Here is a 57,189-nt window from a genome sequence, read left to right on the forward strand (position 1 = left end):
CGATTTGTGGAATCATAGCAGGGCTTTGTTTCCTCCTTTCACTCCACCTCAGCGATTTGTGGAATCATAGGGGACTTTGTTTCCTCCTTTCACTCCACCTCAGCGATTTGTGGAATCATAGCATGGCTTTGTTTCCTCCTTTCACTCCACCTCAGCGATTTGTGGAATCATACCAGTTCTTCGATTTCCTAAAACAACAAAAAAACGGCTACCAAATTGTAAACCAATCTAGTACCCGTTTTATTCTGTATTTTGCTGCTTGAATGACCCTCTTTTATCGTTCAACCTTCAGCTTATCCAGGAACTCAATGCGATGCTGCTTTCTGAAGTGTTCTTTTACCATATAAGAAACACCCTGGTCATCGTTATTTCTTGTAATCCAGTCAGCGGCTTTTTTCACATGATTAGGGGCGTTCCCCATCGCTACTCCAAGTCCGGCCATTTCAATCATTTCTTTGTCATCGTCACCATCTCCAATAGCGACCATTTCTTCAGGCAAAATATTTAAATGCTGGCCAAGCAGCCGTAAGCCGTTCTCCTTTGATACACCTTTTGCAGTGATTTCGAGCACTGTTGGGTTTTTGACCCTTATGGTAATGCCTTCGAACGCATCAGAGAGCACTTTTTCAACCTCTTGGCATTCATGCTCTTCTGAAAAGTACACTTCCATTTTTGGGGCTGAGAGCGGTTCATCTCTTAAGTTTTCACCAAGCGAATCGACAAACTGTACTGGATAAAACAACGGATCCGTTGGGCTTAATAATGTTTTCCCCACGATATTTGAGGATACTTTCTTACGGTTTCCAAGCGAAAAACGTTCATGCACGATCCGGACGTTGCAATCAAATGTTTCGAGCACCTGAACGAGGTTAAATGTTTTTTCCTCTGATATTCTGTTTTCATAGAAAGACCTGTCAACTTTATCGGAAATAAACGCACCGCTGTGCGTAATCAAAATATTGTTTATCATAAGCGCTTTTGCAAGTTTTTTGGCTGTCTGGAAATGCCTGCTTGTCACGAGAGTAACGTAGACTCCCTTTTTTTGAACATAATGGATCGCTTCCCTTGTAGAAGGTTGAAGCCGACCGTTGGAACGAAGCAATGTTCCGTCAATGTTTAACGCTAGTAGTCGGTAGATCACTGTGAATCCCCCTTCAGCTGATGTCTGATTTCTAATATGAGGATATGTCCTTTCATTCTGAAATAGAACGAAATGCACGGCAGCCTGTTTCCATGATTTTCGAAGCAAAACGAAAACAGCTCTGTGACCTGATCACAGAGCTGTTTTTATAATTGTAAAACCCCAGTATTTAACTTTCTCCCAACAAACGTGACGGTAAGCTGTTACCCGCAGCTTCCGGCGACTGAATGGTTCAGGCGATCATCCCCATAATCGCAGACCATAAAATAAGTGTAATAAAAACGCTTACATTTATTATTGCAAGTTATTTCAAATTTGACAAGGGGTTTCCTCAAAAAAATGAAAGCGTTTTATTATTTGATTTATTCTGAATTTATACGATAAATTTAAGCTATTCTAGCCGGAGACGTCAATTCCATGCCGCACAATCAATAAAAAAAACGGAGCAGTTCGTCCCCGCTCCGTTTTTCCTCCTTATTGCTGAAGACTGCCGTAAAGCTCTTCAAGCGGCTTCATGATGATTTTATTTAATTCTGCAATCGTCATGCTCATGCGCTGTTCAGCTTCCATCAGCTTTGAAATTTTATCGTGCTGCTGTACAAGTGCCACTGACTTCTGTGCCTGTTCGATTTCTTCCGGAGAAATTTCCTGGCCTGACATTTGCTTTTGCTGAAGGTTTAATTGAATATCTCTGAAGCTTTCAAACAAAGTGCGTGCTGAATCATCAGCGTTCACTTCATCATAAAGTCTCTTTAGTGTTTTGAAATCATCACTGTTTCTAATTGCTTTTTCTAGGTCGTATCCTAAATCATAAACATTCGCTGCCATAAGTATTCCTCCTAACATCTTTTCACGCTGTGCCTTATCAGCACCTTACAACTATAACAAACTATTCATCATATTTCATTTCGTGCCCATTTTTCTATCTGATCAGCATCACGACTATCGCCTGGAACCCTCCAATGATGCCTCCGAGCAATGCACCTAGGTAAGTAATCATGGTAAACTCTCTTCTCGAAATGCCAAGGACCATTTCTTCGAGCCTTGAGACAGAAAAAGATTGCACCTGCTCTTTGACAATCTCCTGAAGATGGAGCTGCTCTAGCATCTTTTCCATATGGTTTTCGAGGTATTGGATAGCAAGTGTTGCCATTTTCGGGATAAAGTCATCAGTAATCCATTCGGAATAAGGCCGCAGATACTCAGAAACAGGAGCATTGAGCCTGTCTTTGATTGCCATTTCTTTTAAAATTGCCTGCTTTGACAGTGACAGGAGTTCGTCAAGGCTGAATTTTTCTTCAAGTTCTCCAAGTTTAAGGTCTTCTATTCTCTTCCACTCTTTTTCAATTAATGAAGCGAGCATCCGTTTAGTTTCACTATTTCGAAGGAATTTCAGCACTTCTGGCTGCACCTTATCATACACGCTTGTATTTCCTAAAAACATTTGAAGCATTCCGCCGAGCATGCCTCTTTCTGCCAGAAAGTCATCAATCATACTTCTGAGGCGCTGCTTGCCCTCATCACTCTGAAAATAATCAATTCCCTTTTGAACAACAAATTCTGACGCTGCAGGCAGTGAGCGCTCTATTTTTTCGTGCAGGTGTACAGGCATTGCTTCTTTAACAGTCAGCACCCGATATTGCTCAACTTTCTCTTTCATCTTATGATCGATCAGGTCACTGAGCTTTGTTTCTATTTTCCCGTCCAAATTTTCGATCCCGATATCAGCAGCAAATGCTGTTACCGTTTTTTTACTGTTAATAAAATGGATCGCTTCATTGTTTACCCACGATGTAACGGTTTTATGAAAATCAGCATTTGCGAGCTTTCTTCGAATGCCGTCTGGCGTAAGCAAATGTCCGACGACCATTTTCCCCATTTGATCAGCAAGTTCCGCGCGCCGTTTTGGAATAAGGCCGGGTGTAAAGGGAATTTTCTTCCCGAATAAATACTTAGCATTATGCGGTTTGAAGAGCATCTTAATGGCAAGATGGTTTGTGATTCCGCCAATTACAGCTCCAATTGCAATCATAAACATAATTAATGTCAATCCAGTCATATCCATCTACCTTCCAAATCTCACCTATTCACTGATGTATTCATACGATGCTTATATCAGCGTCTGCCTATAAACATATTATAGTGCTTGTTAGAACAGTCAGCAAATGAGGGTTTCCTATGACTATAGAAAAAATAACTGTATCCCCCTGCCTTACCTCTTATGGCAGCAAAAATATCCGAATCAGTTATTCTTTGAGAGAAAAACTAAAATTGCCATTTTCAGCTGGCCTTGTAAAAGTAATGTGCGGAAGGAATAGTATTTTCGCAAAAATCGTATGTATTAATGAAGAACATACCCTTGTTTCTATTCACCAGGAACTGCTTAAAGATCTTTCGCTTCCTGCTTATCCGTTTACCATCAGTATAAAATATAATCCAGAGAAAAGATGGCTTGAGCTTGGTCCTGTTGTTGCTGTCTTAACCGAAATTGACCATGGTGAAAAGCCGGTTTCTCTTGGAAACATAGATTCTTTTTGCAGAGAGCTCGCTGCATGCAGCGCAGAAAAGGGGATTTTCTTTTATCTTTTTTCCCTGTCTGAATATCATCAAGAAAAGATGAAAGGCTATACACTCAATCAGAATGAATGGCAGGAATGTTCCGTTCCTCATCCTGGTGCTGTCCATAATCGCATTCACTCCCGGACCGTTGAACAGTCACAGGATTTTTTAACCATGACGGCAGATTTGATCCAGCATAAAGTTCCCTATTTTAATAACAGATTTCTAAATAAATGGGAAGTTCATCAGATTTTGAATGCAAATCCCCATCTCACCCCTTTCCTGCCGAAAACTGAACTGCTTTCATCAAAGACGGTTCTCGAAAGAATGGTACACCTGTATCCTGTTGTTTTCCTCAAGCCTATAAACGGCAGCCAGGGAAAGCGGATTTTTAAAATCTTTCGCACAGATGAAGGATATGAACTTGATTATTCTACTTTCTCAGGGCATTTGCTGCGGGATTATCTTTCCTTTGATGATCTTTTTCAAAGTCTTCTGCCCAGAATTAAGAAAGAAGCGTATATCGTACAAGAAGGAATCGAGCTGCTGACTTATGAGAAAAAGCCATTGGATTTCCGCATCCTGTGCCATAAAAGAAATGACTCGCAATGGAAAATTTCTTCCGGTGTCGCCCGGGTTTCAGCGGAAAATCAATTTGTAGCCAATTTAGCCCGCGGCGGCACACTGCACAAAATCAGAGAGGCTCTCTCTGCTTCTTTTGAGCTGTCAGAAGCTGCCCACATAAGCAAGCTGTTAAATGAACTTTCACTTGAGATTGCTGAGACATTGGGTAAATATGCAGGCGGGCTTTTCGCTGAATTCGGCATGGATCTGGCCGTCGATTCAGGAGGGCATCCATGGATTATTGAAGTTAACACAAAGCCTTCCAAACATGCAGGCGAGCGCAAATCACTGGCTGCAAGGCCATCAGCGCGCTCGATTATAGATTATTGTTTATTTTTGAGCGAATCAAATCTCGATGAAGCTCATTAAGCTTTATTAAACTATGCAGGAGGTGTTTTATGTATCCTTCTTACAGCATGACGGCAACATTCACTGAAACAAAAAAATTGATTCTTCCGGTTTCAGTCAGACATAAAACGAATGAGACTATCACCGAGGCTGTTTTTGGAACCGCAGCATCTCCATGCATTGTTGACTTTCAGGAGCTGAATGGTGCTATTAAGATATCAAAGGACTTAATGGATCAGCTTCATCTTCCTCTTGGAAAAACGCAATTGATTCTTCACCAGAATTCTGTCTACCTTGGACCGCTGATAGGTATATTTACTGCCGGATTTACCGGCTCCATTCTGCGTCCTATTGGTAATCGTTCGTTATTTTTCGCAAAATACTTAACAGCTCAAAAAGCTGCCGGATTGTTTGCCTATGTTTTTGGGGCTCATCTCATTGACTGGGAAACCGGCCTTGTAAATGGCTATACATTTGATGAGGATGGCTGGAGGCAAATGAAAATACCGCTGCCGAACGTTGTATACGACCGGCTGCCAAATCGGGAAATTGAGAATCATCATGCGATGAAAATGGTCAAAAAAAGGCTTAAAGCGGAGTATGGGATCCCATGGTTCAATCCTGGTTTTTTTGATAAATGGACGATTCACGAGCTCCTCATTCCCCACGCTGAAACTGCCGTGTATTTACCGGAAACGATGCTTGATCCCTCATACGAGCAAATCGAAACAATGCTCCACCGTCATAAAAGCGTGTATTTAAAGCCGCGAAACGGAAGTCTTGGACTAGGTGTTTTTCAATTAATTTATGAGTCCGATGAGCACATATACTACTGCAGATACCGTTCACAGGAAGATAATATTCTGCGCAAATATAAATCACTGGATCAATTTTTCAAGTTTTCATTTGGAAGCAGAAAGCTGAAAGATTACCTCCTCCAAGAGCGGATAAAGCTAATTCGGATTGATCAGCAGCAAGTCGACTTTCGTGTTCATACAAATAAGGATTCAATGGGCCAATTTCACGTTACCGCAATTGCCGCTAAAATTGCCGGCAAAGGCAGTGTTACAACACATGTAGATAATGGCGGCATTGTGAAAACACTTGAAGAGCTATTTAATCAGAAAAATGAACGCAATCAGGCTTTTCGTTCGCTCACTTCTGCCGCTCTCATCCTGAGTGAGAAGATTGACCAAAGCATTGAAGGCTTTATTGGGGAAATCGGCTTTGATTTGGGCATAGACACCTGCAGCAATGTGTGGCTGTTTGAGGCAAATTCAAAACCGGGCAGATCCATCTTTTCTCATCCTTCCCTTAAAGATGAAGACTTGCACTCAAGAAAGATGTCCCTTCAGTATGCATTATATTTATCGAAAAAAGCGATTGAAGAACCAGGGGTGCTTTACGAATGAGCATTCCCCGCCGCTTTCCAATCGTCGGCATCCTGACAGGAGAAGGAGGAGAGGGAAAAATCTTCCGCGGGGATGGCGCTTATTTTAAAAGCCTTCAGCGCAAAGTGAAAGCTGCGGGCGGTTTTTGCTATGTATTTACTTTAAACGGTGTCAGGGAAAAACATATTGAAGGATTTGCTTTCAGCAGAAAAAAACAGCAATGGGCTAAAATGGCTTGCCCGTATCCGAATGTGATCTACAATCGGATTGCTTCACGGGACGCAGAAAATTTGGAATCCTTTCTCTTGTTTAAAAAAGAAATGATTTCTGCCAAAATCCCCTTTTTTAATGCTTTCTTTTTTGATAAGTGGGATGTGCATCAAATCTTGTCTAAATCTTTGCTGTCCTATCTCCCGCCTGCAGAAAAAGTACATTCCATAGAGGATATTCACTCTTTTCTCTCAGCCTGTTCAGGTGCGTATTTGAAGCCATTACAGAGCAGTCAGGGCCAGGGAATTTACCGGATACGCCCAACAGAATATCATTTTGAGGTAACATCGCATGATGGTTCAGCTGAATTATGCGATAAAACGGTTTTTGCTGAAAAAAAATATCCTTTCTATGAGGGCTACCTCATTCAGGAAGAAATCATTTCAGATACCTATCAAAATAAAAAATATGACCTTCGGGTGCTCGCACTGTCAGGCAAAGAGGATTATCATATCATCGGCATTGGCGTACGTTCCGCTGCAAATCGCAAGACACTGACGACACATGTTTCAAACGGCGGATCGATTTTACCATTTGAATCTGTTTCAGAAAGAGTCAGCATGGAAGAGCTTGAAATGATTGTAAGCACTGCCGGCAGGGAGTTAGCCTCCCATTATGGCCAAATTGGAGAATTTTCAATGGATATAGGAGTAACGGAATCAGGTCCGGTCATTTACGAAGTAAACAGCAAGCCTATGCCCTTTGATGAGCCCCAAATTCAAACACGCCGCATTAATAAGCTTGCAGCATTATTTCATCAGCTGTCTGCAGGTAAATCTTCCCTTCGCCCTTAACTTCCTTTAAGATGAAATGATAAGGAGCGATGAATGATGATTACACATTTTCAATGGAAGCCTTTATTTAAACAATCAAATCTGCCTGGCTGGCATGTCTCTTTTTACTTTAAAGGAATTCATTACGATGCCATTTACCATAAAAATGGAGAAATTGAGTGGGGAACGTCCAAACCAGCAGCAGAGGACGCAGAGCAAATTCGTTCACGCATTCACGAGTTAATGCTGTTTCATGTTTATGACGGTTAATTTCCGCCTTTCCTTCGCAAAATAAAAGCATACTGCGAAGGAGGGTACACTTTGAAAAACGAACCATATGAGCAAAAAGATACGGAGTATGAGGGCAGAGATAAAGCCTATCTGGATATTGACCGAATGATCAACGAAGGATTATCAGGCGGTTCTGTGCATATGCGGGATAAGTACACGAATATTGAAGAAGCGCGCGACCTTGAACAAGAAGAACCTCCCGCTCAAAATGAGAGCTAGGCTATCGCCAGGCTCTCATTTTTTTATATAATAGAAAGGCAGGGAAAGGAGAAATCATGATGATTGATAAATTAGCATCCCATTACAAAGAAGCCTTCTCTCTTGCCTATTCGCATGAAAAAAAGGGCTACACATGGTACAAAACAGAAGATGGCCAAGTATTCGGCATCCAAAAAAAAGCCTTATCTGAACAGGAAGAAAGCCTGCTTTCGACTTTATATACATCTTATGATTCGGGCTATGGAGAACACAGTGAGCGTTCTGAAAAATGGCTGCACTATCTGTACGGTGAAAACAGCCCTCCATTCGTTCCGTCGGCAAACGGCATCAGATGCTATTACTTCTTCAGCAAGCAGCCGGTCTATGACAGACAGAGCTTTGAAGAAGCGATGCAGGGATCGATTCCAGCTTCAACTATACTCTGGATCAGCCGCCATAAAGGCATTATCTTTGAAGAACGTCCTGAACCGGTCACTGACAAGGAAAGCTTCGATCAATGGATTGATTCATTTACCAGCGATTTTTTCATCGAGCTGCACGTCTATATTGGCCAGCTTCATAAAATGTCGGTTGAATTAAAAACAAAAATTTTATCTGAGCAAGCAAGCTTTGAAGTGATTTACGATTCGTTCAGGATGAAAAAATGCGTAACATTTTCTGAGGCTCTGCCCGTGCTCTTCCTTAATGGAAGTGTCAGCGGACAGCTCATATCTGAATTACTGAGAGAATCTTCAGAGGACAGCGAGCTCGTGCAAACATTGAAGGTTTACTTTGAATGCAATCTGAACGTGTCCCTTACGGCGAAAAAATTGTACATGCACAGAAACAGTGTTCAATACCGGATTGACAAGTTTATTGAGAAAACAGGGCTCGATATCAAGCATTTTCACGAAGCAGCTGCTTTTTCTTTAATAATGAAATACTTGGAACAGCTTAAAGAATAAATCAGCTGTTCACTCTGCACGAAAACCCTTACATTTTTTTGTGCAACCTGTCCATAGGCTTATCTTCAGAAATGAATTAAACTGAATCTATAAATAAAACGTTTTCATTTCCTGAGGAGGATTCAAATGGCTGAGTTGAAATTAAACAATATTTATAAAATGTATGATAACAAAGTAACGGCAGTTGAAGATTTTAATCTGCACATTCAAGATAAAGAATTCATCGTTTTCGTCGGTCCATCCGGCTGCGGTAAATCAACAACTCTCCGCATGATCGCAGGTCTTGAAGAAATCTCTAAAGGTGACTTCTCAATTGACGGCAAACGCATGAATGATGTTGCGCCAAAAGACCGCGACATCGCGATGGTTTTCCAGAACTACGCACTTTATCCGCATATGTCTGTTTATGACAACATGGCATTTGGACTTAAGCTCCGCAAATTCCCTAAAGAAGAAATCGATCGCCGTGTGAAAGATGCTTCACGCATTTTGGGCCTTGATCAATATTTAGACCGCAAGCCTAAAGCATTGTCAGGCGGTCAGCGCCAGCGTGTTGCACTTGGACGTGCCATCGTTCGTGACGCAAAAGTATTCTTAATGGATGAGCCTTTATCAAACTTGGATGCTAAATTGCGTGTGCAAATGCGTGCTGAAATTTCTAAGCTTCATCACCGCCTGCAAACAACAACAATTTACGTAACTCATGACCAAACAGAAGCAATGACAATGGCAACACGTCTTGTTGTTATGAAAGACGGCATCATCCAGCAGGTCGGCGCTCCTAAAGAAGTATATGAAAAGCCAGAAAACCTTTTCGTTGGCGGGTTTATCGGTTCACCATCCATGAACTTCTTTACTGGCCAATTAACAGACGGCAAGTTCTCAATCGGAACTCAATCCATCGTTGTTCCTGAAGGCAAAATGAAATATCTTCGTGAGCAAGGCTATGTCGGCAAAGAATTAATTATGGGCGTGCGTCCTGAAGATATCCATGATGAGCCAGTGTTCATCGAATCTTCTCACGGATCAAAAGTAGATGCTAAAATCGAAGTATCTGAGCTTATGGGTGCTGAAACGATGCTCTACTCAAAAATCGACGGCCAGGACTTCATCGCACGTGTAGATTCACGCACTGATGTAAGACCAGACCAAATCATCCAGCTTGCTCTTGATATGAACAAAGCTCACTTCTTTGATAAAGAGACAGAAGTTCGTATTCGTCCGGCAAGTGAACAATAATAAACACCAAATCAGCCTGAGACTATCTCAGGCTGATTTTTTATTGCCCGCCTTCCCCGCACATTCTTACTCCTTAATGTGTTTTGCCTCTTCATGAAGACAATTGCTGCAAGAAAATAAATGAATGCACTGATGTGATTCAAGAGAATCCACAACCCCATCAAATAGCTTCATTGTGTCAATTTCCATATATGCGCTGTATTCATCTAGATAATCGGTTATTTTCCCATGATCCGTCATGCTGATTTTGCAATTCGGACAGGCTGCTGCTTCCATTTCATTGTTAAATCCATTACAAAGCGGACACATGTTCATTATTATCACCTGCTGCTGCATACTTGATTTCTCTTATATATTCCCTAACTCTCTTTCACTTTATGTAACACCTATATTTCCATAATAATTACCATTTTCGCATGTGCATATATTTTCCCCGAAAATACATAATACGTAATAACAACAGTTGAACAACCCGCTGCACTCACATGATGGGTTAGCCGAGCAGGCCATGAATCAATATGACTCATGCACTGGTGCAACTCCAGCTTACCCAAAAACTATATTATTTCAAGGAGTGTATTTACATGGCACAATCACGCAGCAATTCTTCAAATCAACTAGTTGTACCTGGTGCACAACAAGCAATCGATCAAATGAAGTACGAAATCGCTTCTGAGTTCGGAGTGAACTTAGGTGCAGAAACAACTGCTCGTGCTAACGGATCTGTTGGCGGAGAAATCACAAAACGTTTAGTTTCATATGCTCAATCAAACATGGGCGGAAAATTCTAATAAGACAACCAAATAACATGGCTTAAAGGGCCCTGGCATTCCGCCGGGGTCTTTTCCAGTTTTCACATTTCTAATCAGCCCTTAGTATCAAACAAGTTCCCATCTCCATATACATAAAGAAAACATCCAGAAGGAGAATGCTCCATGTTTGAGACAATTGATTGGAGAGCCGTTACGTTCATTTTCGCAAGCCTTGCACATGAAATGGTTGTTCACTTTAACATGCCCAGAGTGTATTATTTTGAACAGGAAAAAAAGCAGCTGCTGAATGGTAGTAAATCTTTAAAGCAGTAAAGTCCATTTGAAAAATCCCCATAAAAAAAGCAGGCTGCATAATTGCCCGCCTACTCTTCAAGTTTTCTAAGGAAACGTTTTGTCCGTTCTTCTTTTGGATGATCAAATACTTCAGCTGGTGCACCGCGTTCTACGATGACCCCATTATCCATGAAGATCACTTCATCTGCCACATCTTTTGCAAATCGCATTTCATGAGTGACGACAACCATTGTCATGCCTTCTGCGGCTAAACCTTTCATCACATTCAGTACATCGCCGATAAGTTCAGGATCAAGGGCTGAAGTAGGCTCATCAAACAGCATGACCTTCGGCTCCATCGCAAGTGCTCTTGCTATACCTACACGCTGCTGCTGCCCTCCTGAAAGCTGAAAAGGATAGAAGTTCATTTTATCCCCAAGGCCTACTTTTTCAAGAAGGGCACTTGCTTTTTTCACCGCTGTTTCTTTATTTTCCCTCTTCACGATCACCGGGCCTTCAATCACATTTTCAAGAGCTGTTTTATGGGGGAAGAGATTATAGCTTTGAAAAACCATGCCGGTATTGCCTCTAAACTCTGTAATTGTTTTTTTAGCCACATTCCCTGAGAAATCAAGTGTTTGCTGATCAAGCTTAATGATTCCCATTGTCGGTACTTCGAGCACATTCAGGCATCTTAGAAATGTTGTTTTTCCAGATCCGGATGGTCCGATCACAACAACTACTTTCCCCTTTTCTATCTCCAAATCAATTCCTTTTAGAACTTCTAATTCACCAAAGCTTTTATGCAATCCTTTTATTGAAATCATATGAGTGCTCCTTTACTACCTTGCAACATAACGGTCCAATTTTCCTTCAATGCGCTGCTGGATGACTGATAAAATAAAACAGATGATCCAATATAATAGACCAGCCAGAGAATACATCAATAGAAATTCATAGTTGGTTGAAGCAATTTCCTGAGCTTTTCTGAACATCTCTGTTACAAGAATTAATGAAGCAAGCGATGTATCCTTTACTAAACTGATAAAGGTGTTGGACAGCGGTGGTATTGATACACGCGTAGCCTGCGGCAAGATAATTCTTTTTAGCGTCTGTGAATAGCTCATTCCGATTGAATATCCTGCTTCCCATTGTCCCTTAGGCGTGGATAGTATAGCAGCTCTAATTATTTCTGATGCATATGCGCCTACATTCAGGGAGAAGCCAATGACTGCCGAAATAAACGGACTGATTGTAATACCGACACTTGGAAGGCCATAGAAAATAATAAATAATTGAACAAGTAAAGGAGTTCCTCTAATAATTGATACATAGATTCTTGCTATTATTTGAAATGGCTTTATCGTTGAAATTCGCGCCAAAGCAGTAAGAACTGCTAAAATCAGTCCAATGACAAAGGTAATCAGTGTTAATGGAAGAGTATAATACAAAGCTCCCTTCACCAAAGGGAGAAGGGAACTTTGTGCAATATCGGCCAAACGTTCTAACCGTTCAGGGTCTGCAAAAATATTATTCAGATACATCTTCGCCAAACCATTTCTCGGAGATTTCCTTGTACGTGCCGTCTTCTTTCATTTCTGCTAAAGCCTTATTTACTTCTTCCACTAATTTGCCGCTGTCTTTGCGGAACATTAAACCGCTTTGTGCAGCATCTTCACTCTCATCCACAATTTGTATTGGTGCGTTGCCGCGCTGATTTTGGAAATCAAGGACAGACAGTTTGTCATTGATCGTTGCATCTGCACGTTTAGAATTAATGAGATCGATTGCTTGAGTAAATCCTTCTACACCAACAAGTTCAGCACCGTTTTCTTTGGCAATTTCCCCGTAGTTGCTTGTTAAAGATTGTGCTGCTTTTTTCCCTTTTAAATCTTTAAATGATTGAATGTCTTTGTTGTCTTTATGTGTAACAAGTACAGCTGCAGATGAAATATATGGTTCAGAGAAATCATATTTTTCCGTACGTTCAGGCTTGATGCCGACCTGATTGGCAATCATATCAAAACGTTTAGCATCAAGACCGGCGAACATCGCATCCCACTGTGTTTCTTTAAACTCAGCCTTCACGCCTAGACGCTTTGCAACTTCTTCGGCGATTTCCACATCAAAACCGGTTAATTTATCTTTGTCATCATGGAATGTGAAAGGCGGATATGTACCTTCTGTTCCAATGACAAGCACGCCCTCTTCTTTTACTTTGTCAAACAGTTCAGCATCAGTTCCTGCCTGATCGCCTTCTTCCTTTTTATCTCCGCCTGTTCCGCAAGCAGACAAAATCAGTACAAACACTGATAAAAGTGCAAATAAACTAAAAAATCTTTTCATGTTCAAACCCCCACTAATCTTATCGGATTTTAATTAAGTACGTTAGAATATTACCTCCAAGACTGCTTTCTGTCAATTCATTTGTTTTATTTTTATTAGTGTAACCAGTTCAGTTCATAGTATGTTTTTCTCTTTTTCAGTAAATGAAGTAAAATAAAAGAAAACCGACAGGAGAGTGTGTCATGAAAATCGCATTATTTGGAGGAACAGGAAGAGTGGGCAAAACATTTTTAGAACAGGCGCTGAATGAAGGGCACACTGTCCGAATGCTTGTCAGAGATCCTTCAAAAATAGAGAGCATTAATAATCATGCCGAAATGATTAAAGGAAATGCCCGGGAAATTGAAAGCATTGAGAGAACAGTTTCAGGCTGTGATGCAGTAGTCAGCTGCCTTGGCACAGATGGAGATGATACTCTTACAGTTGCGGTGCCGCTGATTGTTCGGGCAATGAGAAATGCAGGCATGAACAGAGTGATCACGATTGGAACTGCAGGTATTTTACAGGCAAGGTCCAATCCTCTCGTGTACAGATTTGAATCAAATGAGTCGAAACGGACTTTGACGAGAGCAGCGAACGAACATTTAAACGCCTATCTGACATTAAAAGAGTCCAATCTCGAGTGGACAATCATCTGCCCCACTTACCTGCCAGATGGAGAAATCACAAAAACGTTCAGATTTGAAGAAGATTATCTTCCTGAAGATGGAAAGCAAATATCAGCTGAGGATACGGGGTATTTCACTTATCAGGTCCTGATTGAAAATTCCTTTATCCGTAAACGGGTCGGACTGGCTTACTGAGTCAATCTATCTTCTTAGAAAAAAAACCACGTGCCTTGGCTATATCAGGCACGTGGTTTTCTTATCCTGCAAGGGTATTCTGCTTTCCCTGCTGCAGTTCATACATTTGATAGTACTTTCCTTTTTGTTTCATTAGTTCATCGTGATTGCCCCGCTCCGCTATTTCACCGCGGTCAAGGACAAGTATTTGATCTGCATTCTTAATAGTAGAAAGCCGATGGGCAATGATAAACGTTGTTCTGCCTTTTTTAAGGACTTCAAGTGCATCTTGAATGACAGCTTCTGTTTCTGTATCAATGCTTGCCGTAGCTTCATCTAATATGAGAATGGCCGGATCATAAGCAAGCGCCCTTGCAAATGAGATCAGCTGGCGCTGTCCTGAGGAGAGCGTGCTGCCTTTTTCGATGACTGGCTCATCAAACCCAAGCGGCAGATGCTTCAGCAATTGATCTGCACCTACATCATTTAATGCTTTTTCCACTTGTTCTCTGGTGATATCCGGATTATCAAGGCTTACATTTGAAGCAATCGTTCCTGTAAACAAAAATGGATCCTGAAGCACAATCCCCATATGCTCTCTGACTGCCTGGCGCGGCATGGATAAGATATCTTTGCCGTCGATTGTGATTTTGCCTTCTTTAATGTCGTAAAAACGAAACAGCAAATTCATAATCGAACTTTTACCTGAACCGGTGTGCCCGACTAATGCTACGGTCTCACCCTGTTTTGCTTCAAAATCAATATTTTTTAAAACATACTCGCCTTCTTTATAGCCGAACCATACATTTTCAAATGCCACATTTCCTTTATAGCGAGGTTCTTCTATCTCGCTCACATCTGTTCCTTTTTCATCAAGCAGGCTAAACACTCTCTCAGACGCAACACGAGCTGTTTCAAGCTGGGCGAATTGATTCACAATCCCTGTGATTGGCTGAAAAAGCCTGTTTAAATAATCAACGAATGCATAAAGAACGCCTATTGAAACCATTGAACCAACGCCTAAAGAGGCTCCTCCAAAATACCAGATAAGCGCCACGAACGCACAGTTTCTCATAAAACCTACCATATTATGCGACAGCAGGGAGTTCAGGCTCAGCAGTTTATTCTGATAGTGAAAATGGGATGCGTTTAATTCTTCAAATTCCGCTTTCGTTTCTTCCTGTCTGCGGAAAGCCTGAATAATCGTCATTCCCTGAATGGATTCATTGATTGTTCCATTAATATCGCTGACAAGGGAACGAATCTTATGATTGTAGGTTGATGCGTATTTTCGATATACAATGCTCCAGACGACAAGAATCGGCAGGATGACCATACAGATGAATGCAAGTTTTGCATCAAGCAGGAATAAAGCAATGAAAATACCGGTAATATAGATGGCACTTGTAAAGAATGTAGACAGCACAGCTACAAACAATTCTCTGATAGCTTCTGTATCATTTGTAATTCTTGCAACAACTTTCCCTGCCGGAAGATTATCAAAATAAACAACCGGCAAGCGCTGTATATGCTCAAATACATCCTGGCGCATCTTTTGAATGATGCGGTTTGATGTAATTTGCAGAAAGTACCGCTGTCCATAGTGAAAAAATGAAGCAAAAACCAGTAAACCAAAATAAATGGCAATCAAAGTGATGAGCCCTTTAATTTCAGGCTGATAAAACGTAAACAGCTGTTCAGAAGTCAGCATGCTGCCTGTATAAGAAGCAGAATCTGTCCCGCGTTCAATAATGACCGAATTGCCAGCAGCTCTTCTGTCTCCATCAAACTGAATTTCACCAGGTATGAAATAATAGTCGCGCTGCACTTGCAGAATGTGAACTTCTTTGCCTTTTTCTTCACCAGGTTCAAAGTAATCCTCGCGTTTATACCAGGATCCTTTGTAGGCTACAGCATTTTCTCCATCTGCTGTTTCATGCCACTTCTTTTCAATGCCCAATATGTGGTCATCGATCATTTTTTTTGCAATAAATGGTCCTGTAAGCTCTGCCCCGACTGCAACAGCAAGCATGATTAGAGCAAGTATTAATGTTCTTTTATAAAGGGCAGCATAGCGGATCAGTCTTTTTCCAGTGCTCATGCTCCCACCCCGCCTTCGTTTTCAGCTTCAATTTGCTGGCGTTCATATTGCTCTTTATACCAGCCGTTATTTGCAAGCAGCGTGCTGTGCCTGCCTTCTTCAATAATTTTCCCTTCATCAAGCACGAGAATCCAGTCTGCGTGTTCGACAGCAGACAGCCGGTGTGTCGTAATGAATGTAGTCTTCCCGGACCGCTCATTTCTAATATTTGAAATGATCGCCGTTTCCGTTTTTGCATCAACAGCTGACAGGGAATCATCTAATATCAGAATTTCCGGGTTGATCAAAAGCGCACGTGCAATGGAGATGCGCTGTTTTTGACCGCCAGATAATGCAACTCCCTTTTCCCCTACTAATGTATTTAAGCCATCCGGCAGCATTTCAAGATCTTTTCTGAAAAAAGCAAGGTCAATCGCTTTATTAAGCTCTGCTTCTGATCCCTCTTTCTTTCCGAATAAGATATTCTCTCTCACTGTTCTTGAAAACAGCACATGATCTTGAGGAACATAGCCTATAAAGCGCTGCAATGTTTCAAGAGGAATCTTCTCAATTTGAACCCCGGACATTGTGATTTCCCCGCTGCCAGCCGGGTATTGTCTGAGCAGCTGTTTAACGATTGTTGTTTTGCCGCTGCCGGTTTTGCCGACAATCCCGATAGTGTCCCCTCTATTTATTGTAAAACTGACATGTTTTAAGTTCTCTACTTCAGAAGAAGGATACTGAAAGGATACATCTTTAAATTCAATCTTATTAGGTGAAACAATATCCTCCGGCTGATCGTGATTTTTTACATCTGCTTCATAAGATAGTGTTTCGTTGATCCGGTCAAGTGATGCATTACCGCGCTGCATGATATTGATCAGTTCACCTATGGCAAACATCGGCCAGATCATCATTCCAAGATATACGTTAAAGGACACCAGTTCACCAAGGGTAATTTCATTATGGAATACTAAATAGGCTCCATATCCAAGCCCAATTAAATAACTGATTCCGACAAGCAATTTCATTGTCGGTTCAAATAATGCGTCAATTTTAGCTACACTGACATTTTTCTTGAAAACATCATCCGTTAAGGTATTAAACCGGTTTACATCCGCTTTTTCCTGAACGTATGCACGAATCACACGCACGCCAGCAACTGACTCAAGCACCTGATCATTCATATCGCCGAATGAGTCCTGAGCCGCCATGAATCTTGCATGAATTTTTTTGCCGTAGATTCCCATCGCAACCGCCATAATTGGCAAAGGCAGGATCGCGGCAAATGTAAGTTTCCAGCTGATAAGTATTCCCATTGTCAACAGAATCGTCAGCATGAACATGCTTGAGTCAACCAATGTCAAGATCCCAAATCCGGCAGTCGTTGAGATGGCCTTCAAATCATTTGTAGCCCGGGCCATTAGATCTCCCGTTCTGTTTTTCTCATAAAAGCGCGGTGTCATAACTATGAATTGCCCCATTAGTTTTGACCTTAGGATTCTTTCAGCGAGATGAGCCCCGCCAAATAAATTGTACATCCAAAAGTAAGATAAAATATATACAAGTACACCGAGCCCAATAAACAACACAATATATTGAACAAGCAGTTCACTCGAGAATTGCCCAACCTGAATATCATCTATCGCATTCCCAAGCAGTTTTGGGGGAATAATTTCAAGAACATTTACAACTAAAAGCAATACGATCGCAGCCGTATACCGCTTCCAATACTTTTTAAAAAACCAGCCTAACTTCACTAACACCGAGAACATCTGATCATCTCCTTTGTCTACTTGACCTTATCTTGCTAACCGCTGTCTGGATCTCCTTTTTTCATCAATTTCTCTGTTTTCATCATCATTACAAACATACCTGCTTCCTCCCTTAAGATTTAATTTATATAAAAAAGGCAAACCTCCGCATGCCGGGGTCTGCCTTTTTACAATCAAACGTAAAAAGGCACAGAAGTATACAATGCAGCATACCCCTGTGCCTTTTCCTTTTTATATTCAGAGACTGATCTCTCTAAACGGTATAAAGGTATGGCGGGGCTGCACAAGAAAGCACGCTTCGATCATACGCAATCACAATTAATTTTTTCATGTCAAACCCCTCCTTTACCAAATTTTTAGTTTAATCCTTAGATAGATTACCATCTTTTTCATTATTTTGTCAATTGGGATTTTTCCTTATTTTCTGGTTAGCCTGCAATTTTTATTCTTCAATAAACACAGCCGTTCCATAAGCAATAATTTCAGACGCATTCTGCATAACAGCAGAGCTTTGCAGTCTCATCCCAATAATCGCATTTGCCCCTTTATTTCTTGCATCCTCAGCCATCCGCCCGATCGCCTTTTGTCTTGCTTCCTCCATCATCTCAGTATATTCAGAAATTTCTCCTCCTACAATTGTTTTCAGCCCCGCCATTAAATCTTTTCCAATATGTTTCGTTTGCACGGTTGTTCCTCTGACAAACCCTTTAAGTTCTTTAATTTCTTTTCCTGGAACGAAGTCAGTAGTTACGATAATCACGTTCATCATCCTCCTTTTTTTCTTTCATCCTGGCCTGAATCAGCAGGCTGAATAATAAACAAATTGATAATAAGTGAATCAGAAAAAAGATAACAGCCAATTTCATATTTAAAAACAGAAAAATAAGTGCAGCAGTTTGGGCTATGAAGGTAAGGAGTATTAAGATGGATTTCATGAATTTCGCTTTCCTCCTGTATCTTTACAACTGGATTTGAGAAGTTGACCCCCATAAAAAAAGTGATTTATAGGCACATATCACTATTTTCACCTTCAGGATGTTTCAAAAAACTAAAAACAAGGTAAAGAACTGTAACAAACAACAGAAATAAGGAAAATTGAAGGAGGAAAACAATGAGCCAGTTAGTTTCCACTAGTCTATGTACCCAGGATCAATTCCGAATGGATCAAATTATCAGTCTAAATCAGCTCGCAAAAAACTATTCAGGAAAGGTGTACTTCTTAGCTGGAAAACGAAGCATCGTTGATGCCTCAAAGTTTCCTTCTTTGATTACTTTCTTTCTGATGACTTCTGGTTCCAATCAGATTAAAGTTCTCATAGATGGGGATAACCCGAGTGAGATCTTGGCTGAAATGGACGCCATTTGTTCAACTGAATCAAGATTTACAACGAATTTCTTAAACACTGCTGAAAAAGTAAAGGTATAAAATCAGTGATCCCTTACAAATGATAAAGGGAGTATGGCTTACTTACATTACAACAGAGAAAGGGAGATTATGACTTATGATCAGAACTATATTAATCGTTATTGGAGCAATCGTAGTTATTGGCTGGCTTCTTAATGTAGTTATGTAATTTAAAGATATACAAGGGAGAGGAACCTTATGTCTGAACATAAACAAGTGAATGTTGAGAGAAAAGAAGAGCACAAAACAAATAACAGCCTTCTTGGAGCTACCTTTATTAAATATGCGGCATATCTGGTTATATTCTTCGGTATTATCTGGTTTTTAATTACTTATATTTTACCAATGTTTCAATAGGCATTTGAACGAATAATTTTCTCCGCACCCTGCGCAGCAGGGTGTGTTTTTTGTTTTTATAATAAAGCTGTTCCGTGCCTATAGAGTAAAGAAACAGACAATCGTCCTGTTTTGCAGCTCCAAATTACCTCTCAAACACAAAGTTCGTGTGTTAAACCGATTTGCAGCCCGAATGAGAAACTTCCGCAGCTCACAAAATTGACGCTTGTCACGAAAAGGCAATGCAGATGATTGTACTGAAAAAAGCTGAACGAGTATGATCTCGTTCAGCTTTTTGTTAATTACCTGATGCATCCCCTGAATCAGAAGCTCCATCTGCTGGAGGTTCTGCTGGCTCCTCCGGGTCTGCTGGAGGCTCTGTCGGTTCGGCTGGCGGTTCTGGTTCTGCTGGAGGCTCTGCCGGTTCTTCAGGTTCGGCTGGTTTTTTCTCTTCTTCTTTTTTTCGTTCTTCCTCTTTTCTGCGTTCTTCTTCTTTTCTGCGTTCTTCTTCTTTTCTGCGTTCTTCTTCTTTTTTAGCTTCTTCCTCTTCTTTTCTTGCCTGTTCTTCTTCTTTTTTAGCTTGCTCTTCTTTGCGTTTTTGTTCTTCAGCCTTTTGCTTATCCGCATCAGCTTTCGCTTTTTCTTCCTGCTTTAAACGTTCTTGTTCTTCCATTTTTGCCTGCTCTTCTCGTTTAGCCTTTTCTTCAGCTTCTTGCTTTCTTTTTTCTTCTTGTTTCTTTTTACTCTCTTCATTAGAAGTGTCTGTTTTCTTTTTCTTTGACTTGCTTTCTGATTTCTTGAGAGGAGGCAGATTAAAATCCTCCGGTTTCTCCTTTTTCAGGGCTGCATCCATAATCACTTTAAACAACGGTGCAGCTGTCGCACTGCTTGACGTATTCAAATAATGGTCTTGGTCAGTTTGATCATAGCCAAGCCACATCGCTCCAACTACATTTGGGGTATATCCGACAAACCATTGATCTTTTACTCCATCAATTCCATCAATGCCAAGCTGTGTGGAGCCGGTTTTTCCAGCCAGCTCATGTTTTTCAAGCTGTGCTTTTTTCCCTGTTCCTTCTTTCACTACGCCAAGCATCATATGAGTCATTTTTTGAGCGATTTCTTTTGTTGTAACGTTTGTTTCTTTCTTTTTCCATTCTGCAATCGTATTTCCCTGAACATCTACAATTTTCGTAATCGCATGGGCCTCAACGCGGGTTCCTTCATTTGGGAAGGCCGTGTATGCTTCTGCCATATTCAGCGGAGCCACGCCTCTATCAAGACCCCCAAGACCTAAACTCAAGTTACGGTCATTCTCGGTAATTGGCAGGCCAAAGCGTTTAGAAGCGTCAACGCCTGCTTGTACGCCAATTTCCTTCAGTGCCCAAACAGTCGGTACGTTATATGATTTTATCAAGGCTTCATACAGGGTAACCTCTCCGCGATAGCTGCCGTCAAAGTTTTTAGGTGAATATCCGTTAATATCGAGCGGTTCATCTTTCAGCTTTGTATCAACATCCATTCCGTTTTCTAATGCAGGTGTATAAACAGCCAGCGGTTTCATGGTTGAACCAGGCTGCCTTTTCAGCTGAGTTGCTCTGTTAAACTGTCTGAATGAATGCTCCCCTCTTCCTCCAACAAGCGCCTGTACACCTCCTGTTTTAGGATTGACGAGAACTGCTCCGCTTTGAACGGGCTGATCGCTCTTACTATCAGGAAAATTAGCATCGTCCTTATATACCTCTTCTATAGATGACTGCATATCCTGACGCAGCTCGGTATGAATCTCAAAGCCTCCCGCTAATATTTCATTTTGTGTCAGGCCGTATTTCTTAATGGCTTCTTCAATGACATGATCTACATAAAAGGGATAGCGTCCTTTATATTCATCAAGTTCCTTCCGTTCAAGCACAACTTTTTCATTTTTGGCTTCTTTCATTTGTGCTTCCGTTATGAATTTCTCTTTTTTCATTAAACTTAAGACAACATCTCTGCGGTCTAATGATTTTTCAAGGTTTTTCACAGGAGAATAGTTTGTCGGCGCTTTAATAAGCCCTACTAAAATGGCAGATTCATTAATTGTAAGATCAGCAGCTTCTTTACCAAAATAAACTTTGGCTGCTCTTTTCAGCCCCCATGCTCCTTCTCCAAAATAAATCTTATTAACATAGAGTTCTAATATTTCTTCTTTTGAATATTCTTCATCTATTTTTTTCGCAATGAAGTACTCATCAAACTTCCGTTTAAATGTTTGATCCTGAGTAAGCAGCGTGTTTTTAGCAAGCTGCTGAGTAAGGGTGCTTCCTCCCTCAACTACACCTCCAGCTGCTATATTTTTAAACATGGCGCGGACAATTCCTAAATAATCTATTCCGCTGTGATTATAGAAATTTTGATCTTCTGTCGCTTGAAGAGCTTCGTAGAAATGATCCGGAACATCCTCATAATCTATCCACTCATTTTTAGAGGTTGAAATTTTGCTCGCAATCTCGCCGTTTTGATCATAAATGATAGTTGGCGCATTTGCTCTTTCTTCTAATTTGCTGACATCCTGTGATGCAATGACTACATTATGTACCATAAACATAAGGATGACTGCCAGCAGAACGAATATAATGAGCTTCGTAAATACACCCTTAATTGAGAATAGTGACTTTATCATTAGTAACCCCCTGAAATTAGAAAATTAGTGCTTCTACTTATTACCCTAATTATCAAAGGTGTACGCCTATTTTGGAAAATATGTGGCTGTCAAATCCAAAAATCTTTTTTGTAATCGTTTTCTTCGGGAGAATTGATTATTTTTTCTGAAAAAGGGTATCTATTTATATACACATTTTCCTTAGAGAGGATTTGATGAAGATGAATACGTTTAAACATATAGTCGTTGCCTATGATGGACATGATGAAAGTCAGGCAGCTTTAAAAACAGGAATTGACTTGAGCAAACAATTAGAATCGATGCTGACAGTCGTGCACGTTTATCAGGAAGAACATGCGATGCACACCAAAGGAGTTCAGCCTGTTATTCCGAGTACGCCAGCAAATGGCTATTTGACAGACAATCTTCAAAACTATCCGGTTGCGCCTCCCCCTTCTCAGGAGCTTGATCAAACTCATACTCAGCATGATTATTTTGACAACTCAGATGAAATTGTTTCACGAATCAGAATGAAAATGGATGAGAATCAGGCGGCTGGAGAGGTTGAAATTTTATCAGGATCTCCTTCGGATGCGATTTTAAAATATGCAGAAGAAAAAAATGCCGATTTAATCGTAATGGGCAGCAGAGATTCAGGCGGCCTGAAAAAATTGCTGTTCGGGGGAGTAAGCGATAAAGTATCTCATCATTCAGCCATTTCAGTGCTGATTGCAAAATAACCTTTTAGACGAATGCCCTTGCATTCGTTTTTTTTGTTCTCATTAATCTTTTTCAGGTTTATCCGATAATAAAATAAGAGTCGATATAAATCTAAAAGGAGCCGTATAATGGGATTGTTCAACCGTAAAAAAGAGATAAATAATAATAATTTTTTAAATAATATCAGTAAAGAGAATACAAAGCTTGATGTATCATACAGTGCTGATTTAACAAAACAAATTGAGATGATTTCTCTTTCAGAGAAAGATTTAGGCATTTTATTTGTATTAAAACCGCTGATAGACCAAAACATTTCAGAAATAGTTGAAGACTTTTACCGGGTCATCGCATTAGAAAAAAGTCTGATCGATATCATTAATCGCTACAGCTCAATTGATAAATTGAAGGAAACGCTGAAGATCCATATTAGTTCAATGTTCAGCGGTATTCTGGACAAGAACAGAGTTGAAAGCATACAGCGTATTGCCCATATTCACGTTAAAATCGGTCTTGAAGCAAAATGGTATATGTCTGCCTTGCAGACGTTATCAAAATCACTGATTGATTGTGCCGGGATAAAAGCTGAAAACAGGGAAGATTTAATGTTAATTGTTCAAGCCATAAGCAAAATGATCAGTTTTGAACAGCAGCTTGTACTAGAAGCATATGACAAAGAATATGGGGAAATCCGGATGAAAGCAGAGAGGGAAAAGGAAGCAATCCGAATCGAGCTCAGCGAAACAGCCCAAATGCTATCTGGCATCACTGAAAACACAAATGCATCTGTTCAGGAAATCAATGCTCAATCCAAAGAAATCTCCTTATTTGCAAGCGGAAGCTTTGAAGTGGCTTCTTCAGCAGAAACTGAAGCATCTTACGGCAAAAAAGACCTTGAAAAACAACATGAACTGATGACCTTCATCGAAACAAGCACTGAAAATATCTCGATAAAAATGAAAGCCTTAGAGAATACATCTGAAAAGATCAATCAAGTCGTAGCAATTGTTACATCAATAGCAGATCAAACAAATCTTCTTGCATTGAATGCAGCTATAGAATCTGCACGTGCCGGAGAATACGGCAAAGGGTTTGCTGTCGTAGCTAGTGAAGTGAGAAAGCTTGCAGAGGAAACAAAAAATTCGGTTCAGGGTGTATCCAGTTTAATATCAGAGATTCACTCTCAAATAGACAGCATTGCAGGCTCCGTAAATGAGGTGGCACGACTTACTTCAAAAGGTGCGGAGCAAGCAAACAATATGAACGAATTTTTTGATTCTGTCGTTCATCTTATGAATAACAATAAAAATCAAAGTGAAAAAACGAAGAAGGAATTAACTAATTTCACCTCAGTTATCGGTGAATTATCATCTTCCATCTCTCAAATCAATGATACTGCCGAAAGCCTCAGACTGCTTTCAAGGAATATTTAAAAGGATCAGGGACTTCCTAAGCTTTTGACACTGCCCGGGACGAATGCTTTTGCATTCGTTTTTTCTCATTCGTCTTTTTCAGAATTCCTTTAGAATTTACCTGTAAAAGAGTTGTATGCTTCCCATCCCTTATGGATATAAATAAATTAACTATATTCAGGAGGACATGCTTATGAGTAATTTAAATATTGTTTTATATGACATTCATGAATACTTTATCCTTAATCCAAACCTTCTCCGTGCTTCTATTGAAGATTATCAGCAATTTGCAGCCCAAAGCGAGCATGTTTTTAATACAGATCAAGCTTTAAGGCTTCATTTTAAGGACGTTAATGAAGAAGAGTATCACAGCACCCTGATCCCAGTGTTAAATAACAATGGCCACAATATCCATTTCCATTACGGTGATGACAATACATTATATATATACAAAAAGGAAGAGCAGGTCAGTTAACGCCTGCTCTTCTTTTTATTTGACTGTTGTACGTCTAAGTCAGGAAGCTTACATAAAAAAGACAGTATTTCTTTTTGTCTGCCGATTTTTGCCCTGTTCCAGCCAGTTAAAGACTTGTAAGGCAAGTAATTTGGTATCTATTTGAAATGAGGACTAAATGCTTACTTATTTCACCAGTTGACATAAGTTAATAGATTGATATAATACTTTTATGCGCAAAAGCATAAAAGCGTTTAAGTATAAAAGGAAGGAATTACAAGTTATGAACCATTCCAAAACCGTTCCATTTGGAGCTGCAGTCATGATTTTTCTATCGATGATTGCCATCATATTTATCAGTCTATTTTACTTGAAAACAGAACCGCACCTGCCGCTGATGCTGTGTCTCGTTTTATTAAGCGCAGTTGCTTTTATCTATAAATATTCATGGAAAGAGATTGAAGCTGGATTAGTAAAAGGAATCCAAAATGGCGTTCAGCCTATCATTATCCTTGCATTAATCGGTATTCTGATTGGTGCTTGGATGTTCAGTGGAACCATACCGACTGTTATGATAGCTGCATTGAACCTTATCGACCCAGGTTCACTTCTTATTCTTACACTGATTTGCTGTACGATTATTTCTTCAATAGTAGGAAGCAGCTTCACAACAGTGAGTACTGTTGGAGTGGCTCTTATGGGGGTTGCGATTGCAGCAGGTGTTCCCATTGAGTGGGCAGCAGGAGCTGTAATTTGCGGAGCATGCTTTGGAGATAAGATGTCTCCGATGTCTGATACGACTATCTTTGCATCAGGAGTAGCATCCGTTAATATTTTTACACATATCAAGCATATGTCGAATACAACGATCCCTGCCTTCATCATTACAGCATTCCTTTTTTGGTACTTGGGGACGACTTTAACGATAAACAATGCAACACTAGAAAATATTCAGGAAATTATCTCAGTCATGGAACAGCACGTACAGATTAGCGGCTGGACATTAATTTCTCCCCTGATTGTAATTTCCCTTGCCATCACAAGAATCCCTGTAATCCCTGCCCTTGCTGCTGGGATTGCGACAGCAGGCGCTACAGGAATCCTGCTTCAGGACGGCGCTTCTTTTGCACAGTTTTTAAATGTCCTGCAAAATGGAACAGCTTTTGAGATTGAACAGGAAACCGTTCAGAAAATGCTGAACCGCGGCGGACTTCAATCGATGATGTGGTCGATTTCATTAATTATGATTGCTTTTGCATTAGGCGGATTAATGGATACGATGCAGCTGATTCAAACCCTTCTAAAAGGATTGATCGTGCGTATCAAAGTCAAAGGTCAGCTGATACTTGCAACAGTTTCTTCTTCTATTGGAGTAAATTTGGTGACAGGCGAGCAATACCTTTCGATTTTAATTCCCGGTCAATCGTTCAAAGAGGTCTATGAAAAAATGGACATTGATAAGAAATATTTATCAAGATCTTTAGAAGACGGGGGTACACTTATCAATCCATTAATTCCTTGGGGAGTAAGCGGAGCCTTTTTCGCTCAGACACTTGGTGTTGATGTGATAGCGTACATTCCATTCGCTTTCTTCCTCTACTTGTCTCCTTTATTCAGTGTTTTGTTTGGTTTTTTGCGAGGCAAAAAGAAGCCTGCGGAACAATTAGCTGCATAAGGAAAACCGCTTGATTCTTCAAGCGGTTTTTTGTTATTAAAATTCGAGCTTATCCAGTAACCTTTTCTTCGTTGTTAATCATTTCTTCAAACAGCCTCTGAAGCTCCCTCACAACAGGTCCGGGCAACCCGTCTCCAATCTTCATGGAATCAATCTCCTTGACAGGTATAACCTCACTCGTCGTGGAAGTAATAAACGCTTCATCAAGCGTTTTAAGATCTTCAACTTTTAACATCTCTTCTGCAAGCGTCAATCCGTTTTTTCTGCATAGATCTGCAACTTTCATGCGGGTTATGCCATTTAAAATCAAATGATTGGCAGGGTGTGTATAAATGGTCCCATTCTTTACACCGTAAAAATTAGACGACGAACCCTCTGTTATATGCTCACCGCGATGGAGCAGAGCCTCATATGCTTCATTTTCGTAAGCCTCCTGTTTAGCGAGAACATTCCCAAGCAAATTCAGGCTTTTGATATCGCATCTCAGCCAGCGGATATCTTCCATAAGATACAGCTTAATGCCCCTTTCCTGCTCTTTTACAGGCTTTGTGCAGGGAATTGGATAGGCTACAATCTGAGGAGTAACGTCTTTTCCGGGGAAAAGATGCTTCCTTCCTGTTACCCCGCGAGTGATTTGCATATACACGGCACCATCCTGCACCTGATTTTTCTGGATGAGTTCATTCAGCATCCCTGTTAATTCTTCTGCTGAATGCAAAAGCTTAATCTTAATCTCTTTTGCACTTCTGACAAATCGCTCCATGTGTTCTTTCATCGCAAAAAATGAGCCATTATATACTCTGATTACCTCATACACGCCATCCCCAAATTGATATCCTCTATCTTCAAAATCAATGGACACTTCGTTTTTCTGCTTAAATTCACCGTTTAAAAGTATGTACATTTGAAGGCTCCTTTAGTTAGATTCAAGGCTGTTTTCTGAAATAAATCGATTTTATTAAAAGTGATTGAATGAAAAACTTCCTCTCTCTATGTTATGATGAAACACGCTGGTCTGTAAAATGGTTTCATCTTTTTATTTGAATTTTTTACAGATTTCAGTTGAAATTTCTTTCCCTGTCCATTATGATGAAATTACCTACAAACACAATATATTGATAATAACACTAAAATATAATACTACATATTGAAAAAACAACAGCAAGCAAAGGTGCCATTTTATTGGCTTAAAAGGGAATCCGGTGCAAATCCGGAACTGTCCCCGCAACTGTAAGTGTGACGAACTGGGAATACCACTGTACGAGATGAAAGTATGGGAAGGGCTCAGCGCAGAATGATCACAAGTCAGGAGACCTGCCATTTGATTGCTATAGTTTCGAATTCTTCGGGGACTGAGGAGATGAAACGATGGTTAATAACAGGACTGCTTGTTTCCTTTTATTCTATCGTTTGATCCGCTCATGATCCCATGAGCGGATTTTTTTTAGGCGTAAACATTCACACAACCAAGAGCTGATTAAAGCCTTTGCGCTTTATTATTTTTTTAGGAGGATGTCAAATGGCAACCAAAATGGCAACAATTATTTTTAATGAAATGACACTTGAAAAAGCCCCATTCTCAGAAAAACGGATAAGAGACTTCATAGATGAAATCGGACACGGCTTCAAAGAGCTTGACCTGGATGCTTACAGCACAAGAATCGTACAAAGCATCGAAGGACGCAGTGAATGCACAACATCCCAAATCTCCAATCTCCTTATTCTCGAAGGACTCTCCAATATCAGTGAGCTTGAACCTCAGTGGACTTACTTTTGTGCACGCATTTATTTAAGAAAGCTATATAAGGAAGCTGCGTTTAACCGCAATCAGCAAAATGGATATGATTCGTTTCTGAATTTACTTAAAACACTGACTGATAAGGGCATATACAATCCTCATTTGCTGAATGCATATTCAGACGGAGAAATAGAAAGCCTCTCATCAATCATTCAGCCGGAAAAAGACAAGCTGTTTACATACATTGGACTCCGCACCTTGTCGGACCGCTATTTAGCAAGAGATTTTGATAAAAAAACATTTGAACTGCCTCAGGAACGTTATCTTGTCATCGCCATGACGCTTATGGCCAATGAAAAAACAGAACACCGCCTTCAGCTTGTCAAAGAAGCTTACTGGGCACTCAGCAATCTTTATATGACCGTTGCTACTCCTACATTATCAAATGCAGGGAAGCCTGTCGGCCAGCTGTCGAGCTGTTTTATCGATACTGTTGATGATAGTCTGCAGGGTATCTTTGACAGCAATACAGATATTGCAAATCTTTCAAAATCCGGCGGAGGCATCGGGGTTTATTTAGGCAAAATCCGCAGCAGAGGCAGTGACATTAAAGGCTTTAAAGGAGTCTCATCCGGTGTCATCCCATGGATGAAGCAGCTGAACAATACAGCAGTGAGCGTAGATCAGCTTGGCCAAAGAAAAGGAGCCATCGCCGTCTATCTGGATGTGTGGCATAAGGATATCTTTTCATTCCTGGATTCTAAGCTGAATAATGGCGATGAGCGCTTAAGAACTCACGATTTATTTACAGGCGTCTGCTTGCCTGATCTATTTATGGAACAGGCGGAAAACCGCGGTGACTGGCATTTATTTGATCCGCATGAAGTCCGTAAAGTGATGGGGTACTCCTTAGAGGATTTTTACGACGAAGGAAAGGGCAACGGATCATTCCGCGATAAATATTGGGAGTGCGTCAATCATCCGGATCTGACTAAAGAGACCGTACCTGCGATTGAAATTATGAAAGGCATCATGAAAGGCCAGCTGGAATCAGGCACCCCTTTCATGTTCTATCGTGATGAAGTGAACAGAAGCAATCCGAATTCTCATAAAGGCATGGTCTATTGCAGCAATCTATGTACAGAAATCACTCAAAATCAGAGCGCTACGACGATGGATGAACAATATACAGAAGACGGCAAAATCATCACCGTTAAAACTCCGGGGGACTTTGTTGTCTGCAATCTGTCATCTATTAATCTGGCAAGAGCTGCCGGTGATGAAGTGCTTGAGCGTCTTATTTCCATTCAGGTCCGAATGCTTGATAACGTGATCGATTTGAATGACATACCTGTTGTGCAGGCTAAACTCACCAATCAGAAATACCGTGCTGTTGGTCTTGGAACATTTGGCTGGCATCACCTGCTTGCTTTAAAACGCCTGAAATGGGAAGACGAAGAAGCCGTACAGTATGCTGACAAACTATATGAAGAGATCGCCTTTTACACGATCCAGGCAAGTATGAAGCTTGCTGCTGAAAAAGGTGCTTACCCCGTGTTTAAAGGATCAAAATGGCATACCGGAGAGTATTTCGAAAGCAGAAATTACACATCAGAACATTTACCATGGGATGAATTAAAGCAGCAGGTCATGGAAAATGGGCTGCGCAACGGCTACTTAATGGCGGTGGCGCCTAATGCTTCCACTTCTATTCTTGCAGGCAGTACTGCAAGCATCGATCCGATTTTCCAAAAAATGTACTCTGAAGAGAAAAAGGACTATAAAATACCTGTTACTGCTCCTGATTTAAATCCAGAAACCACATGGTATTATAAGTCGGCTTATTTCATCGATCAATTGTGGAGCATCAGGCAAAATGCCGCCAGACAAAAGCACATTGATCAATCGGTTTCATTTAACTTTTATGTGCAGAACACAATAAAAGCGAAAGAATTGCTGAACCTGCACCTGTCAGCCTGGAAAGCCGGCTTAAAGACCACTTATTATGTGAGATCTACTTCAAGTGCCATAGAAGATTGTGAATCTTGCGCGAGCTAAAGGAGAGACAAATCATGACACATTCATTAAAAACAAGGTCCATTATGGATTCCGGAGCGCCGAACCGGTCCACGGCCATTATTAACGGCAGCAGCTCCAATGTATTGAACTGGGACGATGTGACCTATCCCTGGGCCTACTCAAAATACAAAAAAATGCTGGCCAACTTCTGGACACCGTTTGAAATTAATATGTCCGGAGATATTAAACAGTTCCCGCAATTATCAAAAGATGAGCAGGATGCTTTTCTGAAAATCATCGGACTGCTTGCCCTGCTTGACAGCATTCAGACAGACTATGCAGGAAAAGTTGCAGACTATATAACAGATTCAAGCGTAAACGCATTGATGATTATGCTCGCTCAGCAGGAAGTGATTCATAACCATTCATACTCGTATGTTCTCTCAAGCATTGTTCCAAAGCACGTTCAGGATGAGGTATTTGAATATTGGAGAAGCGAGCCTATTTTAAGAAAACGGAACGAGTTTGTCACAAACGGGTATCAGGCCTTTGCTGAAGAACCTAATGTCAGCAATCTGCTTAAATCCATTGTGTATGATGTCATTCTTGAAGGTCTGTTTTTTTACTCGGGATTTGCTTATTTCTACAACCTTGCCCGCAATCAAAAAATGGTCGCTACAAGCACGATGATTAATTACATTAACAGGGATGAACAAATCCATGTAGATTTATTTGTAAAAATTTTCAAAGAAGTTCTGCGTGAGTACCCTGAATATCAGACAGAGGAACTCGCAGCTTTTGTACAAGAAACCTTTGTGGAAGCTGCAGCTCTTGAAATTGAATGGGGACGTTTTATTATTGGCAATAAAATCGACGGCATTCATATGAAAGACGTTGAGGATTATATTAAATTTTATGCTAATGTCAGATGCAATCAGCTTGGATTTGAACGTCCCTTTATGGAAAACCGGACGAATCCTCTGAAGTGGATCAAAGCCTATGAAGAAGTCGACCTTGGAAAGTCTGATTTCTTTGAACAAAAGTCCCGCCAGTATACGAAAGTCAACTCCATCGATAACGGATTTGATGATCTATAAAAAAGCAATGGGCCGTCTATTATTAGACGGTTATTTTTTTTGCATTTTTTCTGTAATAAGTGATACAAAACCATTTTTATTTCGTTATTCTATATACAAAGAAAGGCTATCCTTCAAAGTTTCAAATTGCGACAATTAATGATATCCTTTAATTTATGAAAGTCTGATCAAATTAGAGGAGATTGGGAGATGACAGTAAACGACGACGCTTTATTGTATGAAAGAATCCGCAATAAAGATAAAGATGCCCTTGAAATCATGTACGATCGTTATGAAAAACTGCTTTTTTCATTTGCCTGCCGCATCACTCATGATCAAGCTCTTGCTGAAGAAGTTCTGCAGGACGTTTTTATGAAGCTCTGGCATGGAAACCGTGTGTATGACAGCAGCAAAGGAAAGTTTACTTCCTGGCTTTTAACCATCACAAGAAATCAGGCAATCGATCTGATTCGCAAACATAAAAAAATCGATACTGTTGAAATCATGGAAAAAGACTCTGTATCAAGTTCCGAACAATCTGTCGAAAATGAAGTAGAATGGCTTCTGCAGGGTGAAATATTGAGAGAGGCTGTTTCCAAACTGAAAACGGAACAGCAGCAAATGATTGAGCTCTTTTATTTTAAAGGCTTCACTCAGCAGAAAATTTCAGAAGAATATCAAATTCCGCTCGGCACCGTCAAGGGAAGGATACGGCTTGCACTTAAGCATTTAAAGAGCATGCTGGGCAAAGAAGGGAGGGTCATAGATGAATAGCCAAATGTGCGATAAACTATTCGATTATTTTAATGAGACACTGACAGCTGAAGAGAAAAGAGAATTTGAAGCTCATTTGGAGTCTTGTTCTGACTGTTTGGCAGAACTTCAAGAATTGACTGCTTTAACAGAAGACCTTCCTTACCTTTCTGAGCCTGTAGAGCCTCCTAAAGAAATGAAGCAGCGTATTTTAGGAAGCATCCTGAATGAGGATCCTGCAGATCACTCGCCTGAGCCTGTTTATGTCAAAGAAAAAGAAGTTCACACTGCAGAAAAAAAAGACAACATGGTTCCAATCAAAGCAGAAAAAAGGCCCAATAAGTTTCTTCTTCCTTCCGTAGCTGCCTTGCTTTTTGCATCACTTCTCGGTAATGGCTATTTCTTAACACAAATGGCTGATGAGCCGCCTAAAGATGCAGCATTCAGTTATGAAGATTTGAAAAAGCAAGTTGCGCTTGCCCCTGTTGATGAGCAAATGAACAATGTAACGGCGATGGCTTCACTGATGAAAAACGATTCTAAAGAGATGGTTGTCCTTCAGGCGGAACAGCTAAAGCCGCTGAAAGACGGCGAAGTGTATCAAATCTGGCTGATTGAAAATGAAAAGCCAGTCGCAGCCGGTTCATTCGTTCCAGATTCATCCGGACATGGTGCCGTCATGTACGAAATGAACCTGGAAGGCGAGCTGAATTGGGATACGATAGCCATAACGATTGAACCAAAAGCAGGAAACAAAGCTCCTGAAGGTGCTGTGGTTCTTGCTTCACAGCTCTAACCAGCTTAAGAAGGTACGGTTAACCGTACCCTCTTTTTTATTTGGCCAAACTTTTTATCTGAATTTTCTTCAAACTAAAAAAGAGACTACCCGCCTGGATAATCTCCCAATTTATTTTCCGTGAAATTTGTTTATTCACTCGCTGCTCATACCTGTATACTGATTAATCTTCATTCATGCCTTTATTCACCAGAGACAAAATTATCAAGGATTCACACGGTGTCTTAAAACGGCTGATCTTTACTTTACTTCTTCCTCTTCCGCTTTTTCAATTAAAGTTGCTTCGTACATTTCCTCATCTGTCTGCACTTTAATACTTTCTTCCACACGAATTCTTCCTTTACCCATTTTATCTCCTCCTTTATTGATATCATAATTAAACTTAAAATTTAGTAAATAATGAAATATCCCTATTTATTTGACTTATTTTTGAATTGAGTCAAAGGAAAGGACAAAATACATCGTTCTTTTAAGGTGGATTTTGAACTCTGGCATTTTAAAAAGCCACGCGTGACACGATTTAACAATCATCCGTAAATAAGGGTCTTTTTACTTAGCTGACCTTGTAATTTTTTTTGTTATCCTGCTGTTTTTTTAATAATCATGTCATTTAATGGATGCTCTTCTTTTTAAAGCGTCCTCCTCTTACTTCGGTTATATTCGCTACGGCTAAAAAAGCAGAAGGATCCAATTCCTCTACGATTGATTTTAACTTTGCTTCTTCAAGTCTTGTAATAACACAAAATATAACCTTCTTATTATCGCCCGTATATGCGCCTTCACCGTTCAAGTATGTTACTCCGCGGCCTAGGCGGTCCAAGATTGCCTGCCCAACCTCATCCGGGTTCTCACTTATGATCCACGCTGATTTCGATTCATCAAGACCTTGAACGACGACGTCAATCGTTTTATAGGCGATGAAATAAGCGATCAGGGAATACATTGCCCGGTCCCAGCCAAATACAAAACCGGCACTACCTAAAATAAACAAGTTAAAGAACATAATAATCTCCCCTACAGAAAAAGGAGATTGCTTATTAAATAGAATCGCCAGAACTTCTGTCCCGTCAAGCGACCCGCCATACCTGATAACCAGGCCGACTCCAATGCCGAGAATAATCCCGCCAAATACAGATGCGAGCAAGAGATCCTCCGTCAGCACAGGAACAGGGTGAAGCAGAACCGTCGCTGCCGACATAATTCCGACACCGAACAAGGTGGATAGCGCAAACGTCTTTCCAATCTGGTTGTAGCCAATAAAGAAAAAAGGCACATTCAGAAAAAACAAGTAAATACCAAGCTTCACTTTCGTCAGATGAGAAAGGATAATGGAAATTCCCACTATCCCCCCATCTATCACACGATTAGGAACGAGGAAAATTTCCAGACCTATTGCCATCAAGACTGCACCGAAACAAATCAGCACCATGCGTTTGCCAATTTCAGCCTTTGGCAGCTTTTTGTGCTGTTTGATGACGGCCATTTGATGGGGCTCCATTTATCCTCCTCCTTTTAGTCACGCTTTGTCATTTCAGCTATATATTAAAATATAGATGCAGAAGACCGCTTAAATGACTGATTTTTTAAGAAAAGTGCAAACGCCCGTTTAGCGCAGGCATGACAGATAAGGATCCGACCGAAAAGGCGCTTTTTGCCAATACTATCGGATCCGTTCTGACCGAGGATCCTGAGAGATTCCGATCGCCATCGAAGATCAAAATTTTATATTTCTTATCTCTCTCAAAAAAAAACACCCCTGTTCAGGGTGTTTGACAGTAACTCTAAAGGACCATCTGTGATAAAATAAATAGTAAGAAAATTCAGACGGTGATGCGAATGAAAATGATTAATATTTGTGTAAAATGCAGCGGAAAAGGAAAGGTCAGGTCAAAGCTTCCATTTTTCAAAAAAGCATGTCCTGCATGCAACGGGACGGGTAAGCGGAAAACAACCATTAAAAATTCGAAACGCGCTTGACCCTTCCCTCCTTTTTTATCCTATTTCAGCCCTTTGCTCATGGCTTTTTTATTTGTGGCAATGACTGCACGTTTAATTAACTCGTCAAATCCGCCTTCTTTAAGGACTCTTATTCCCTCAGCAGTAGCTCCTCCCGGTGTTGTCACTTGCTCTCTAAGTTCTTTTGGAGCAAGCTTCTTTTTCAGCATGGAAGATGAACCGGCAAGCATCTGTGAGACAAGCATGACAGCTGTTTCACGTGAGACTCCGTAGGATTCAGCCTGATCGATTAAACTCTCTGAAAATGCATAAAGAAAAGCCGGGGCGCTTCCTGTAATTGCAGTTAATTGATGAACCTGCTCTTCTGTGCACTCCTCAGCCTCGCCTATGGCATCAAGCACTTGCTTCAGCATGTTTTTATGATTTTGAAGCACAGCTTTCCCATATGCGACAAGTGACATCGATTCGCCTATTTCTGAAGCTGTATTCGGCATCACCCATGCAGCAGGGGTACTCTCTGGGAGATGCTCTTCCAAGAAAGAAGGCCCAATTCCTGCAGCTATCGTTACAATGAAATGATTGTGAATGAACGGTTTCATTTCATGCAATAAATCCATATGCGCTTCGGGCGGCATTGCCAGAACAACCATATCCGCTTTTTCAATCTCTTCTTTCCAATTGAAAGTAGGAATGATTTGATATTTCTCCTGCAAATAAATCAATTTCTCTTTATTCTTATAATTGGATACATAAATGTTTTTTACGTTTGGAGATTGAACAAGCCCGGATATAATGGATTCTGCCATTCGTCCTGCTCCAATAATCAAAATCGTGGTTTTATTCAAAAAAATGACTCCCTCTCTTTATCGACTACCGTTATTTTATCAAACTTAAAAGCATTCAGTAACAAAGACTAAAAAAGAGCCGATCAAGAAGTTATATCCATAAGTGGTATAGCGGAAGGAACTTGACTTCTTCTGGAGAATAGAGGGAATTGGCTGATTCCATTTTACAGCTGCCATTCTGGAATATTGTTCTTATAGCGTTCGGTTGATTCCACTTTTCCGGACAAAAATCAAAATGGTGGAATCATAGCGTGCGGCTGATTCCACTTTTCCGTGCAAATACCTAAATCGTGGAATCATAGCATGCGGCTGATTCCACTTTTCCGAGCAAAAACCTAAATCGTGGGATCATAGTGTGGTTGATTCCACTTTTCGTTGCAAAAACCTAAATGGTGGAATCATAGCGTGTGGTTGATTCCACTCTTCCGTGCAAAATCCAAAATGGTGGAATCATAGCATGCGATTGATTCCACTCTTCCGTGCAAAAACCAAAATGGTGGAATCATAGCATGCGATTGATTCCACTCTTCCGTGCAAAAACCAAAATGGTGGAATCATAGCATGCGATTGATTCCACTTTTCCGTGCAAAAACCAAAATGGTGGAATCATAGCGGGCATTTGATTCTACTTTTCTGCACAACAAACAAATTTATAGAGAGCAATCAAAAACAACAATCTATGCGAAAACAGCCTTATGAAAAAAGCCAAAGAAAAAAATCCGAACTAAAACGAAATTCAAGTTGGAATTTCACATAATAGTTCGGATTTTTCTTTGGCTGAAAACCTTTTGTCCCAGCCTCTTCTAGCTGTACTGCTTTGTTTTTTCTAATGCATCCTGCTTAGCGCCTTCCACATAAATGGTGCGGCTTGGGAATGCAAAACCTACACCCTCTTCTTCAAGAATCCCCATAATCTTATAATTAATATCCTGCTTCACACTTAAATGATCAGCATAAGCTGTAGTTTTGGTGAAGAAGTTTAAGAAAATATTCAGGCTGCTGTCGCCAAAAGCATTAAAGATTACATTGATTGTGTCATCATGAATGCCATCATGCTCTGACAGCATGTGTTCAATTCTCTTCACACACGTTTTCAGCTGAGATTCTGTTGTATTGTAGGTAACTCCAATCGTGAATTGAATCTGCCTTTTCCCCATTTTCGTCCAGTTCGTAATCGGCTCATTAGCAAGTGTTGAGTTTGGAACCGTTACAAGGGCTTGAGCGAATGTCCGGACTCTCGTGCTTCTAAAAGAGATATCCTCTACAATCCCTTCTACACTTGGCGTCTTTATCCAGTCGCCGAGCGTAAACGGCTTTTCTGTAATGATGATGATTCCGCCAAAAAAGTTGCCGATTGTTTCTTTCGCTGCAAGGGCAAATGCAAGACCCCCAAGTCCGAGCCCTGCCACAAAACCATTTACATCATAATTAAATTCCTGCGCAATGATGCTGAATGTCAGCGCAAGAATAAGAAAGCGCATGACCTTTGATAAAAACGGACCAAGAATATCATCCATCTCTAGTTCAAAACGCTGATTCACTTTGTCAAACAAAAGAGATGAAGATGCCGTCAAATTGTAAAGCCCCCATGCTATCGTCATCACGATAGAGGATCGATAAAATTGACTCAGAACATCCCTTTGATTTTCAAAAAATGGCGAATACAAAATGGCCAAATATAAACCGATCAAGATAAAAAACATGCGCAGCGGTTTTTCATAAGCAACCAGAACATTCCTGAAAATATCAGTCGGCGTTTTGTTGCTGAACTTCAAAATCATTTTAAATACATATTTCGTGAAAAGTTTGCGAAGGACCATAAACAGCACAAAAATCCCGATACTTACGGCAATTTGAATCAAACTTTCCATTGTCATATATTTTTCAAACATGAACTTCTCTCCTTAATTATCCTGCCTAATGTATTTCACAAACTACTATTATACTAAACTCTTCGAAAACCTCATCATCTTTTGGTCCCTATTATTTTAAAAAACTGGTAACTTTCAGGCTGCTTCCTGCGTCTTTCTTGTATCAAAATAAAATGAAGGGCGGCAAAAAGATGCAACACTGCGTTATTTACCGAAATGAAGCTTATACCCTTTTTCACAAATATGAAAGCGGATATTGTGAAATTTTGAAATCGAAGGGCTATTCAAGGGTTATTCTTGTACATGAATCTGAGCTCCTTTATAACGATAATATACAAAGTTAGTTTGTCAGTTCAACTTTCTGGATTTTTACAGGAGATTCTGATACCGTTATCATTAAATCAATCCTGGGAGAGGTCTTAAATATGTCACTTAATACATGGTTTGCTAAAGGATTAACTGCACAGGAATATATCGAAAAAATGAATGTCAATAAGGAAGAAATGAACACCATCTATCAGCAATTTACACTTGATGAAGACGACGTATCTATCCTTGAGAGCATCCGCAATCAATCCCTTCGTGTCCTTGTTCTCACAGAGGACTGGTGCGGAGATGCGATGCTGAATAACCCCATTCTATTAAAAATTGCTGATGAAGCAGGGATGGATGTCCGCTTTTTGCTGCGTGACTCGAACTTGGAGCTCATGGATCAATATTTAACAAATGGTACATCCCGTGCGATTCCCATCTTCATTTTCATTGACCAAGAAGGAAATGAAAAAGCCGTCTGGGGACCCCGGGCTCCTAAAATTCAGCAGCTCGTTGACCGTATGAGAAAACCGCTTCCGGATAAAGAGCACCCGGATTTCAAAACAAAGCAATCAGAAATGATTCAAACATTAACAGCGTCCTATAAAGAAGACGAATCACTTTGGAAAGAAGTTTCATATAGCATTATTACCACGCTTAAAAAGAAGAGACTGCACGTTTTATACAGAAAAAGAAGTCACCTCAGCCGGTGACTTCTTTTTTGCGTATACTCACTTCAAGACTAACTTTAACGTTCCCTTTAATCGCACGGCTGATCATGCAGGAGCTCTCCGCCCGAGAAGCGAGCTTTCCTGCAAGCTCTTCATCTTTTGCAGATGCTGTGCTTTTTAATACAATGACAGGGCGATGAATGATTTCTTTATACGTAATGACACCATTTGTAACATCAACAATTCCCTCTGATGTCATGGTTAAGTCTGCCTTTTCCAACCGGCTGCGCTCCATCATTGCTGCAAGTGTAATGATATAGCAGGTTGCAGCAGCGCCAAGGAGCATCTCATCAGGGTTTGTGCCGATACCCGGCCCGTCCATTTCTGGCGGAATCGACACCTGTGTTTTTAAATTTCCGCTTTCGATTTCCCCAACATCGTTTCTAAGGCCAGGCCAATGTGCTGTTAAATGAAATGAATGTTCCGGCATGGGAATCCCTCCTTTTCCTTAGGTATAAATTGTGCGAAGTCTTCCTCGGCCTTCTGATTAGCTGACTGAAGCATTTGCCATGAAAGCAAGATAAGCAGAAACTATGAATAAAACCGCAAATGCACATGCCGCATATGCATTTCTTTTTTTCACAAAGCTCAACACCATCATGCCAATAAAAAGAGCTGCAAAAACAAAGAGCAGCATTCCATTCCATGTAAAATCAAACCCGATCTCAATTGGTGCCTTGACTTTATACCCTGTACTTAATTCAAATAAGGGCGAAGCCCCGTCAGAACGGAGGGTTGTGTTTACATCATGAGGAGGAGCCTGTGTACCAAGGACGCCTGTTAAGAAAAAAACAATCATGACAACAATACTCTCAGCTCTTACCCAGGCAAGAGCCTGAAAATGAGCGGCTTTTTTGCCTACAAAGCCATTTAAAAAAGCAAATACAAGCAAAGGGACAATACTGATATGTTTTAATAAAATCACTTGCCCGTATGATAAACTCCAGGCTGCAGCATAATCATTCAGATCAATGACAAAAGTCATAACAATTAATCCGCTTGCCGTCAAAACGGTCATACATATGAGAGCAAATGGGGTAAACCAATTCAGGAAAGCCTGCCAATTCTCCGCTTTTTTTGAAAACCAGGCTGCATGAAGCAATACGCCTGTCCACAGGCATACAGATAGAAAATGAATGCTGTGAGAGGCGATTCCCGGCCAAAAAGATAATGATGCAGCATGACTTGCGTATCCTAAAGCTGCGATCATGAATAGCAGCAGCAGCCCCTGAATATATTTTGGACCTTCCAAATAAATCACAATCCATAGACAGGCAGCGGCAGCGGCTGTCATCAGCCACGATTGGCCTGCCTGAAAATCAGCCAATACCGATTGTATCGTTTGACTGAGCCCGGCTATTTGATAGAAATTCAGGATAATGTTTAAAACAGGAAAAAAAGAAAAAAGAACGATTAACAAAACCGACAGCAGCAAAAATATTTTTGGAAACCGTATATCAGGTTTTTTGTCTTTTTTGACAAACTGCAGGACAACATGCCCAATTAAGAAAGAGAAGAGAACATAAGTGAACCCTTCTCCAATCGGTATAAGATAAGCCATGCTGATCAGCCTTTCTTTTTCATTAAGAAAAAGATGCCAATCACGGCAATAACACCAATTGCAACAAGAATAATCGTCATGACCGGGCTGTTCTCAGACTGCTCTGATTCCTCGGCTTGAGCCTGTTCATCTGTTTGTGCTGCCTTTTCATTTTCCGTATTCTGATCATCATCATTCACTGCTGATTCATTTTCATCTGATGGCTGAGGCTCTTCTTCCTTAACCTCTTGCTGAACGGTAAAGGCAAGAGTCCCTTCCATCTCATGTCCGTCTTCACCGATGATTTTCCAATCTGCTGTGTATGTTCCATTTTCAAGTTCACTTGAAGAAATTCCTTTAAGTGTTTCGCCTTCAGCTTTCACTTCCAGAGGAACATCAGCGCCGTCTCTTGTTAAGGTCATCGTACTTAATGACTCAACCGGTGTATCAAAGGTTAACTCAATTTCTTTAACCGGTTCTGTTACGGTCGAGCCTTCTACAGGATTTGATGAGGTCATATGAGTATGTGCAAAAACTGTATTAGGTAATATAAGCAGGACGAACAATCCAAATAGCGAAAGTATTTTTTTCATATATATCTTCCTTTCTAGAGTTAAATTCTACTATTCATTCTAACATGTTGTGTCAGCTTCCCTTTCGCCGAAATTCGACAGTTTTCTAAACACTGTCCCTCTTTTAAAGGTTTGTTTAAAGAGCTAACGGTATACTCCTCTATTTGGATGTTCGCTGCCAATAAAAAAACACGGGAATATATTCACCCGAGTTTTTTTGCCGTTATCTGCAATTGTTTCATATCGTTAAGCAATAGTTGCTTATCTGCATCTTTCTCTATTTGACTGCTTGCATGAAGTGCTTTTTCACAGTATAGATGAAAGTTTGCCAGATCACCTGCTGTTAAATAGGCTCTTGCAAGCCCCTCATATGCATAAGCTAAATCAAAATCGCGAATTTGATTGGAAAGACAGATTTCAAGATTGCGCTCTGCATGATAAAGGGCAGGCTCAGATCTGCCGGCAATTGCATAAACCCTTGCTATCTGCCATTCTCCCCGAGACAGGTTAACCGCTGTGCCAACCTGCTCCCAGTGATATCGTGATGCATGCGCCATATGAATCATCGCATCTGTTTCAACAGGTGTGCGGTCTTGTTTTTCCATCAAGTCCCACACTCCATTGAATAAAGACACCGCACATTTTTTATGAAAATCGTCCATGGCATCAACTGCTGTTTCACTATTCACTTTAATCCCCCTTGTTAACGTGATCTCATTTTTTTTCGGCGATAATACCTGCTAAAGATAATCGAAAGAAAAAGCAAACATCCAACCCCAATAAAAAACGGACCAAATCTAGTAAGATACCCATTTACCGCATCGATGGAAGATCCGAATTTATTGCCCATGCAAAAAAACAGAATGGCCCATAAAAATGCTGATCCATATGCCAGCAAAGCGAATTTCCAGAACTTCACTTTATTCATTCCGGCAAGGACCGGGCCTAGATGCCGCAGCAGCGGAAAGAAATAGGTCATGCCAAGCGTATAATCGCCATGCCTTGCAAATACGTGCTGAAATTTAATAAATCGGCGCTTTGCCCTTTCTCTTCTCACTAAAAAAGACAGCGCCAGTTCACCAAAACTTTTCCCAACAAAAAACCAAAAGGTCAGTGCCGTCATAATGCCTAAATAAGAAGAAAAAAAGGCAGGCACAGGATGCAAAATCCCATGAGAAGAAGCAAATCCGCCCATCATAACAATCACTTCGTTAGGAAGCGGGATAAAAAAAGTACCGGCAGACAGCATCATAAACAGAGCCAAATACCCATACTCTTCTATAAAAATAAGAATCTCTGAAATCTCCATTTTCTCACTGCCTTCATCTTTATCTATCTTCTATTATACTAAGATAACAAGAGTTAGAATATAAAGACGCCTCAATCAATTTTACCTTCCTTCTGCAAAATGGAGATCAATGTATTCACGATTTCTTGATCAAAATGGATTCCGCTCCATTTTTTCAGTTCCCGCACAGCTTCATCTGCACGAAGGGCATTGCGGTAAACACGGTCCTGAGTCATTGCATCAAAGGTGTCGCTTACTGTTACGATTTTAGATTCCAGCAGGATTTCTTCCGCTTTCAGCCCAAAAGGATAGCCTGAGCCATCTAACTTTTCATGATGCTGCAGGATGATCTCACTTACCCCTTTTTGATGTTTTAAGATTTCAGCTCCATCAATGGGATGCTTCTTTATGATCGAAAATTCTTCATCGCTCAGCTTGTCCGGTTTATTTAAGATCTCAGCCGGTACATTAATTTTTCCGATATCATGAAGCAAGGATGCTACATAAAGATTTTCAAGTCTTCTCTTATCAAGGCCCAGCTCTTTGGCAATCTTTATGGAATATTCCTGAACTCTCATGCTGTGATTGTATGTGTAGCGATCCTTTTGTTCTACTTTCTGAACCATACTTGTAAACTTCTCTATTTCATTGCTTAAATCATCAAAAGCAGGTTCTGTAATAAACCATAGCAGTTCTACATCGGTTAATGCCGAGAAAAAGATAGGCTTTTTCAAATCCTGAACATAAAAATAATCTTTCTCTTTCAGCAGTCTGCTTTCGTTATTCTCCTCAAAGAGAACTTCCCCTTTAATGATGTAATAAAATTCAAAGGAGTCTCTCTTATCTCCGGGATATATATAGAACATCCGATCCTTCGATATGCTTTGAAAAAGAATCTCTGTTCCTTCATTCTTCAGCAGCAAACTTAATTCAGCCGACTGCTGTTTTACTGTATTGATGCAACTGCCCTTTTTAAAAATATGCAGTCCTTCCATTTGACAGCCCCCCAAATAAGAAAAGAATTGCGGAACCTTTTTCTCTGTTTATGGTCCAACAACTTTAAGCGGATCCACCCAAACCTTTTTTCCGCCAAACTCAACTAATACCCATGTACATTCAACAGTTATTCCACTCTCAGCGGCTTTGCTGATGGTATCAGCTGAAATTTCATTCGTTACATCCAGCAGATTCTGGATTAAGCGATCAAGTTTTTCATTAAACTTGTTTTGCAGCTTTTCAAGATTTTCATTTTCTTTCAGGAGCTTTTCTTCTGCATTCTCCATTTTTTTCAACAATTTTTCATCATCATTTTCATCCTGAAGCTCTATAGCCAAGCTTGTGATCACTGATTGTACTTGTACGATTCGTTCTTGAGTCTTTTGTTTCTCTTTTACATATCTGCTCTCTAGTTTCTCTGAGTCTTCAACTGCATTTTCTATTAATGAATCTATTTTCCCATTCGCCTCCGCGACCAGCAAATGAACTTCTTCCTCACTTAATCGTTTGTTGCTTTCTGCGAAAGCTGCAGGAACTGCTGAAGAAATGGTCATAAATAAAATAGCCAGTACAAGCGAAACAATCTTTCTCATTTTTCATCCCCCTGTTTTTTTACTGATTAATCATAATTTTTTAACTTTTCATTGCTATTATATATCAATGCTGACAATATGTAGTAAAAAAGATCGAATTTTGTAAAAAAAGCATGATTAATATTTCCGCAGGAGGAAAAAGGCTGTTTTTTCAGACATTAGAGGGAACTGAAGTTTCGCCACGAACGGTACCAAATCCATTAGTTGTTCATTTTCACAATAAAAAAGTGATGCAGCATTTGCTGCATCACTTTTTATTCAAAGCTACTTGCGCTCTCAACGCTTTCACCCTGAAATATAGTCTTGATTTTTTCCCGGTTTTTCTTGGAGACAAGAATATATAAGGTATCCCCAGAATAGATGTTTGTATCTCCCCTTGGGGTATGAAGCTTTTCATTTCTTATGACAGCCGTAATTAAAGCATCATTCGGCAGCTCAATGTCCTTTAATTCTTTTCCTGAAACACTTGCGCTTTCTCCAACTTCAAGCTCAATCATCTCATTATTGGTTTTCCCGATTGAGATTAATTCAAGGGTATGAGGCACTGAATTTTTTTTGCTTTCTGAAAGCTTCAGCATATTGGCAAGAGGTGTAAGCGTCGCCCCTTGAAGCAGAGCTGACGTGAGAACAACGAAGAAAACGACATTAAAAATCAGCTGGCTGTTTTCAACCCCTGCAAGCATCGGATAAGTAGCCAGAACAATCGGAACCGCTCCCCTGAGTCCCGCCCAAGAAATAAACAGCTTTTCTTTCACAGAATACTTTGAGACAACCATGCTGATGAATACGCCTATCGGACGGGCCACCAGCATTAAGATCACAGACAGCAGCAAACCTTCCCAGATGATGTCTAACAGCTGATTAGGGAATACAAGCAATCCCAGCAAAATAAACATTAAAATCTGCATCATCCATGCAAAACCTTCATTAAACCGGATAATGGAATGACGGAATGTCAGATCTGAATTTCCGACTATTACAGCCATTACATATACAGCAAGCAGCCCGCTTGCGTGGGCAAACGTTGTTAAACCGTAAGTTAAAATCGCAAAGGCAAGTGATAAAACCGGATAAAGTCCCGACGAGTCCAAATTTATTTTGTTAATGGTCCAAACCGCAAGTTTCCCGAAAAGCAATCCTGCTGCAAGACCAAATCCCATTTCCCAGAAAAACCTTAATATCAGGCCAATAAAACTCGTATCTGGCTGCCCAATCAGATGAATGATCGTTACTGTCAGAAATACGGCCATGGGATCATTCGTACCAGATTCAGCCTCCAGAGTAGACGTCAATCTCTTTCTGATGTTCTTGTTCCCAAGAACAGCAAAAACCGCTGCAGCATCCGTTGACCCAACGATCGCGCCAAATAATAACCCCTCAAGCCAAGTTAAATCGAGAATGAATTTTGCAAATACACCGATAATAATCGTCGTAATAAAAACACCGATTGTAGCAAGCATGGATGATGGCACAAGAATTTTTCTAACATCCACCCATTTTGTTTGTAAACCGCCATCAAAAATAATAATGATCAGGGCGAGAATACCAAAAAGCTGGGCAAGCTTTGCATTATCAAAATAAATATAATGACTGAGCACCATACCGACAACGATAAAAAATACCAGGGAAGGCAATCCAAGCCGAGAGGAAAACTTTGCCGTCATAACACCGATTGTAAGAAGAACAGCTAAAATTAGAATGATATTATCCACAGAAAACGACAATACAGCATCACCTCATAGTTTGATTTTTGCAGGCTCTTTGCGTAAACATTGTTGATCTCGCAAGACCGTAAAAAAATTGGGTTTTGGATTTTTTACATTCCTTCCGCATTGTTTCAATGGCTTAGTATTTCTAACAGAAAACTTGGTGCGGGAGGTATATCTAAACAATCAATGCGAAAACAGCCTGTTTGTAAAACGTTTTGAAGAGTTTTAATAGGGGAATAAGTCTATTTTATCGCAACATTCAGCCTAACGTCTAGAAATTGGCCTTGGGAAAAAGATTTTCTGATTTTAATCTATGGGTGTTTCTTCCTCCAATATAATGGTCTACTTATGTTAAAATAATTGTTATGAAATAATGATACTTCAGCTAATAGATTCAGAGGTGACTTATATGGAAAAAGACTCGGCAGCTTTTACACGATTGCTTTTAAATGGCAATCAAAACCGGGCATGGCAGATGGTTGAAGCAAGGCATGCAGATGGTGCAGAACCTATTACAATCTTTCAAGAGCTGCTGACACCGGCTATGGCACATATAGGGATACTCTGGGAAGAGGATCAAATATCAGTTGCCGATGAGCACTTAGCGACGACAACTTGTGATTTTGTCCTCTCCAGATACCAGCAGCACATTCTGACAGAACCGAAGCAAACGGAATCCAACAAGAAAGCCATGTTTTTATGCATAGAGGATGAACTTCATCACCTTGGTCTTAAGATGGTTTCTATTTTGTTTGAACTAAACGGATATAAAACAAAGCTTTTTGGAGCAAATCTCCCATTGGAATATGCCCTGAAAACAGCAGCTGACTGGCAGCCGGACGTAATCGGCCTTTCTTTTTCCCTGCGAAAGCACGCAAACCGCCTGAATCACTACATTCAGGAGCTTGAACAGTTAGAACACTCTCCTGTTGTTATCGTTGGAGGAAGGCTAGTCTCAACTATAAATAAAGCTGAATACTGTTCTGATAAGACGCGGCTATTTCATGCATTGACTGATCTCTATGAATGGCTGAGCAGTTTAGATAAAAAGGAAAATTCCCATGTTTGACGGCAGAATGCTTCCTCTTCCTTTTTTTAAATTAAGTCACAGCTTCCGTATAGAGGAACAATCTCATGCAGCATTAAAATTGTTCCAGGAAACAGAAAGCTTTATTGACTTAATTGACGAAGACAGCAGAACTAAAGCAGAAAAAGTTCTAAAATCAGATAAACAAGAAACAGAGCTGGTTTTAAAAACACACAGCTCTCCTCTCGCCTTATTTAAAGTAAACATCAGCAGGGATGATGATTTCATTTATCTTCTGTTAACAGAGCAAAACTCACGCATGGAAGCTCTCGTCCATCAAGTAGAGCTTCACCGCAGAAGACTGGCAGAAACAGATCTTCAGCTCCTTGCAAAAAAAGAAGAAGCCGAAGATGCATACAATCGAATTGTTGAACTTTCCAGCCCGTTTATCATGCTGACCAAAAAAGCCGTGCTCATTCCGCTGTTCGGATCGCTGACAAAAGATCTGATTTCTATAAATACAGTCCGATTGTTAAACCTTCTGGCGGATTCAGGAGCCGAACAGGTTTTTATTGATTTTCATGGTGTAGGCGAGATCACTGAAGCTGGAATACATGACCTTTCAAATCTCGTTCAGGAATTCAGCCTGATGGGCGCAGCTGCATTTTTTGCAAGTTTGACGCCCGCACAGGCAAAAGAAGTATACAAAATTCATTCGAACATTGATGTCACCTATGTTCAGAATTTGAATACCGCCCTTGAAACCTATCTTTTATGATAGGTTTTTCTTTTTCACGAATTTGACTAAAGTACTCTCCGCTAGACCGAGGCATTGTTAGGGAAAAGTAGCTCTTGAATCGTTCCCTCCTAAACCGAATTTCGATCTGACCACGAATCTTACCCTCCGAAACCGGATTTCGATCTGAGAGGGTACGCAAGTCCACAAATCGAACGGCGTTAACAAAATAACGGTATTAGAGGTTAGTAAAGGCAGGACTTTCCAGATCCATCAAGAAGTTATCCTTATCAGATTTACGGGAGGGATTTTCTTGAAAAAGAGGAATGATGACTTATCAAACAGAGATTTAATCGGCTCTATCTATAAGGATTTTGAAAAAAAAGGCGGTGCTGAAAAATTGCCGGGCATGGGCAAGCCTTTTCCAAAAGGTGCTCTGGAAGGAGATATTTTCACAAAAATCGTCAAAAACGCAAACTACCTGCCTGCATGGGTTAAATTGCAGAAAGAGATTAAGCAGCGCATAGAAAACTTGATGAAGCTGAGTGATGATGAAAAACGGACAGCAGAAGCAGAATTGATTAATAAAGAGATTATGAAATACAACCGCTCTTGTCCCGCCGCCCTGCAAAAAAACTTAATTTCTCTTAGTGAGCTTGAAAAACATTATAAACTTTGGGAATAACAAATAAAGATAAACCTATGTCCATTCAAAAAATAGAGTTCACTGATGAAACCGGGAAATGATGCTTTCATGCTATAATGAAAACAATTTTGTTTCACCTTTTCTCCTTATGGGAAAAGCTACATATGGCAAATCTCCGCAAACTCATGGAATTGAGAAATACATCAAAAGGTGGTGCATATCATTTGCCGAAAGACAAACTTTTTAAAATTGGATATGGAATCATTATTTTTTTAACGATTATTCTGCTGTCAACTAAAGTAGATTTCATTTTCAGACCGCTTGAAATCATATTCACGACCCTGTTTTTTCCCTTTTTGGTTTCAGGGATCATCTTTTATTTACTTCGCCCAATCGTACGGTTTTTAGGCAGAAAAGGTGTTCCGAATACCATTTCGATCATCATTATTTATTTGCTGGTCATTGGACTTGGAACCTTGCTTGTATTCTTGATCGGGCCGGTTATTCAAAAACAATTTCAAGAACTGATCAAAAACTTTCCTCAGATTGTGCAAACCCTTCAGGATAATCTTCTCGCTCTAAGAGAAAATAAATGGTTCGCCAGGTTTGAACAGAATGATATTCTGACATTTGAAAAGATGACAGCCTCTGTAACAGACTATTTCCAGTCGAATGTCAGCAACATAGGCAGCCGTGTTTCTAATTTCATTGGAATTCTGACAAGCATTGCAACTATCTTTGTAACCGTGCCGTTTATTGTTTTTTATTTGCTGAAAGACGGTGAATATGCGCCAAAGCAGGTTTTGCGCTTTTTGCCCTATACAAAAGCAAACGAAGCCAAGCTTATTTTAAAAGATATGGATCATGCACTAAGCTCCTACATTCAAGGACAGGCACTTGTGAGCCTTGTGGTTGGCGTGATGATGTACATAGGCTATTTAATCATCGGGCTTGATTATTCCATCCTTCTTGCCATGTTTGCGATGCTGACAAACGTCATCCCATTCCTTGGGCCGTTTATCGCAGTAATCCCTGCGGTCATTGTTGGCTTCCTGGATTCACCTTTTATGGTCATACAAGTGCTCATCGTTGTAATTGTCGTTCAGCAAATCGACGGAAATGTTTCCTCGCCGCTGATCATGGGCAAGAGACTTGATATTCACCCATTGACCATCATCCTGCTGCTGATTGTGGCTGGAAGCATGGGAGGATTGCTTGGAATGCTTCTTGCCGTTCCGACCTATGCTATATTGAAGGTCATTTGCAGCCACTCTTACAGACTTTACCTTCTCCGGAAAGAACGGCTTGATCCAATCCGGAACACGAATATTGACATTGAAACGGAGTAATTTCTGTCAGTTTGAAGGATAGTAACTATAGAAAAATAATCATGATTTGGCAGGTGGTCATATGACGTTTTTTCAGCTACTTAAAAAAGGGAATAAATCATCAGGCATTGCAGCTCTCGGAAATACTGCGCTAACTATTATTAAAGGAATTGCTGCTTTTATAAGCGGCAATGGAACGATGTTCGCCACTACTTTGCATTCAGCTGCCGATGCCATCAACCAGGGTTTTGTGTTTGTCGGAAGCGCTCTTGCTGAAAAAGCTCCGACAAAACGTTTTCCGACAGGTTTCGGACGGGTCGTAAATCTCTTCGTCCTGATAGCGGTAATTGTGATTTCCATCATGGCATATGAAACACTCCATAAAGGCTGGGAACTGATTCAACACCCTAAGGCAACAACAAATATCCTGTTAAATGCAAGCATTCTTGTCATCGCCGTTATTATTGATGGTCTCATTCTAATAAAAGCAATGAAAGAAATTGCCCATGAGACCAGAACGGAAGCAAAAGGATTTGCCCTTGCAGCTAATGCGTTCAAAAATGTAAGCCTTGCTTCTCCGCCGACAAGACTTGTTTTCTACGAAGACATCATTGCTACATTTGGTGCACTATTAGCCCTTGTATCTATCGTAGTGTCTTATTTCACCGGCTTGTATGTTTTAGATGGTGTAGGCACTATGCTGATTGGAGTACTGCTGATAGGCATAGCCGTTAAAATCGGATATGAAAATACAATTGGATTAATCGGAGTTGCTGCCCCTAAAGATGTCGAAGACCGGATTGCAGAAATGATTCTCGCTGACCCTGATGTAGAGGACATTAAAAATCTCCGTATTCTTCAGGAAGGCCGCAAATATCATGTTGAAAGCTATCTGGAACTAAAACCCGGGTTATCACTTGCCGTAGCAGATGATATAAAAATACGGGTGAGAGATCACTTATATACCGATCCTGATATTGCCGATGTCACCCTTGGCATCTTCGAGTCAGACGGAGTTAATACATGGGGATTGAATGAAACAACTGAATAAAAACTTAGAGAAAAGGACCATTTAAAAGTGGTCCTTTTCTCATTGTATTATATGTGTTTCAAATTGGATGATAAAGGGAAAAGTTTAAATGTTTTCCAACTACTTTCGGGAGGTAATGGGGAAAAATTGAAACTTTATTAAGTTTTATTCGTTTAAGAAAGTGTACACCTTGAATCACCAAATTGGAGAGGAGTTCGTTTATTTTGAAAAAAACAGGATGGATTGTCAGTTTATTGTTTGCATTGCTTTTAGCTGGATGCGGTCAAAATACCGCTGCTACTGAAGAAAAAGATAACAAAGAAACGGAAACGGAAGCTGAAAGCAAAGAAACAAGTGAAACAGACAAGAAAACAACATCTAAGGAAGTATTGGCAGCAGCCAGTGAAAAATCAGCTGAGCTTAAAAACTTTGCCATGGACGGCACACTGAATATGGTCATGAAATCCGGGGAAGAAACGATGGAAACCAATGCTGATATGCAGACAAAAACAAATGTAGATCCGCTCGTCATGCAGCAGACGATGAAAATGGAAGCTGAAGGCCAGACAAATACCATTGATATGTATATGGATGAGGAATTCATTTACATAAAAGATCTGCAGTCAGGCGGATGGGTGAAAATGAAACAGGCTGGACCAGGCATGGGCGAAATGATGAATCAGCAAAAAACGATGACTCCAGCTGAACAAATCAAACAGCTGGAGCAAATGGCAGATGAAATCAACATGGAAGAAACTGATAGTGAATATATCTTAAATATTAAAGGCAATGGTGAAAAATTGATGAGCCTTACAGGTAATATGATGGGCTCTGATCCTGCCATGCAGGCAGCATTGGAACAAATGGACATTGAACAAATTGATTATACGTACACGCTGGACAAAGAAACCTATTTTCCAAAATCATTAAAGATGGACATAAAAATGTTTATAACTGAACAGGAGCAGAAGATCGAAATGCAGCAAACCATCACTTCTCAATTCTCAGAAATGAATGAACTTGAGAACTTATCTATTCCTGAAGAAGTAATAAATGAAGCAGTTGAGGTTGACCCAGCTGCATAGAAAAGCTGAACCGTCCGTTTAGCTCATGCAAACCATAAAAACAGGAGATCTTCTTAGTGAAGATCTCCTGTTTTCTTACCAGCCCATTCTTTCTCTAAGGCTTTCTATATGTGCAATATGATGATTGCCATGCCATGCATAAACACCAAATGTTTCTGCAAGTGTAGCTGATGTTTTATTCTCAGGATGAAAAAATGTCCTGTTAAAATCCGATTCAGATAGAGTCGCCGCAAGCAGGATCAATCGCTTATGAAGAGATTCAAGCAGCACGAGTGACACGTCAATTTCCCCATGCTTTGAATCAGCCAATTCTGCCCATTCCTTTTCCTCATACGTACGAATAACCGGGTTTTCTTCTGTTAAGCCAAGTTTTATTCTTATATAAGCGTTCATATGACTGTCTGCCACATGATGAACCACTTGGCGAACGCTCCACCCTCCTTCGCGGTAAGGCGTATCCAGCTGTGAATCTGATAAATCCAATACGGCTGCTTTTAATCTTGATGGTGCTGCAGACAGTTCATGGAGCCAGCTTTCCAAATGGACCGGTTCTATTTTTTCTGGACCATGAAAAAAACCAATAGGATATTTTAAATCTTTCATTTATCATCCCCCCCATACAAATCTATTCATTACCCTATATATTGAATCACAATTCCCCCAAGTGCTGCTGCCAATACTACAAGCCAAGGCGGCAGCTTCCAATAGACAAGAAGGGCAAAGGCTATTAGAGCGAGGGCAAAGTCACCCGTCGATTTTATGGAACTAGTCCATACTGGATTGTAAAGAGCTGCAAGCAGAATGCCGACTACTGCAGCATTCACTCCCATTAATGCTGCTTGGACGCTGCTTTTTTCTCTTAGCGTATTCCAAAACGGGAGCATGGCAACTACAAGCAGAAACGATGGTAAAAACATGGCTGCTGTCGCAGCAATTGCCCCAGAGAAACCATTCATCGATGCACCAAGATAGCTTGCAAATGTAAACAGAGGTCCCGGAACTGCCTGTGCAGCTCCATAACCGGCAAGGAAAATCTCTTCACTTATCCACCCCTGCGGAACGACTTCCCGTTCAATCATCGGAAGTACCACATGTCCTCCGCCAAATACGATGGAACCAACCCGGTAAAAAGTATCAAACATTGCCGTCCAAATAGAAGGAAACACTTGCCTGATTACTGGAAGAAGAATCAGCAGTCCAAAAAATAAGATCCAGGCAACTATACCTGTCTTCTTGTTAATGGATATATTCAGGTTTTCTGCCTTTGGAACCTCTTTATTTTTATACATCCAATAACCCGCAGCACCTGCAATTAAGATAATGGCGATTTGCACAAGTGCGGTCGGAAAGAAAAGAGCGGAGACAGCTGCAATGACCGCAATCGTAATTCTTGGTCTGTCTGGAGTGAGGTTCTTTCCCATGCCTAAAATGGCCTGCGCGACTACTGCCACAGCAACAATCTTAAGACCATTGATCCAGCCTGCATCTTCCGCCTGAAAACCTGTAACAAAATAAGCAAATAAGATGAGGGCAACAACAGATGGCATTGTAAAGCCAAACCATGATAAAAATCCTCCCACCATGCCCCCCCGGACTATGCCAATCGAAATTCCGACCTGACTGCTCGCCGGTCCAGGAAGGAACTGACACAAAGCAACTAAATCAGCATAACTCCGTTCATCAAGCCACTTCCGTTTCTTTACATATTCATCTCTGAAATAACCTAAATGTGCAATCGGACCTCCAAATGAGGTCAGTCCAAGCTTTGTAGAAACAAGCAGGATTTCTATCCACGTTTTAAACATTTTTTCACAATTCCTCCTTTAATACTTCTCTTGCAAGCTCTCTCAGCATCGCTTTTGATTTCTCGAGTGCTTCCTCCCCTTCTTTTGTAATGCTGTAGTACTTGCGGATCCGGCCATTTTCTTTTTTATCTTCCCTAGTAAGAAACCCTGCTTCCTCAAGGTTGTGCAGGTATGGATAGAGAGTTCCCGGTCCAATTTCATAGCCGTGGCTGCGCAATTCCTCAATCATGAATGAGCCGTAGACCGGCTCAATTTTTGCATGATACAGAATATGAATTTTAATAGCTCCTAAAATAAATTCACGCATTTTTAAGATGCGCCTCCTTAATATCGGATTTCGATATTGATTAGCGATATTGTAACAAATAATTATTAATTCTATGTAAAGATTTAATGAAAATTGTAAGACTGTCCTTAGAAACCATGCTTTTCAGTTTTTTAGAAATAAAAAAAATCAGGGGATAATCCCTGACTTGTTAGTGATGACTGTGGTCATCTCCGGTATTTTCTTCCTTTTCATGTTCATCTGCTTTTACAGATTCTTCTTCAGCAGCTTTTCCTACAGTGAATTCTTTTTTAGGCATAACGTGTAGATCACGGGCAGTCACATGAGTCTGAACAAAATACGGGCCATCTTCACTGAATGTTTTTTTAATTTCATAGATGCCTTTGCCTTTATGTACCGCTTTAATCATTTCACTGTCGTCTTTACTCCCAGCTTTCCATATTTCAAATTGCACGTCAGATGCATCATCCACAGCTTCATCGCCTTGTGTAACAGCAACAGAGATTGTTTCCTCTTTATTCCTGCTGATTTCAGCTGGCAGTCTTATATCTGCGTTTACCATTAACGAACCTTCAGCCGTTTTATCGCCGGATTCAGATGCGCATGCAGCGCTAAACAGAACACATGTCAGTAAAAATAAAGCTGATAGTATACGTTTCATTTCTATTTCCTCTCCTATTAAGAAGCAAGTCTATACACGATACCCATTGTAACCGCTTTACCCATTTATAGTCAAAATCTCCCGGCAATCACATACTCACTATTACGCTTTATACCTGGCTTAAAAATATGACTTTATGCTTCAAATACGATATTGCCTTTAAATAGAACAGCTTTACGTTTTGACCTTCTGGCTACAGCTTCTGCTGAACATGACGCTTCCGCAAGAACAAAGCTTGCCACATCTCCAGCCTTTGGCCATACTTGTTCCCCTTCTTTTGAAAGCGGTGTAATTCCTTTAGTGATATAGCCTAGCGCCTGACTTAAGCTGAGCTCGTCCTTCCAGCGATTTAACTGTGCCAGTGTATTTGCCTTCTCAAGCATATCTCCTGTGCCAAATGGATCCCAGTGATCTGTAATACTGTCTGTGCCTAAATGCACATCCACCCCTTTTGACTTCATTAATGAAAGCGGCATTTTAAAATCAAGCGGAGCAGTTGATGCTATATTGACTCCTGCTTCTAAAAATCTGAGTGCAAGCTCCCCCGCTTCTCCTTCAGTTAAAGAAGCAAGTCCAAAGCCGTGGCTGATTGTTATTTGTTTCTTAAGTTTTGCCTCTTCAATCATACTGACTAAGCGTTTCATTGTGTAAACTCCCAAGTGGCCCCTGTCATGCAAATGAAGATCGATTCCGGCATCAAATTCTGCGGCGATGTCCACCATTGCAGACAATGATTTTTCAATATCTTCATCCACTGTTGCAGGATCAACTCCCCCAACAAGATTGGCGCCATTTCTCATCGCATCTTTCACAAGCTGCACACTGCCGCTTCGAAGCAAGCCGTGCTGCGGGAATGCGACAATCTCACCTTCAAGCTTATCTTTATAGGTATGAAATGCATGATGAAGAAATTCGAGATGCTGTAATCCGATTACTTGATCTACGTTGCAATGTGATCTCACAAACGTCGTTCCATTCTTAAGCTCAAGCTGCAGAATTCTTTCTGCCCGCTCTTTAACAAACGGAAGCTGATCGAGCAGCAGTGTCTTCTCTTCCTCGATGCGGGAAAAGATACTCTCCGCTTTAACTGGAGCCTTCCACCTTCCGCCATAATAGGTTTTATCAAGGTGGATGTGCATTTCTGAAAACGATGGTAAAGCTAGTGCCCCTTTTGCATCATAGATCTCACAGTCACCCTCAATCCCATTTCCGGCAGGGGCTATTTCTTTAAACCTTCCATCTTCTAGGCATAAATCATAAACCATTGTTTCCGTTTCGGTATAATTTTCACCCAATTTATAACCCGTTTCTAAAACAACATTTCTCACCCATAGTTTCTTCATATCTTTACCCCTCCGTATGTATAGCCTTATTCCCCTTCATGCAAAAGTTCAATGAAATTTTGAGCTGTTTTTGGCAAATAGTGATTTTTAAGAGATATCACCCCTGATTCCCCGAGTTTTTCTGTGTCTTCAATTAAATAAACATGCAGATCTTTCAGTGAATTTAGTTTCACAACTGTTTCCGGTACTATCGTAGAGCCAAAACTCGAGGAAACCAAATCAAATAGAATGGAAATATCTGAGCACTCACACATAATGTCTGGATGAAGTCCTCTGTTTGAAAATGCAGAAGAAATTTTGTTATATAAACCAAGCCCCTCTGTGCTTGGAATAATGAGCGGAACATCCGTAAGCTCTTCTAGTGCAATAGAAGGGGATCCCTTTTTAGTTGAATCAGCTGTCACGAAATAAAACGGTTCCGGTTTGAGCATAATCACATCAAATTCATTGAGTTCAAGCGGCAATCTCACTATTGCAAGATCAATGACTCTTTCTTTAAGGAGCTTGCAAAGCTGTGCGGATTCATTCTGCTGAATTTTATATGATACATCAGGATACCTTTTCTGAAACGTTCTCAAAAATCTCGGCAAGTCATAGCTGGATAACGTATTTACACCGATAGAAAGCTTTCCTGTTTTACCTGTTCCAGTTTCTTTGACTTCGAGCACTGCTTCTTCCATGGCATCAGTTATTTTCAGGGCATGCTGATACAGCTTATGTCCAGCATCTGTCAGTGCTAGTGATTTCCCCTTTCTTTCCGCCAATTGTAAACCAAGCTCTGTTTCCATCGCTTTAAGCTGCTGGCTGAGCGGCGGCTGTGCCATTTTTAAACGATTGGCTGCAGCCGTTATCTGGCCTTCTTCCGCAATGGCGATAAAATACTTCATTTGCCTGATATCCATATGTAACCTGCCTTCTTCGTATACTAAAATGATATAGTTTATTCATTATATAAATATTTTTCATATATTTAACTGTATGATAGCATAATAGGAAACGAAAAAAAATGGAGAGAAAAACCATTGCTGCATAAATCATTATTTATTACTGTTATCCTTTTTATCATCATGCTACTTGTGGTCTTTGGTTTTCATGAAGAAGAGCTCAGAGCAGACAGCGAGCCTCTTACATACGGGGAATTAGCTGGTTAACTAAATGTGGTTTATTATGATCATAGATTATGCCAAATCTTTTAGATTCAAAGCTTATTCTCATTTTGTTCATAGATATAAAAGAAAAAGGGGAAAGAATATGACACTATCAAAATTAACAACGCCGCTTGCTTCGATACAGTGGCTCTTCTTTATTTTTGCCAATACGATTGTTGTTCCTATCTCAGTAGGAGCTGCATTTGAACTAACTCCGGATCAAATTGCCATAACCCTAAGAAGCTCTTTGATTTTCACAGGTCTCGCATGCTTTCTGCAAGGGTGGATTGGCCACAAATACCCTTTAATGGAAGGTCACTCAGGGATTATATGGGGGCTGATATTAAATCTCGGCATGTCAGCTTCTGTACTCGGCATGAGCTTTGCTCAAATTGGCGGAGGAATTGCTACAGGCATACTGCTTGCAGGAATGACAACCATTATTCTGGCTGCATTAAATCTCACTTCTGCCGTGCAAAAGGTTTTCACACCTATGGTTGCCAGTGTGTATCTTTTTCTGCTGGCCTTTCAATTAATACTGACCTTCTTCAAAGGAATGCTGAAAATAGAACCGGACGGAACATTAAATGCCGCTGTAAGTTTATTTTCGATTGCCCTTGTTTTTTTCGTCAGCTTTTTAAAAATAAAAGGAAATGCTTTTCTGGGCAATTTCTCTATACTGCTTGGAATTGCTGTCGGGTGGATTCTCTATCTAATCTTATTTCCTTCTGAAGGATCTATACAGCCCGTTTCCGGCCAGGGATCCATTCTCTTTCCTCTTGGAAAACCGAATCTTGAATGGGGCATTATATTGATAGCCTTTCTTGGCGG

General features: G+C 40.4%; 60 protein-coding genes and 1 riboswitch (1 of these 61 only partly in view). Of the genes, 29 read left to right on the forward strand and 31 right to left on the reverse strand.

The window, feature by feature from the left end; genetic code table 11:
- Positions 1-274 precede the first annotated feature (274 nt).
- The 3 genes from ABEQ24_RS11475 to ABEQ24_RS11485 form a co-directional block, all read right to left on the reverse strand.
- A complete protein-coding gene (locus ABEQ24_RS11475; protein ID WP_430006926.1) occupies positions 275-1,141 on the reverse strand; it encodes a Cof-type HAD-IIB family hydrolase in 867 nt (288 codons plus the stop codon).
- A 474-nt stretch (positions 1,142-1,615) separates the two neighbouring features.
- Positions 1,616-1,969, reverse strand: a complete 354-nt coding sequence (locus ABEQ24_RS11480) for a YlbF family regulator (RefSeq protein ID WP_430006927.1) — start codon at positions 1,967-1,969, stop codon at positions 1,616-1,618.
- A gap of 94 nt (positions 1,970-2,063) precedes the next feature.
- The gene (locus ABEQ24_RS11485) at positions 2,064-3,206 is read right to left on the reverse strand and encodes a DUF445 domain-containing protein (RefSeq protein ID WP_430006928.1); all 1,143 of its coding nucleotides are present in this window, start codon (positions 3,204-3,206) and stop codon (positions 2,064-2,066) included.
- Between the two features lie 113 nt (positions 3,207-3,319).
- Here ABEQ24_RS11485 and ABEQ24_RS11490 point away from each other — a divergent pair, with 113 nt between their 5' ends.
- The 7 genes from ABEQ24_RS11490 (at position 3,320) to ABEQ24_RS11520 (ending at position 9,799) form a co-directional block, all read left to right on the forward strand.
- Positions 3,320-4,693: a YheC/YheD family protein gene (locus tag ABEQ24_RS11490; RefSeq protein WP_430006929.1), complete on the forward strand. Its 1,374-nt coding sequence runs from the start codon at positions 3,320-3,322 to the stop codon at positions 4,691-4,693.
- Between the two features lie 29 nt (positions 4,694-4,722).
- Positions 4,723-6,084, forward strand: coding sequence for a YheC/YheD family protein (locus ABEQ24_RS11495; RefSeq protein WP_430006930.1), 1,362 nt, complete (start codon positions 4,723-4,725; stop codon positions 6,082-6,084).
- On the forward strand, positions 6,081-7,127 hold the full coding sequence (locus tag ABEQ24_RS11500) for a YheC/YheD family protein (RefSeq protein WP_430006931.1): 1,047 nt from the start codon (positions 6,081-6,083) through the stop codon (positions 7,125-7,127). The genes ABEQ24_RS11495 and ABEQ24_RS11500 overlap by 4 nt, the downstream gene beginning before the upstream one ends.
- Before the next feature lie 36 nt (positions 7,128-7,163).
- Entirely contained in the window at positions 7,164-7,376 is a 213-nt protein-coding gene (locus tag ABEQ24_RS11505; protein ID WP_430006932.1) for a YheE family protein, read from the forward strand.
- A gap of 51 nt (positions 7,377-7,427) precedes the next feature.
- On the forward strand, positions 7,428-7,616 hold the full coding sequence (locus tag ABEQ24_RS11510) for a hypothetical protein (RefSeq protein ID WP_430006933.1): 189 nt from the start codon (positions 7,428-7,430) through the stop codon (positions 7,614-7,616).
- A 59-nt stretch (positions 7,617-7,675) separates the two neighbouring features.
- A complete protein-coding gene (locus ABEQ24_RS11515) occupies positions 7,676-8,560 on the forward strand; it encodes a PucR family transcriptional regulator (protein ID WP_430006934.1) in 885 nt (294 codons plus the stop codon).
- A 126-nt stretch (positions 8,561-8,686) separates the two neighbouring features.
- Entirely contained in the window at positions 8,687-9,799 is a 1,113-nt protein-coding gene (locus ABEQ24_RS11520; RefSeq protein ID WP_070879368.1) for an ABC transporter ATP-binding protein, read from the forward strand.
- A 66-nt stretch (positions 9,800-9,865) separates the two neighbouring features.
- Here ABEQ24_RS11520 and ABEQ24_RS11525 read toward each other — a convergent pair whose 3' ends face one another.
- Positions 9,866-10,114: a hypothetical protein gene (locus tag ABEQ24_RS11525; protein WP_430006935.1), complete on the reverse strand. Its 249-nt coding sequence runs from the start codon at positions 10,112-10,114 to the stop codon at positions 9,866-9,868.
- Between the two features lie 269 nt (positions 10,115-10,383).
- Between ABEQ24_RS11525 and ABEQ24_RS11530 the strand changes: the two genes are divergently transcribed.
- Together ABEQ24_RS11530 and ABEQ24_RS11535 are read left to right on the forward strand one after the other, a co-directional pair.
- Positions 10,384-10,590 carry a small, acid-soluble spore protein, alpha/beta type gene (locus ABEQ24_RS11530; protein WP_430006936.1) on the forward strand — a complete coding sequence of 69 codons (207 nt, stop codon included), beginning with the start codon at positions 10,384-10,386 and terminating at the stop codon, positions 10,588-10,590.
- Between the two features lie 144 nt (positions 10,591-10,734).
- On the forward strand, positions 10,735-10,884 hold the full coding sequence (locus ABEQ24_RS11535) for a hypothetical protein (RefSeq protein ID WP_430006937.1): 150 nt from the start codon (positions 10,735-10,737) through the stop codon (positions 10,882-10,884).
- A gap of 50 nt (positions 10,885-10,934) precedes the next feature.
- Here ABEQ24_RS11535 and ABEQ24_RS11540 read toward each other — a convergent pair whose 3' ends face one another.
- From ABEQ24_RS11540 to ABEQ24_RS11550, 3 genes are read right to left on the reverse strand one after another with little or no spacing between them, the layout of a single operon-like run.
- Positions 10,935-11,672: an amino acid ABC transporter ATP-binding protein gene (locus ABEQ24_RS11540; RefSeq protein WP_430006938.1), complete on the reverse strand. Its 738-nt coding sequence runs from the start codon at positions 11,670-11,672 to the stop codon at positions 10,935-10,937.
- A 15-nt stretch (positions 11,673-11,687) separates the two neighbouring features.
- Complete coding sequence (locus ABEQ24_RS11545) at positions 11,688-12,389, reverse strand: amino acid ABC transporter permease (protein WP_430006939.1); 702 nt, start codon at positions 12,387-12,389, stop codon at positions 11,688-11,690.
- Positions 12,376-13,191, reverse strand: a complete 816-nt coding sequence (locus ABEQ24_RS11550) for an amino acid ABC transporter substrate-binding protein (protein WP_430006940.1) — start codon at positions 13,189-13,191, stop codon at positions 12,376-12,378. Before ABEQ24_RS11550 ends, ABEQ24_RS11545 begins: the two co-directional genes overlap by 14 nt.
- A 182-nt stretch (positions 13,192-13,373) precedes the next feature.
- On the opposite strand from ABEQ24_RS11550, the gene ABEQ24_RS11555 reads away from it, so the two are divergent.
- Complete coding sequence (locus ABEQ24_RS11555) at positions 13,374-13,994, forward strand: NAD(P)-dependent oxidoreductase (protein WP_430006941.1); 621 nt, start codon at positions 13,374-13,376, stop codon at positions 13,992-13,994.
- Between the two features lie 61 nt (positions 13,995-14,055).
- On the opposite strand, the gene ABEQ24_RS11560 is transcribed toward ABEQ24_RS11555, so the two are convergent.
- The 4 genes from ABEQ24_RS11560 to ABEQ24_RS11575 form a co-directional block, all read right to left on the reverse strand.
- Positions 14,056-16,074 carry an ABC transporter ATP-binding protein gene (locus tag ABEQ24_RS11560; RefSeq protein WP_430006942.1) on the reverse strand — a complete coding sequence of 673 codons (2,019 nt, stop codon included), beginning with the start codon at positions 16,072-16,074 and terminating at the stop codon, positions 14,056-14,058.
- Positions 16,071-17,828: an ABC transporter ATP-binding protein gene (locus tag ABEQ24_RS11565; RefSeq protein ID WP_430006943.1), complete on the reverse strand. Its 1,758-nt coding sequence runs from the start codon at positions 17,826-17,828 to the stop codon at positions 16,071-16,073. The genes ABEQ24_RS11560 and ABEQ24_RS11565 overlap by 4 nt, the downstream gene beginning before the upstream one ends.
- 442 nt (positions 17,829-18,270) lie before the next feature.
- A complete protein-coding gene (locus ABEQ24_RS11570) occupies positions 18,271-18,588 on the reverse strand; it encodes a YbjQ family protein (protein ID WP_430006944.1) in 318 nt (105 codons plus the stop codon).
- Positions 18,569-18,763: a hypothetical protein gene (locus ABEQ24_RS11575; protein ID WP_430006945.1), complete on the reverse strand. Its 195-nt coding sequence runs from the start codon at positions 18,761-18,763 to the stop codon at positions 18,569-18,571. The genes ABEQ24_RS11570 and ABEQ24_RS11575 overlap by 20 nt, the downstream gene beginning before the upstream one ends.
- Positions 18,764-18,939: 176 nt before the next feature.
- Between ABEQ24_RS11575 and ABEQ24_RS11580 the strand changes: the two genes are divergently transcribed.
- The gene (locus ABEQ24_RS11580; RefSeq protein ID WP_430006946.1) at positions 18,940-19,254 is read left to right on the forward strand and encodes a hypothetical protein; all 315 of its coding nucleotides are present in this window, start codon (positions 18,940-18,942) and stop codon (positions 19,252-19,254) included.
- A gap of 177 nt (positions 19,255-19,431) precedes the next feature.
- Positions 19,432-19,590: a hypothetical protein gene (locus ABEQ24_RS11585; RefSeq protein ID WP_165970973.1), complete on the forward strand. Its 159-nt coding sequence runs from the start codon at positions 19,432-19,434 to the stop codon at positions 19,588-19,590.
- Positions 19,591-19,867: 277 nt separating this feature from the next.
- On the opposite strand, the gene ABEQ24_RS11590 is transcribed toward ABEQ24_RS11585, so the two are convergent.
- Positions 19,868-22,231, reverse strand: coding sequence for a transglycosylase domain-containing protein (locus tag ABEQ24_RS11590; RefSeq protein ID WP_430006947.1), 2,364 nt, complete (start codon positions 22,229-22,231; stop codon positions 19,868-19,870).
- A 200-nt stretch (positions 22,232-22,431) separates the two neighbouring features.
- Here ABEQ24_RS11590 and ABEQ24_RS11595 point away from each other — a divergent pair, with 200 nt between their 5' ends.
- The 4 genes from ABEQ24_RS11595 (at position 22,432) to nhaC (ending at position 26,468) form a co-directional block, all read left to right on the forward strand.
- On the forward strand, positions 22,432-22,950 hold the full coding sequence (locus ABEQ24_RS11595; protein ID WP_430006948.1) for a universal stress protein: 519 nt from the start codon (positions 22,432-22,434) through the stop codon (positions 22,948-22,950).
- Between the two features lie 108 nt (positions 22,951-23,058).
- Positions 23,059-24,360 carry a methyl-accepting chemotaxis protein gene (locus ABEQ24_RS11600; protein WP_430006949.1) on the forward strand — a complete coding sequence of 434 codons (1,302 nt, stop codon included), beginning with the start codon at positions 23,059-23,061 and terminating at the stop codon, positions 24,358-24,360.
- Between the two features lie 172 nt (positions 24,361-24,532).
- Positions 24,533-24,814, forward strand: coding sequence for a hypothetical protein (locus ABEQ24_RS11605; RefSeq protein WP_430006950.1), 282 nt, complete (start codon positions 24,533-24,535; stop codon positions 24,812-24,814).
- 262 nt (positions 24,815-25,076) lie between these two features.
- Complete coding sequence (nhaC, locus tag ABEQ24_RS11610) at positions 25,077-26,468, forward strand: Na+/H+ antiporter NhaC (RefSeq protein WP_430006951.1); 1,392 nt, start codon at positions 25,077-25,079, stop codon at positions 26,466-26,468.
- Between the two features lie 49 nt (positions 26,469-26,517).
- On the opposite strand, the gene dat is transcribed toward nhaC, so the two are convergent.
- Positions 26,518-27,372 (reverse strand): D-amino-acid transaminase, encoded by an 855-nt coding sequence (gene dat / locus ABEQ24_RS11615; protein WP_430006952.1) that lies wholly within the window; start codon positions 27,370-27,372, stop codon positions 26,518-26,520.
- A 249-nt stretch (positions 27,373-27,621) separates the two neighbouring features.
- A riboswitch (cobalamin riboswitch) is annotated at positions 27,622-27,804 on the forward strand.
- Positions 27,805-27,987: 183 nt separating this feature from the next.
- Between dat and ABEQ24_RS11620 the strand changes: the two genes are divergently transcribed.
- From ABEQ24_RS11620 to ABEQ24_RS11635, 4 genes are all read left to right on the forward strand, one after another.
- Positions 27,988-30,264, forward strand: coding sequence for a ribonucleoside-diphosphate reductase subunit alpha (locus ABEQ24_RS11620; RefSeq protein ID WP_430006953.1), 2,277 nt, complete (start codon positions 27,988-27,990; stop codon positions 30,262-30,264).
- Positions 30,265-30,278: 14 nt separating this feature from the next.
- The gene (locus tag ABEQ24_RS11625) at positions 30,279-31,322 is read left to right on the forward strand and encodes a ribonucleotide-diphosphate reductase subunit beta (protein WP_430006954.1); all 1,044 of its coding nucleotides are present in this window, start codon (positions 30,279-30,281) and stop codon (positions 31,320-31,322) included.
- Positions 31,323-31,511: 189 nt separating this feature from the next.
- A complete protein-coding gene (locus ABEQ24_RS11630) occupies positions 31,512-32,075 on the forward strand; it encodes an RNA polymerase sigma factor (RefSeq protein ID WP_430006955.1) in 564 nt (187 codons plus the stop codon).
- Complete coding sequence (locus tag ABEQ24_RS11635; protein WP_430006956.1) at positions 32,068-32,850, forward strand: anti-sigma factor domain-containing protein; 783 nt, start codon at positions 32,068-32,070, stop codon at positions 32,848-32,850. Before ABEQ24_RS11630 ends, ABEQ24_RS11635 begins: the two co-directional genes overlap by 8 nt.
- A 240-nt stretch (positions 32,851-33,090) precedes the next feature.
- Here ABEQ24_RS11635 and ABEQ24_RS11640 read toward each other — a convergent pair whose 3' ends face one another.
- The 4 genes from ABEQ24_RS11640 to ABEQ24_RS11655 form a co-directional block, all read right to left on the reverse strand.
- Positions 33,091-33,198 carry a YhdX family protein gene (locus tag ABEQ24_RS11640; RefSeq protein ID WP_223440064.1) on the reverse strand — a complete coding sequence of 36 codons (108 nt, stop codon included), beginning with the start codon at positions 33,196-33,198 and terminating at the stop codon, positions 33,091-33,093.
- A 262-nt stretch (positions 33,199-33,460) separates the two neighbouring features.
- Complete coding sequence (locus ABEQ24_RS11645) at positions 33,461-34,348, reverse strand: YitT family protein (protein ID WP_430006957.1); 888 nt, start codon at positions 34,346-34,348, stop codon at positions 33,461-33,463.
- A gap of 499 nt (positions 34,349-34,847) precedes the next feature.
- On the reverse strand, positions 34,848-35,651 hold the full coding sequence (proC, locus tag ABEQ24_RS11650) for a pyrroline-5-carboxylate reductase (RefSeq protein WP_430006958.1): 804 nt from the start codon (positions 35,649-35,651) through the stop codon (positions 34,848-34,850).
- 803 nt (positions 35,652-36,454) lie between these two features.
- Entirely contained in the window at positions 36,455-37,543 is a 1,089-nt protein-coding gene (locus ABEQ24_RS11655; RefSeq protein WP_430006959.1) for a mechanosensitive ion channel family protein, read from the reverse strand.
- Positions 37,544-37,947: 404 nt separating this feature from the next.
- Between ABEQ24_RS11655 and ABEQ24_RS11660 the strand changes: the two genes are divergently transcribed.
- The gene (locus ABEQ24_RS11660) at positions 37,948-38,547 is read left to right on the forward strand and encodes a thioredoxin family protein (RefSeq protein ID WP_430006960.1); all 600 of its coding nucleotides are present in this window, start codon (positions 37,948-37,950) and stop codon (positions 38,545-38,547) included.
- Here ABEQ24_RS11660 and ABEQ24_RS11665 read toward each other — a convergent pair.
- The 8 genes from ABEQ24_RS11665 to ABEQ24_RS11700 form a co-directional block, all read right to left on the reverse strand.
- On the reverse strand, positions 38,537-38,995 hold the full coding sequence (locus tag ABEQ24_RS11665) for an OsmC family protein (protein ID WP_430006961.1): 459 nt from the start codon (positions 38,993-38,995) through the stop codon (positions 38,537-38,539). The genes ABEQ24_RS11660 and ABEQ24_RS11665 overlap by 11 nt on opposite strands.
- A gap of 57 nt (positions 38,996-39,052) precedes the next feature.
- A complete protein-coding gene (locus ABEQ24_RS11670) occupies positions 39,053-40,126 on the reverse strand; it encodes a copper resistance D family protein (protein WP_430006962.1) in 1,074 nt (357 codons plus the stop codon).
- Positions 40,127-40,131: 5 nt separating this feature from the next.
- Positions 40,132-40,698, reverse strand: a complete 567-nt coding sequence (locus ABEQ24_RS11675) for a copper resistance protein CopC (RefSeq protein ID WP_430006963.1) — start codon at positions 40,696-40,698, stop codon at positions 40,132-40,134.
- Positions 40,699-40,880: 182 nt separating this feature from the next.
- Positions 40,881-41,366 (reverse strand): hypothetical protein, encoded by a 486-nt coding sequence (locus ABEQ24_RS11680; RefSeq protein ID WP_430006964.1) that lies wholly within the window; start codon positions 41,364-41,366, stop codon positions 40,881-40,883.
- Positions 41,367-41,380: 14 nt separating this feature from the next.
- Positions 41,381-41,986, reverse strand: a complete 606-nt coding sequence (locus tag ABEQ24_RS11685) for a DedA family protein (RefSeq protein ID WP_430006965.1) — start codon at positions 41,984-41,986, stop codon at positions 41,381-41,383.
- Positions 41,987-42,057: 71 nt separating this feature from the next.
- The gene (locus ABEQ24_RS11690) at positions 42,058-42,960 is read right to left on the reverse strand and encodes an HD domain-containing phosphohydrolase (RefSeq protein ID WP_430006966.1); all 903 of its coding nucleotides are present in this window, start codon (positions 42,958-42,960) and stop codon (positions 42,058-42,060) included.
- Positions 42,961-43,008: 48 nt separating this feature from the next.
- Positions 43,009-43,554, reverse strand: a complete 546-nt coding sequence (locus ABEQ24_RS11695) for a hypothetical protein (RefSeq protein ID WP_430006967.1) — start codon at positions 43,552-43,554, stop codon at positions 43,009-43,011.
- A 254-nt stretch (positions 43,555-43,808) separates the two neighbouring features.
- Entirely contained in the window at positions 43,809-45,278 is a 1,470-nt protein-coding gene (locus ABEQ24_RS11700; protein WP_430006968.1) for a potassium/proton antiporter, read from the reverse strand.
- Positions 45,279-45,672: 394 nt separating this feature from the next.
- Between ABEQ24_RS11700 and ABEQ24_RS11705 the strand changes: the two genes are divergently transcribed.
- The 6 genes from ABEQ24_RS11705 to ABEQ24_RS11730 all read left to right on the forward strand — a co-directional run bounded on the left by ABEQ24_RS11705 (position 45,673) and on the right by ABEQ24_RS11730 (position 51,115).
- Entirely contained in the window at positions 45,673-46,332 is a 660-nt protein-coding gene (locus tag ABEQ24_RS11705) for a cobalamin B12-binding domain-containing protein (RefSeq protein ID WP_430006969.1), read from the forward strand.
- Positions 46,325-47,068: a hypothetical protein gene (locus tag ABEQ24_RS11710; RefSeq protein ID WP_430006970.1), complete on the forward strand. Its 744-nt coding sequence runs from the start codon at positions 46,325-46,327 to the stop codon at positions 47,066-47,068. Before ABEQ24_RS11705 ends, ABEQ24_RS11710 begins: the two co-directional genes overlap by 8 nt.
- 271 nt (positions 47,069-47,339) lie before the next feature.
- Positions 47,340-47,711: a DnaJ family domain-containing protein gene (locus ABEQ24_RS11715; protein WP_430006971.1), complete on the forward strand. Its 372-nt coding sequence runs from the start codon at positions 47,340-47,342 to the stop codon at positions 47,709-47,711.
- Positions 47,712-47,896: 185 nt separating this feature from the next.
- Complete coding sequence (locus ABEQ24_RS11720; protein ID WP_430006972.1) at positions 47,897-49,021, forward strand: AI-2E family transporter; 1,125 nt, start codon at positions 47,897-47,899, stop codon at positions 49,019-49,021.
- 61 nt (positions 49,022-49,082) lie between these two features.
- Complete coding sequence (locus ABEQ24_RS11725; protein WP_430006973.1) at positions 49,083-50,051, forward strand: cation diffusion facilitator family transporter; 969 nt, start codon at positions 49,083-49,085, stop codon at positions 50,049-50,051.
- A 203-nt stretch (positions 50,052-50,254) separates the two neighbouring features.
- Positions 50,255-51,115, forward strand: coding sequence for a DUF6612 family protein (locus ABEQ24_RS11730; RefSeq protein WP_430006974.1), 861 nt, complete (start codon positions 50,255-50,257; stop codon positions 51,113-51,115).
- 75 nt (positions 51,116-51,190) lie between these two features.
- Here ABEQ24_RS11730 and ABEQ24_RS11735 read toward each other — a convergent pair whose 3' ends face one another.
- From ABEQ24_RS11735 to ABEQ24_RS11760, 6 genes are all read right to left on the reverse strand, one after another.
- The gene (locus ABEQ24_RS11735) at positions 51,191-51,718 is read right to left on the reverse strand and encodes a YfiT family bacillithiol transferase (RefSeq protein ID WP_430006975.1); all 528 of its coding nucleotides are present in this window, start codon (positions 51,716-51,718) and stop codon (positions 51,191-51,193) included.
- A 29-nt stretch (positions 51,719-51,747) separates the two neighbouring features.
- The gene (gene chrA, locus ABEQ24_RS11740; protein ID WP_430006976.1) at positions 51,748-52,920 is read right to left on the reverse strand and encodes a chromate efflux transporter; all 1,173 of its coding nucleotides are present in this window, start codon (positions 52,918-52,920) and stop codon (positions 51,748-51,750) included.
- 4 nt (positions 52,921-52,924) lie between these two features.
- A complete protein-coding gene (locus ABEQ24_RS11745) occupies positions 52,925-53,227 on the reverse strand; it encodes a PadR family transcriptional regulator (RefSeq protein ID WP_430006977.1) in 303 nt (100 codons plus the stop codon).
- Between the two features lie 169 nt (positions 53,228-53,396).
- Entirely contained in the window at positions 53,397-53,867 is a 471-nt protein-coding gene (locus ABEQ24_RS11750) for a FixH family protein (protein ID WP_430006978.1), read from the reverse strand.
- Between the two features lie 134 nt (positions 53,868-54,001).
- Complete coding sequence (locus tag ABEQ24_RS11755; RefSeq protein ID WP_430006979.1) at positions 54,002-55,210, reverse strand: amidohydrolase; 1,209 nt, start codon at positions 55,208-55,210, stop codon at positions 54,002-54,004.
- Between the two features lie 26 nt (positions 55,211-55,236).
- Positions 55,237-56,112, reverse strand: coding sequence for a LysR family transcriptional regulator (locus ABEQ24_RS11760; RefSeq protein ID WP_430006980.1), 876 nt, complete (start codon positions 56,110-56,112; stop codon positions 55,237-55,239).
- 120 nt (positions 56,113-56,232) lie between these two features.
- Between ABEQ24_RS11760 and ABEQ24_RS11765 the strand changes: the two genes are divergently transcribed.
- A complete protein-coding gene (locus tag ABEQ24_RS11765; protein WP_430006981.1) occupies positions 56,233-56,361 on the forward strand; it encodes a hypothetical protein in 129 nt (42 codons plus the stop codon).
- 100 nt (positions 56,362-56,461) lie between these two features.
- Positions 56,462-57,189: the 5' portion of a uracil/xanthine transporter gene (locus tag ABEQ24_RS11770; protein ID WP_430006982.1), read on the forward strand. 544 nt of this gene lie beyond the right edge of the window; 728 of the gene's 1,272 nt are visible here — the first part of the coding sequence; it begins with the start codon at positions 56,462-56,464; its stop codon lies beyond the right edge, outside the window.

Source organism: Metabacillus idriensis, from assembly GCF_050483325.1.
Lineage (GTDB): Bacteria > Bacillota > Bacilli > Bacillales > Bacillaceae > Bacillus_P > Bacillus_P idriensis_A.

Excerpts from the sequence above, each read along its gene's own strand:
- ABEQ24_RS11760 (WP_430006980.1), bottom strand. The coding sequence starts at position 56,112 with ATGGATATCAGGCAAATGAAGTATTTTATCGCCATTGCGGAAGAAGGC.
- ABEQ24_RS11645 (WP_430006957.1), bottom strand. The coding sequence starts at position 34,348 with ATGGAGCCCCATCAAATGGCCGTCATCAAACAGCACAAAAAGCTGCCA.
- ABEQ24_RS11630 (WP_430006955.1), top strand. The coding sequence starts at position 31,512 with ATGACAGTAAACGACGACGCTTTATTGTATGAAAGAATCCGCAATAAA.
- ABEQ24_RS11705 (WP_430006969.1), top strand. The coding sequence starts at position 45,673 with ATGGAAAAAGACTCGGCAGCTTTTACACGATTGCTTTTAAATGGCAAT.
- ABEQ24_RS11525 (WP_430006935.1), bottom strand. The coding sequence starts at position 10,114 with ATGAACATGTGTCCGCTTTGTAATGGATTTAACAATGAAATGGAAGCA.
- ABEQ24_RS11530 (WP_430006936.1), top strand. The coding sequence starts at position 10,384 with ATGGCACAATCACGCAGCAATTCTTCAAATCAACTAGTTGTACCTGGT.
- ABEQ24_RS11505 (WP_430006932.1), top strand. The coding sequence starts at position 7,164 with ATGATTACACATTTTCAATGGAAGCCTTTATTTAAACAATCAAATCTG.
- ABEQ24_RS11660 (WP_430006960.1), top strand. The coding sequence starts at position 37,948 with ATGTCACTTAATACATGGTTTGCTAAAGGATTAACTGCACAGGAATAT.
- ABEQ24_RS11560 (WP_430006942.1), bottom strand. The coding sequence starts at position 16,074 with ATGAGCACTGGAAAAAGACTGATCCGCTATGCTGCCCTTTATAAAAGA.
- ABEQ24_RS11675 (WP_430006963.1), bottom strand. The coding sequence starts at position 40,698 with ATGAAAAAAATACTTTCGCTATTTGGATTGTTCGTCCTGCTTATATTA.
- ABEQ24_RS11485 (WP_430006928.1), bottom strand. The coding sequence starts at position 3,206 with ATGGATATGACTGGATTGACATTAATTATGTTTATGATTGCAATTGGA.
- ABEQ24_RS11725 (WP_430006973.1), top strand. The coding sequence starts at position 49,083 with ATGACGTTTTTTCAGCTACTTAAAAAAGGGAATAAATCATCAGGCATT.
- ABEQ24_RS11490 (WP_430006929.1), top strand. The coding sequence starts at position 3,320 with ATGACTATAGAAAAAATAACTGTATCCCCCTGCCTTACCTCTTATGGC.
- ABEQ24_RS11535 (WP_430006937.1), top strand. The coding sequence starts at position 10,735 with ATGTTTGAGACAATTGATTGGAGAGCCGTTACGTTCATTTTCGCAAGC.
- nhaC (WP_430006951.1), top strand. The coding sequence starts at position 25,077 with ATGAACCATTCCAAAACCGTTCCATTTGGAGCTGCAGTCATGATTTTT.
- ABEQ24_RS11605 (WP_430006950.1), top strand. The coding sequence starts at position 24,533 with ATGAGTAATTTAAATATTGTTTTATATGACATTCATGAATACTTTATC.
- ABEQ24_RS11515 (WP_430006934.1), top strand. The coding sequence starts at position 7,676 with ATGATTGATAAATTAGCATCCCATTACAAAGAAGCCTTCTCTCTTGCC.
- ABEQ24_RS11695 (WP_430006967.1), bottom strand. The coding sequence starts at position 43,554 with ATGAGAAAGATTGTTTCGCTTGTACTGGCTATTTTATTTATGACCATT.
- ABEQ24_RS11710 (WP_430006970.1), top strand. The coding sequence starts at position 46,325 with ATGTTTGACGGCAGAATGCTTCCTCTTCCTTTTTTTAAATTAAGTCAC.
- ABEQ24_RS11620 (WP_430006953.1), top strand. The coding sequence starts at position 27,988 with ATGGCAACCAAAATGGCAACAATTATTTTTAATGAAATGACACTTGAA.
- ABEQ24_RS11580 (WP_430006946.1), top strand. The coding sequence starts at position 18,940 with ATGAGCCAGTTAGTTTCCACTAGTCTATGTACCCAGGATCAATTCCGA.
- ABEQ24_RS11590 (WP_430006947.1), bottom strand. The coding sequence starts at position 22,231 with ATGATAAAGTCACTATTCTCAATTAAGGGTGTATTTACGAAGCTCATT.
- ABEQ24_RS11545 (WP_430006939.1), bottom strand. The coding sequence starts at position 12,389 with ATGTATCTGAATAATATTTTTGCAGACCCTGAACGGTTAGAACGTTTG.
- chrA (WP_430006976.1), bottom strand. The coding sequence starts at position 52,920 with ATGTTTAAAACGTGGATAGAAATCCTGCTTGTTTCTACAAAGCTTGGA.
- ABEQ24_RS11635 (WP_430006956.1), top strand. The coding sequence starts at position 32,068 with ATGAATAGCCAAATGTGCGATAAACTATTCGATTATTTTAATGAGACA.
- ABEQ24_RS11480 (WP_430006927.1), bottom strand. The coding sequence starts at position 1,969 with ATGGCAGCGAATGTTTATGATTTAGGATACGACCTAGAAAAAGCAATT.
- ABEQ24_RS11670 (WP_430006962.1), bottom strand. The coding sequence starts at position 40,126 with ATGGCTTATCTTATACCGATTGGAGAAGGGTTCACTTATGTTCTCTTC.
- ABEQ24_RS11565 (WP_430006943.1), bottom strand. The coding sequence starts at position 17,828 with ATGTTCTCGGTGTTAGTGAAGTTAGGCTGGTTTTTTAAAAAGTATTGG.
- ABEQ24_RS11755 (WP_430006979.1), bottom strand. The coding sequence starts at position 55,210 with ATGAAGAAACTATGGGTGAGAAATGTTGTTTTAGAAACGGGTTATAAA.
- ABEQ24_RS11555 (WP_430006941.1), top strand. The coding sequence starts at position 13,374 with ATGAAAATCGCATTATTTGGAGGAACAGGAAGAGTGGGCAAAACATTT.
- ABEQ24_RS11640 (WP_223440064.1), bottom strand. The coding sequence starts at position 33,198 with ATGGGTAAAGGAAGAATTCGTGTGGAAGAAAGTATTAAAGTGCAGACA.
- ABEQ24_RS11540 (WP_430006938.1), bottom strand. The coding sequence starts at position 11,672 with ATGATTTCAATAAAAGGATTGCATAAAAGCTTTGGTGAATTAGAAGTT.
- ABEQ24_RS11625 (WP_430006954.1), top strand. The coding sequence starts at position 30,279 with ATGACACATTCATTAAAAACAAGGTCCATTATGGATTCCGGAGCGCCG.
- ABEQ24_RS11550 (WP_430006940.1), bottom strand. The coding sequence starts at position 13,191 with ATGAAAAGATTTTTTAGTTTATTTGCACTTTTATCAGTGTTTGTACTG.
- ABEQ24_RS11665 (WP_430006961.1), bottom strand. The coding sequence starts at position 38,995 with ATGCCGGAACATTCATTTCATTTAACAGCACATTGGCCTGGCCTTAGA.
- ABEQ24_RS11595 (WP_430006948.1), top strand. The coding sequence starts at position 22,432 with ATGAATACGTTTAAACATATAGTCGTTGCCTATGATGGACATGATGAA.
- ABEQ24_RS11575 (WP_430006945.1), bottom strand. The coding sequence starts at position 18,763 with ATGAAATCCATCTTAATACTCCTTACCTTCATAGCCCAAACTGCTGCA.
- ABEQ24_RS11500 (WP_430006931.1), top strand. The coding sequence starts at position 6,081 with ATGAGCATTCCCCGCCGCTTTCCAATCGTCGGCATCCTGACAGGAGAA.
- dat (WP_430006952.1), bottom strand. The coding sequence starts at position 27,372 with ATGTACATACTTTTAAACGGTGAATTTAAGCAGAAAAACGAAGTGTCC.
- ABEQ24_RS11690 (WP_430006966.1), bottom strand. The coding sequence starts at position 42,960 with ATGGAAGGACTGCATATTTTTAAAAAGGGCAGTTGCATCAATACAGTA.
- ABEQ24_RS11585 (WP_165970973.1), top strand. The coding sequence starts at position 19,432 with ATGTCTGAACATAAACAAGTGAATGTTGAGAGAAAAGAAGAGCACAAA.
- ABEQ24_RS11735 (WP_430006975.1), bottom strand. The coding sequence starts at position 51,718 with ATGAAAGATTTAAAATATCCTATTGGTTTTTTTCATGGTCCAGAAAAA.
- ABEQ24_RS11495 (WP_430006930.1), top strand. The coding sequence starts at position 4,723 with ATGTATCCTTCTTACAGCATGACGGCAACATTCACTGAAACAAAAAAA.
- ABEQ24_RS11685 (WP_430006965.1), bottom strand. The coding sequence starts at position 41,986 with ATGGAGATTTCAGAGATTCTTATTTTTATAGAAGAGTATGGGTATTTG.
- ABEQ24_RS11600 (WP_430006949.1), top strand. The coding sequence starts at position 23,059 with ATGGGATTGTTCAACCGTAAAAAAGAGATAAATAATAATAATTTTTTA.
- ABEQ24_RS11745 (WP_430006977.1), bottom strand. The coding sequence starts at position 53,227 with ATGCGTGAATTTATTTTAGGAGCTATTAAAATTCATATTCTGTATCAT.
- ABEQ24_RS11520 (WP_070879368.1), top strand. The coding sequence starts at position 8,687 with ATGGCTGAGTTGAAATTAAACAATATTTATAAAATGTATGATAACAAA.
- ABEQ24_RS11750 (WP_430006978.1), bottom strand. The coding sequence starts at position 53,867 with ATGAAACGTATACTATCAGCTTTATTTTTACTGACATGTGTTCTGTTT.
- ABEQ24_RS11655 (WP_430006959.1), bottom strand. The coding sequence starts at position 37,543 with ATGTTTGAAAAATATATGACAATGGAAAGTTTGATTCAAATTGCCGTA.